The organism is Amycolatopsis deserti (assembly GCF_014653945.1).
Taxonomy (GTDB): domain Bacteria; phylum Actinomycetota; class Actinomycetes; order Mycobacteriales; family Pseudonocardiaceae; genus Amycolatopsis_E; species Amycolatopsis_E deserti.
The window spans coordinates 111,546-168,125 of the sequence record NZ_BNAU01000009.1 but is presented as its reverse complement, the minus strand read 5'-3'; the positions used below and the strand labels follow the sequence as shown (position 1 = coordinate 168,125).

Sequence of the window (56,580 nt, the reverse complement as noted above, 5' to 3'; positions counted from 1 at the left end):
TCCGGGTCGAGCCACCACGGCCCGGAGGCGCCGGAATGCTTCGAGCCGGCCGGCGGACAGCCCGGACCTGGCGAGTCGAGCCAGCCCCTCGGCGTGACTGTTTACTCCCGTGGCCCGCACCGCCCACTCGCGTGACGTGCATTGCTGGACCAGCTACCCGCTCGCGCGACCCGCACCGCAACACCAACACCCACTCCCGCAACCTGCACTGCTGGACCAACTGCCCATTCCGCGCCGGGCGGCGTGGCCGCCTCTCGGCTCCGCGCCCCGCGCGGCGAGGTTGGCTGTCCGCTCTGCGAACCGGGCGGCGTGGCCGCTTGGCCGCTCCACGACCCGCGATCGCATGACCGGCTGTCTCCTTCCCACTGGAATCGATACCCCCGGCACGCGGGACCCCCGAGCCGAGCTACCCAGCGCCACGGGGGCCGCGGCCATTCCGCCCGGGGCCGCCCGCGCTGCCACCGCCGACGTCCCCGAGTGACCCCCCGCCCTCGGCTGCGTGGCTCCGAAGCCGTGCCCAACGTTGCCTCGATCGGGAGTTGAAAGTTCGTCCCCGGCTCCGCGAAATGGTGGCCCGCGAACCGCCGATTGCGCAGGGTGATCACTGGCCCGAACGGGAGGTGTCCACGTGCAGGTGAACCGGAAACGAATGTCCGTTGCCGTGCATGAGTTCCGCCGGGCACGAGTGCCGCCATCCGGTTCGGAATGCCGGCCTCCGGGTGGTCCGGAGTAGGCGATCCGGAGACGTCACAGGGGAAATTCGATTTGCCGGGCCCCGCGGGTGGACGGCGGGCACGGATGAGAGGATGCTGGGCAGTGGCAGGCTTTCAGCAGCTTTGTCCATTCAGGACAGTCTCTTCGGGAGGTGCGGATGACGGCCGTGGACGCTCGCGAGGATCTGGTGCCACTGCGGACGGATTTCGACCGCTCGTGGCGTGGTTACGATGCTCGCCAGGTGCAGGCGTACGTCCGCGCCGTCGAGGCTGACCTGCGGATGGTGATCGCCGATCGCGATGCGGCCGCGGCCGCCGTCGAGCGTCTCGCCGCGCACATGGAGGAACTGCGCTCGGAGAACGACGCCCTGCGCGCGAAGATCGACCGGATCAGCCGGACGCCGATCGAGGCGGAGGGGCTGACCGAGCGGTTGCTGCGGATGGTGGAGCTGGCCGAGGACGAGGCCGCCGAGGTCACCGAGCGGGCCCGGCTCGCGGCCGAGCGCAGCTGGGCCGCGGCTGAGCAGGCGGCCGGTCGCCTGCGCGAACGGCACGAGCGCCTGATCGCCGAGGTGGACGCCCGGCGCCGGGAGATGGCCGAGGAACAGGCCGACTTGATGCGCCGCACCCAGGCCGAGGTGGACCTGATGACGCGTCAGGCCGCGCAGAGCAGGCACAAGCTCGACGAGCAGGCCGCGCGCCGCCGCGCCGACATCGAGAGGGATTTCGAAGAGGCGATGGCCGTCCGCCGCGCCACGTCGCTGCGGGTGATCGCCGAACGCGAAGCCGAAGCCCGCGCGAAGGCCGACGAACTGGTCTCAACCGCCCAGGCCAAGGCCGATGACCTGCTCCATTCCGCCCGAGCCGAGGCGGACGAGACGCTGACGTCCGCCCGCACCGAAGCCGACCGCCTGCTGACGTCGGCCCGCGCAGAATCGGACGAAACTCTTACATCGGCCCGAGCCGAGGCGGAGGAGACGTTGACCTCGGCCCGCGCCGAGGCGGACGAGACACTGACGTCGGCTCGCGCGGAGGCCGAGGAAACGCTGACCGCCGCCCGCACCCAGGCCGAGGAGGCGCTCACCTCGGCCCGCGCGGAGGCCGATCTCCTGCTGACCGCCGCCCGCACCCGCGCTGACGACTTGCTCCGTGCTGCCCGCGCCGAAGCCGAAGCCACCACGACCTCGGCCCGCACCCGCGCCGATGACCTGCTGACCTCTGCCCGCGCCGAAGCCGAGACCACGGTGACTTCGGCCCGCACGCGCGCTGACGACCTGCTCACCTCTGCCCGAAACGAAGCCGAAGAGACGTTGGCCTCTGCCCGCGCGGAGGCCGAACAGACGCTGTCGTCGGCGCGTGCGGAAGCCAAAGCCCTGCAGGTCAAGGCCACCACGCAGGAGGCCGATGCCCGCGCGAAGGCCGACGAGCTGGTCACCCAGGCCACCGCGCAGGCGGAGAAGCTCACCGCCGACGCCCAGTCCCGAGCCGAGTCGCTCGTCGCCGAGGCCACCGCTCGCGCCGACGCGAAGCTCGCCGAGGCGACCACCCGCGCCGACTCCCTCCTGGCCGACGCCACGCGGCGCGCCGACACGATGGTCGCGGAGGCCACCGACCGGGCGAGTTCCCTGGTCGCAGCGGCGACCGCCCGCGCCGAGGACAAGGTCACCCGTGCCAGCGCTCAAGCCGAAAAACTGCTGGCCGAAGCAACCGCCGAAGCGCGCCGACGCACCGACGAGGCCACCGCGAAGGTCACTGAGCTGAACAAGCTCCGCGAGGACACAGCCGAGCGCCTCCGCGCGGTCAACACCCTCCTGACCCAGGCAACTCCACTCCTGACCGAGGCGACCTCACACCCAACGGAGGCGTCACACCGAGACGGGGCGACCCCTCGGCAGGCGAAGACAGCCCCACACCCGACGGAGACCGCACGCCGGGACGGGACAACGCCACACCGAAACGAGGCGAGCCCACGGCCGGCGAAGACCTCACCGTTGAGCGAAATCCGCACAACATCAGCCGAGCCGCAAGCCACCACCGACCCCACCCCAGCCTCAGCAAACACGGCTCCCACCACTGGAGGACATGCTGACCAGCCCGATGAGGCTGTCGCCTCGGCGGGCAAGGCGCCTGCAGCTGCGGTTCCGCGGGTCGAGATCTCGGTCCCGGAGCAAGCCTCCGCCCCGGAGAAGTCCCCAGCGGAGGTCGTGCCCTGAGGCTGTGGTGAAGCCGCCCTGAGCGGGGCGAGATCTAGCCAGCCAAGGTGTAATCCCACCTTCTCGTGCGCGCTGTGATGGGTCCCCGCGGAGGCTGCGTTCTGGGGGTTGCGATTCGAGGCCGCGCGCCACCTGCAGCTCTCAGGGATGCAGGAGCCCCGAACATCGGAGCGCAGGGCCTGTAGGAGCCACGTACGTCGGCTGGCAAGGGCACAGGGCCACGCGCGTCTCTCTCCCCCCGGGGGCAGGAGCCTTGCACGTCAGGGCAGCGAGGCGCCTCGCCAGAGCGCGATCCGTTCGGCTCTCACCCACACGGTTCGACTGGTGGTCCAGGCCCACCGTGCGCGCCGCGGCCAATGCCTCGTCGAAGCCGGCCCGTTTCGCTCGCTCCTCCACCGCGACCTGGTTTGGCTCCCACGCCACTCACGCGCGACCCGTTCGGCTCCACCTAGTGGACCGCTGGTCAGCGGCGAAGCACCCCGGCCCACCTTCTCCGGCCAGGCGGGCCTCCCGGGCTCCGCGGCCGACCCCACCTTGTCGGCCTGAGTCCGTTCTGTCCGTCTCCTCTCGCCGTGGGTCAGGAACTGCCCGCCCGGGACGATTGCCTCCTCTCCTGGGTCTCCCGACGAACCCGGTCCATGTGCTCGCTGACGGCCGAGATCTCGACCGCCAATTGGGGGTACGCGTGGTCGAGGTATTGGCTCACCCCCGTCAACGGCCTCAGCAGTGCCGCGGCGTCATCCTCGGCCAATGCTCGCCGCACCTTGCCGACTCCCGGCACTCCCTTCAGCGCGCTGATCTGCCCGGCCAGCCGGCGCAACGAGGCGGAGTTCTCGCGCGCCCACTGGGTGACCGCCTTCTCTTCCGCTCGGCGGTCCCGGGTCTCCTGTACTCGCTCGTCGGCCGTGTTGGCGCTGCCCGCGGCATCCCGGAGCCGCAGGTAGCGACGCTCGGCCGCCTGTCTGCTGGCCACACCGAGCGCCGGCGCCAGCTCCGCCCAGCTGACCCCCGCCTCGCGTGCGGCCTCGATGAGCTGCGGTTCCCAGGCCGTCAGCTCGTCCCGTAGAGCCCGCAGCACCTCGAGCGCGGCGAGCACCTTCCTCGGGTCGTCCCCGGCGGTGGCTTCGCCGAGTACACCCTCCACCAGTTCCAGCGCGTCATGCATGTTCTCGTAGGGCGGCACAATGTCATCATGCCGATGACATCAGGACTTGTCAACGGAACGACGACGCGCTATAACTGTGGTGTGCGACGTCAACGTCCCAGGTGATGGAGACCAGAGGAGGTGTGACCAGATGTTGATGCGCACCGATCCCTTCCGTGAACTGGACCGCCTGACCCAGCAGGTGTTCGGCCAGGGGCCCGGAACGTGGTCGCGCCCCGCGGTGATGCCGATGGACGCTTATCGCGCGGGTGACGAGTTCGTCGTCGTGTTCGACCTGCCCGGTGTGGAACCGGACGCGATCGACCTGGACGTCGAACGCAACGTACTGACCGTCAAGGCGGAGCGGCGCCCCTCCGCCACCGGTGACAACGTCGAGATGCAGGTGGCCGAGCGGCCGCTCGGGGTGTTCTCCCGGCAGCTCTTCCTGGGCGACACGCTCGACACCGACAACATCAAGGCGAGCTACGAGGCCGGGGTGCTGACGTTGAGGATCCCGGTCGCCGAAGCCGCCAAGCCGCGCAAGATCGCTATCGAGAGTGGTGAGAACCGCAAGGAGATCACCGCCTGAAACCACTCCAGAAGGGGGTGATGCCCGGATGCACACGGGCGAGCGCCCGGGCATCACCCGGTTCTCTCGCCGACCTTCGCCCGATACGGTGAGTTCGTGGGACTCATCGCCGAGCTCGAGGCTGATTTCGTCACGACCGACCCGGACGTGCTGTCCGGTTACCGATTCGACCAAGCCGGTTTCGGCACCGCCGGCGTGCCGGTGGCACTGGCGCGGCCGACCGAGACCGAAGAGGTCGTAAGAATTCTGCGTGTCGCTTCCCGGCACCGGATCCCTGTCGTCCCACAGGGTGCCCGGACGGGACTGTCAGGTGGAGCGAACGCGGTCGACGGGGCGATCCTGCTCTCGCTGGAGCGGATGACCCGCATCCTGGACATCGACGAAATCAACCACACGGCAACTGTGCAGCCGGGGGTCGTGAACGCGGTCCTGTCCCACGCGGTCGAGGACAAGGGCCTGTTCTACCCGCCCGACCCCGGCTCCTGGGAGTCGTCGACGATCGGTGGCAACGTAGCCACCAACGCCGGTGGGCTGTGCTGCGTGAAGTACGGCGTCACCAGCGACTTCGTCCGTGAACTGGAAGTGGTGCTCGCCGACGGGCGGGTGTTGCGGACTGGCCGCCGCACCGCCAAGGGCGTGGCCGGGTACGACCTGGTGCGGCTGTTCACCGGCTCGGAGGGAACGCTCGGGGTGATCACCGAGGTGACCGTGGCGCTGCGGCCGGTGGCGGAGGCGCCGTTGACGGCGGTCGCGTTTTTCGCGGCGCCGCCGGCGGCGTGTCGGACGGTCACGGAGTACCTGAGCAGCGGGCAGCGTCCGTCGGTGCTCGAGTTGATGGACAAGCCCACGATCGACGCGGTCGCGGCGTACCGGGACCTGGGTTTCCCGGACGACGTCGAGGCCGTGTTGATCGCCCAGTCCGATCGCGGGCCCGCGGCGCCGCACGACCTCGAGGCGTTCGCGGAGGTCGCGCGGTCCTGCGGGGCGACCGAAGTGCTCGTGGCGAGCGACCGCGCCGAAGCGGACCTGCTCATCGCGGCGCGACGGCTGGCCGGGGTCGCGATGGAGCAGCTCGGCGACCGGCTCGTCGACGACGTGTGCGTGCCTCGTTCACGGCTGGCGGAGTTCTTCGAAGGAGTCACCGCCATCTCCCGCGAGCACGACGTGCTGATCCCGACGTGCGGGCACGCGGGCGATGGCAACATGCACCCGAACGTGGTCTTCGACGCCGCGGACCCCGACTCGGTGCGACGTGGGCAGGCCGCGTTCGACGCGATCATGGCGCTCGGTCTCCGGCTGGGCGGCACGATCACCGGCGAGCACGGCGTGGGCATGCTGAAACGGGACTGGCTGGAGAGGGAGCTGGGCGAGGTGGGCGTGTCCGTCCACCAAGCGGTCAAGCAGGCGTTCGACCCGCTGGGAATTCTCAACCCCGGCAAGGTCGTCCGCCCGCTACCGTGAGGGGCATGGACACAGCACTGTGGCATCCGTTCTCGGACATGGCGGTCGTCCGGGATGACGAGTTCGTCCTCGAGCGCGGCGAGGACGTGTGGGTCTACGACACGACCGGCAACCGCTACCTGGATGCCACAGCGAGCCTCTGGTACGCCAACGTGGGGCACGGCCGGGCGGAGATCGCCGAGGCGGCCGCCGAGCAGATGCGCAAGCTCGCCGGCTACTCGATCTTCGGCGACTTCACCAACGAACCGGCCCGCGCCCTCGCGGGGCGGCTCGCGGGGCTCGCGCCGATGCCGGACGCCAAGGTCTTCCTCACCACCGGCGGTGGCGAGGCGATCGACAGCGCCGTCAAGATCGCGCGCCGCTACCACGTGGTGCAGGGGCAGCCCGAGCGCGTGCACGTCATCAGCCGGACGAACTCCTACCACGGCACCAACGGCATCGGCACCGGAGTCGCCGGGATCGAGGCGAACCGAACCGGGTTCGGCGAAATCCTGCCGTCCTCGTCGCGCGTCGCCTACGACTCGGTGGACGCGTTGCGCGACGAGATCCGGCGGATCGGCCCGGAGCGAGTGGCGGCGTTCCTGTTCGAGCCCGTCATCGGCGCGGGCGGCGTGCTCGCGCCGCCGGAGGGCTACGTGCAGGGCGTGGTGGACCTGTGCCGGGAGTACGGGGTGCTGGTCATCGCGGACGCGGTGATCTGCGGGTTCGGCCGGCTCGGCACGTGGTTCGGGGTCGAACGGTGGGACGTGGAGCCCGACCTGATCACCTTCGCCAAGGGGGTGACCAGTGGATATCTGCCGCTGGGTGGTGTCGTGGTGCACGGCCGGGTCGCCGAGCCGTTCTGGGGCCGGTCCGGCACCACGCTGCGGCACGGCGCCACCTACTCCGGTCACCCGGCGTGCTGTGCCGCGGCGCTGGCGAACATCGACATCCTCGAGCGTGGCAACCTGGTTCAGCGGGGCCGGCTCCTCGAGGGTGAGCTGGCCGCCGCACTGCAGCCGCTGGCCGCGCACCCTCTCGTCCGCGAGGTCCGGGCGGGCGTCGGTCTGCTGGCCGCCGTCGAGCTGCAGCCGGACCTGTTCGAGCGCCTGCCTTCGGCCGTGGCCGATCTCAGCCTGCTCATCCGTCAGCGAGGCGTGCTGACCCGCACCTTGGCCAAGGCGCTGGCTGTGTCGCCGCCGCTGACCATCCAGCGCCCGGAGATCGACGAGATCGCCGGGGCGTTCGCCGCCGGGCTCGACGAACTGGCGCTGAAGGCCGGGTGATCCCAGTCGGCGCCGCGTGAGGCGACTGGCGCTGACGGCGCGTGGGTGGTCCGGACTGGCGGTGGTCGTCGGTGCGTGGTTCCGGCTGGGCTGATCGATCCCGCGTCGATGATCGGCGCCAGAACCAAACCCATTTTGGTGGGTGCCTGAAACGACGCTGGCTGATGCTCTGGCGGTTGCGCGGCCGCGAGGTAGCTGTCCACTTGCGACGGTTCCCGCGAGCGTCGACGGGGGCGACCCCCAGTCACCCCCGTCGACGGCTTCATGGTGAGGTTGTCAGCTCGCGTAGGGGCGGGTGCGTCGTGCGTCGCGCAGGGTGTGGGCCCACCACGCCAGCTGGTCGAGGAGTGCCTTGGCCGCTGCCGTCGGGCCGTCGGGGTTCACCAGCTCACCCCGGTCGTCGAACTGGCTCCAGGCGCTGTGGAAGCTCACCGTTTCCCGGATGGTCACCGCATGCAGCTCGGCGAAGACCGGGCGCAGGTGCTCCACCGCGCGCAAGCCGCCGGACAACCCGCCGTACGACACGAACGCCACCGGCTTCGCCTGCCACTGCCAGCCGTGCCAGTCCAGCAGCGTCTTCAGCGATGCCGGGTAGCTGTGGTTGTACTCCGGAGTGACCACGACGAACGCGTCCGCCTTCTCCAAGCGCTCGCTCACCGCCGCCACCTCGGGGGTCGGCCGGCCGGACAGGGCGGCCGGGAGATTCGCATCGGCCAGGTCGATCACGTCGACCCGGAACTCGCCGTGCCCGGTCGCCTGCTCGGCGAACCACTTCGCCACCACCGGGCCGAACCGGCCGTCTCGGGTGCTTCCGATGATCACCGCAACATCAAGAGGTTCCATGCGCCTCAGCATCGAACCTCCATATTACTTGAGGTCAAGAGGCGCTGAGCAGGAAATACTGTGACCTGTGTGCATCGGGGGCGATCGAGGGTGCTGACCAGCGGATCTTGCCGCGGTGCCGCGCGGGGGAGGTCTCATTGGGAGATCTGGGGCGTGTGGTGCCGGGTGGGGATCAACGGGCGCTGACCGGCGGATCTTGCAGGCGGTGTCACGTGGGGGAGGTCTCCGCGGTCGGGAGATTCTGGCCGGCGAGGGATGCCGCGTGCGGATCCGCTGGGGCCGCGTGGGATCCGCTGGGGCGAATGGTGATGATGGGGTGGTCGGGTGGTGCCGCTCGGGTGGGACCGCCCGGGGTGTGGCTCGGGCGGGTGGTGGTGGGGCTGGTGGCGCCGGGGTGGGGCGATGGGGCTCGTGGTGCCGGCCGGGGTGTGGCTCGGGTGGATGGTGATGGGGCTGGTGGTGCCGGGGTGCCGGCCGAGGTGCCGCACGGGTGGATGGCGATGGGGCCGTGGTGCGGGTACTGCCGCGTGGGTTTCGGGCTAGTCCCGGTGGGTTGAGTGTTGGGGGGCGCTGGGGGCTTGTGGGGTGGGGCGATGGGGCGGGTGCTTGGGGGTGGTGCCGCGTGGGTTCCAGGTGAGTGGTGATGGGTCGCGGGCGTTGGAGCGCGTGGGGCGCCCGTCTTGTGTGTGGGCGCGGTCGCGTAGGGGGTGACGGTTGCCTGGGGGGGGCGTCGGTTGCGGGTGATTGGGGCGAGTCGGGGGTGGGGGAGCTCCTAGACCAGTGGTGCTGGTTGCATGGTGGTGGGCGCCGGAGCGTCACTCGCACCCAGCGGCGGTGGGTTCGGCTGGCGCCGGCCGGCGGGTGTCACCGGCGCCGTCAAGCGGTCGGTGAACACCCGCGGCACGTCGCCTGTCAGGGGGTTGTCACCAGCAGGTGCTGGCCTCGGTGCGCGGGCTTCGTCGCCTCGTCGATCAGGGCTATCGCGAAGTCCGCGTAGGACACGCGCTTCGTGAGGTCAGCCGCCGCCGCCACGACGTAGCCGCCCGTGCGGGGGCCCTCGTGGTCGAAGTCGCCCGCTGGGCTTGCGTACAGCCAGTCCAGGGTGCTTTCGCGCAGTATCTCCAACCCCGCGGCGTGTGCTTCGCAGAACGGGCGGAACTCGGGTGGGAAACCGGGGCCGTCCATGGTGCGCTGACCGGTCGCGTCGGGCGCCAGTGCGGACAGGCCGGCCACGATCAGCCGCGCGGGCTGCGCCTCGACCAGTGCGCGTGCCGACGACGTGAAGAAACCGTGCGGGTCGGTGCCCTCCCCGTACACCGCGGCCGTCGAGATCACCGCGTCCTGGTCCTTCACCAACGCCGCCACCGACGACGCGTCCGTCACGTCGCCCGCCACCAGCTCGACCCCCGCGACTGCCTGGTGCTTCGCGGGGTCACGGACCACCGCCGTCACCTCGTGACCACGCCCCGCGGCCTCCGCGACCGCCTGCTGTCCCGCGCGCCCGCCGGCGCCGAAAACCACGATTCTGCTCATGGCGGCGACGGTAGCCAGCACCCCGGTTTCCACCCGGATACCGGCTACCGTGGAAGCATGCGCGAACCCCTGCCGCCGGACATGTTCGACGAGCTCTGCCCCTCGGGCCTGACGCCGATCCGCTTCGGCGACAAATGGGCGGCACTGGTGATCGCCTGCCTGGAGGACGGGCCGCGGCGCTTCTCGGAACTCCGCGTGCCCCTGCGGCGCGTCACCCCGAAGGCCCTCACCAAATCCCTGCGCGGCCTCGAACGCCACGGCCTCGTCCGTCGCACCAGCCTGCCCGGCACGCCACCCGGCGTCGAGTACGAGCTCACGCCGCTGGGCCGCAGCATGCTCGAGCCGATGAAGGTGGCATTCGCCTGGGTCGGCGAGCACTGGGAGGAACTGCTCGACGCCCGCGAAGCCTACGACTCGAAGGCGCGCTGACTCGCCAACCGCGCTTCGACCAGCCGGCGCGCTTCCCGCAACGGCGTGGTTCCGTTGTCCCGCGCGCCATCCAGCACCGCGGACACCGTGGCGCCGATCGCCTCCACGCGGGCGTTCGCCGCCGCCTCGTCCAGTCCTTCCACCTCGCGCAGCAGCGTGTAGACCGCGCCACCCGCGCTGGCGATGAAGTCCGGCACCCACACGATTCCCCGCGCGGCCAGCTCGTCCGCCACCGCATCGGCCGTGAGCTGGTTGTTCGCCGGCCCGACGACCAGCGGCGCGGCCAGCTCGGGCACCAGCTCCGGCGACAGCACCCCACCCACCGCGGCCGGCACCACGATGTCCGCCGGTGTCCGCAACGCCTTCTCCGGATCCACCCACTCGTAACCCGAATCGCGTTTCGAAGAGTCCACATCGGACACGACCACGCGTGCCCCCGCCGACGCCACGTGCCGGGCCACCAGCGCGCCGACCGAGCCCAGCCCGCTGATCACCACCGTGCGGCCGGCCAGGTCCGGACTGCCGAACACGTGCCGCGCCCCGGCCCGCACCGCGGCGAACACCCCCAGCGCCGTCGGGATGCTCGACGAACCCGTCCCGCCGTGCTCCGGCGGCAGGCAGAACACCCGCGACGTCGAGCGCCGCACCACCACCATGTCGTCCGGCCCCGTCCCGACGTCCGGACCGCCGAAATACGTTCCCCCGAACGACTCGATCAGCTCACCCACGTCCAGCAGCGCCGCCTCCCGCAGCGACGGCGTCAGTTCCACGCCCGGCTCCACGGCGATCACGCTCTTCCCGCCGCCGAAGTCCAGCCCGGCGGCGGCGTTCTTGGCCGTCATCGCCTCGGACAGGCGCAGCGCGTCGGCCAGGCCGTCGCGCCAGTCCGGGTAGCGGCGCAGCCGGATGCCCCCGGCCGCGGGGCCGAGGGCGCGGGAGTGGATCGCGACGACGACCGGCAGCCCCGAGCGGGGACCGCGGCGGACCTTCACCTCTTCATGCTCCATGCGCGAAAAGCTAGGCTGATGCCCAACCACGAAGCGCCGCCGCCGAACGATATTCGGCACGACCATCGGAGCTACGAACATGGACGAACTTGATTCGGCGATCGTGCGGCTTCTGCAGGAGGATGCGCGGCAGTCGAACCGGGACATCGCCCGCAAGGTCGGCATCGCGCCGTCGACCTGCCTGGAACGGATCCGCCTGCTGCGCAAGCGCGGCGTGATCCGCGGCTACCACGCCGACATCGACCTGAACGCGCTCAACCGCGGCGTGCAGGCGATCGTCGCGGCGCAGATCCGGCCGCTCACCCGGGACGTGGTGGACGCGTTCGAACGCTCGCTGGCGCAGCTGCCCGAGGTCATCTCGGTGTTCACGATCGCGGGCAGCGACGACTTCCTCGTGCACGTCACCGCGCAGGACATCGACCACCTGCACGCGTTCCTGCTGGAACGGTTCACCAGCCGCCGGGAGATGGTCACCTTCCGGACGTCGATCATCTACCAGCACCACAGCAAGCAGGTGCTGGACCCGCTACCGGAGGTGCGTCACTGATCGGGGTGCAGCGCGGCGAACACCGACGGCCACTCCGGGCGCGGTGAGTCCTCGTCGTCGTACAGCTCGAACGTCTTGCCCGAGGCCGCCGGGTCGAACAGCGCCGCGACCACGGCGTCGGCCACCGCGTCCCGGCTGACCCGGCCCTCGCCGGTGTCGCCCTGCTCGACGCGCACCCCGGTGGACGGCACGTCGTGCAGCCAGCTCGGCCGGATGATCGTGTACTGCACGCCGCTCTCGCGCAGCGCCCGCTCACCCCGCGCGCGGGCCTCGATGCGGGCGCTCATCTCCGGGTGCTCGGCCGGCCGCGTCAGGTAGATCTGGGACACCAGCACCACCGGGATGTCCTCGCGCGCCGCGATCTCCGCGATCGCCGCGACACCGCCGTGCATCGCGGCCTCCGCCGCTTCCGGCTCTTTCGGCGGTTCGGCGACGATGACGACCCCCTCGGAGCCGGCGAAGATCGCCGGATCGGGTTTCGCCGTCAGGTCCAGCGGGGGCTCCGTTCCGCGGCTGGCGACCACGACCCGGTGACCGCCGCCGGCGAGCCGTTCCGCGATCCGGCGCCCGGTCCGCCCGGTGCCGCCGACCACGACGAAGGTGCTCATGGCTTTCTCCCGGCTCTCTCGGAGGGCACCAGGATGGACCCGCCGGCGATCATGGTCAATGGGTGGTGACTCAACCGTTCCCGCAGCGCGGCCGCCGCTTCTTCGGCGCCCAGCTCCGACCAGATCTCCAGCGATCGCCGGAACAGGCCGCGGGCCTCGCGGACCTGCCCGAGCCGCTCGTGCACCTCGCCCAGCAGCTGCCCGGCTTCGGCCTCGGACCGCCGGTCGCCGTCGCGCCGGTGCACCGACAGCGAGTTCACCAGGAGCAGCTTCGCGTGCGCGAGGTCGCCGCTGCGCAAGCACAGCTCGCCGAGGCTCTGGTGCGCGTAGCCGACGCAGTGGTCGTCGCCCAACTCGCCGAAGATCGCGATCGCCCGGTCCAGTTCCTCGCGGGCCCGCCCGAGGTTGCCGCGCTGCTGGTGCAGCAACGCCATCCGGTGCCGCGCGTGCGCCTCGCGGTGCCGGTCGCCGATCTCCACGCACGCCTCGCGCGCGTCGGTGAACCAGCGCTCGGCGGTCGCGTGACAGCCGCGCGCGAGCCACACCGACCCGATCGCGATCCGGACCACGGCCTCGCCGTGCCGGTCGCCGCTGCGGGTGAACAACGCCAGCGCGTCGTGGCAGTGCGAGAGAGCCATTTCGTACTCGCCCGACACGCGCCGGATCGTGCTCAGCCCGGCCAGCGCGACCGCCGCGCCCTGGTCGTCGCCGATGCCGCGGAACAACGCCAGCGACCGCTCGAACGCCTCGCGCGCGGCGGTGTAGTCGTCCTGGTAGACCTCGAGCTGACCGAGGTTGCGCAGCACCACCGCCTGCCCGCGCGGATCGCCGGCGCGCTCGGCCGCGCCCAGTGCCAGCTCGTGCGTGCGGCGCCAGTCCTCGTGGTGCCCGCGCAGGTCGAAGTACGGGGTGAACGCCGCCGCCAGCCGCCACGCCAGCGCGTCGAAGCCGTGCTCCACCGCCAGCTCGACGAGAGGGACCGGTCGCTCGCCCGCGAACCACGCCACCGGATCGCCGACCCGGTCCGGACGCCACAGGTCCGCCGATCTCGGCTCCGGCGCCGCGCCGAAGAAGCGCACCGGCATCCGCTCCGTCGCGTCGGTGGCGAGCGAGAGGTACCCCTCGACGACGCGGCGGATGCCGTCCGGGTCCGGCTCGCCGAGTTCCCGCGCGTAGCAGCGGACCAGGTCGTGCAGCCGGTACCGGGGCGGCTCGCCCACCAGGTCCACCAGGTGCGCGTCGACCAGCACGTCCAGCACGTCGTCCGCGTGTTCCCGGCCGAGCAGCGCCCCGACCACCCAGCCGGGGAACGGCCCGAAGGCGCCGAGCGCGCGGAACGCCCGGGCGCAGCTGCCCGGCAGCTGGTCGTAGCTCAACGCCAGGCTCGCGCGCACCGCGAGATCGCCGACGCGCAGCTCGTCCAGGCGCCGCCGCTCGTCCGTCAACCGGACGGCGAGCGTGCGAAGTGTCCACTCGCGCCGGTGCGAAAGCCGTGCCCCGGCAATGCGAATCGCCAGCGGCAGCCGTCCGCACGCCTCGACGATCGCGGCCGCCGCCTCGGGTTCGGCCGCCACCCGGCCGGCCCCGGCGATCCGGGCCAGCAGCTCGGCGGCCTCCGCCTCGGTCAGCACACCGACGTCCACGTGCCGGGCCACGGTCAGATCCGGCAACCGCGCGCGGCTGGTGACCAGCACCGCGCACGCGCCCGCGCCGGGAAGCAGCGGCCGCACCTGCCCGGCGCTGCCCGCGTCGTCGAGCACCACGCACACCCGCCGCCCGGCCAGCCGCGACCGCAGCAGCGCCGACCGTTCGTCGAGCCCGCGCGGAATCCCCGGATCGGGCACGCCGAGCGCGTGCAGTAGCTCGGCCAGCACCTCCAGCGGCCGTCGCGGGGAGTCGGAGGTGCCGCGCAGGTCCACGTACAGCTGGCCGTCCGGGTAGCGGTCGCGCGCGGTGTGGGCGGCGTGCACGGCCAGCGCGGACTTCCCCGCGCCGGGCGGGCCGGACAGCACCACGACCGCCGGATGCTCGCCGTCGAGCAGGCCCGTCAGGTCCGCGAGCCGGCTCGCGCGCCCGGTGAAGTCCGGCAGGTCCAGCGGCAGCTGGCACACCGGCGCCGGGGCGTCCAGTTCGGCCACCGCCTGCCGCAACCCCACTCCCGGCTCCGCGTCCAGCTCCGCCCGGAGCACGCGCGCGGCCTCGGCGTAGGCGGCCAGCGCCTCGCCCTGCCGTCCGCTCGCACCCAGCGCGACGACGAGCAGCCGCCACAGCTCCTCGCGCAGCGGCTGCTCGGCCAGCAGGCCACGCAACTCGACGATGGCGTCGGCGTGCCGCCCGGCCGCCACGTGGAACCGCAGGCGCTCCTCCTGCACTGACAAACGCAGCTCGCTCAGCCGCGCGACGGCCGACGACCAGGTGTGGTGGTGCGGCAGGTCTTCCAGCACCTCACCGCGCCACAGTGCCGCGGCCCGGTCGAGCAGCTCCGGCGTCCGCTCGGTGTGCGCCCGCGCCACCAGCCGCTCGGCCAGCGTCGCGTCCAGCTCCTCCGGCGCCGCATGCAGCAGGTAGCCGCCCGCGCGGCCCTCGATCCGGTCACCCAGCACGCGCCGCAGGCCGTGCACGTAGGTGCGCAGGTTCGCGGCCGCCGACCGCGGCGCCCGCCCCGGCCACAGCACGTCGGTCAGCGCGTCGGCGGACACCACGACGCCGGGCTGGAGCAGCAGCGCGGCCAGCAGCAGGCGCGGTTTCGGGCCGCCCAGCGGCGCGGGACGACCCCCCACCGCCACCTCGAGCGGCCCCAGGATGCGGAAGAACACCAACGGCATCGCCCCCGACCGGAAAAAAGGAATGCCGATCGTAGGCAAACCCGTCAACGATTCACCAGTGCCGTTCGGCGGCTTTCGCCCGGAATTCAGCGGAAGTATTCGCGCCGATTGTTCACTTGTTCACCGGTTTCGACCGGCCGGGTGCGGGCGAACTCCGCCTCGGCGGGCAGCCTCGGGCCGCGTGGCTCGTCGGCCGCCAGCAGGAGGCAGGCCAGCAGGCGCAGCCCCGTCCACTCCCGCTCGGTCCAGCCGCCGGGGTCCGCCGGTGGCTGCCAGTCCAGCTCCGCGGCCTCGGTCCACACGTCGTGGGCGTGACCGGCCAGCAGGACGAGCCGCGACACCGGCTCCTGGCGGGCGACCATGTCCGCCTCGCAGCGCACCGCGTCGGCGACCGCGGTCAGGTGGCGGTCGAACGCCCGCCACAACGAAGGGTCTCCGGCCAGCGCCCGCCAGCCGGAGTCGAGCCGTCCGGCGATTCCGCGCAGCCACCGCCGCGCGGATCGATCTGCCAGGGAGTCGGCCCACCGCACCCTTCGATGATGAACCCCGAACGGCGTTTTAGCGACCGTAGCCAGCCTTTCGGAGGGCATCGGCCAGCGCGCCACCGCCGCCGGCCGGCTCGCGGCGCTTCGGCTGACCGCCCTTGCGCGGCTGTCCGCCACGGCGCTCGCCACCGCCGCCACCAGCGGGTTTGGCGCGGCCGCCGCCGATCTCGTCGTCCAGGCGCAGGGTCAGCGAGATCCGCTTGCGGGCGATGTCCACCTCGAGCACCTTCACCTTGACGATGTCACCCGGCTTGACCACCTCACGCGGGTCCTTGACGAAGTTCTTCGACATCGCCGACACGTGGACCAGGCCGTCCTGGTGCACGCCGATGTCGACGAACGCGCCGAACGCGGCCACGTTGGTCACCACGCCCTCCAGCCGCATGCCCGGCTTGAGGTCGCCGATCTTCTCCACGCCCTCGGCGAAGGTCGCGGTCTTGAACGCCGGGCGCGGGTCGCGGCCGGGTTTCTCCAGCTCGGCGAGGATGTCGGTGACCGTCGGCAGGCCGAAGGTCTCGTCCACGAAGTCCTCCGGGCGCAGCTTGCGCAGCACCCGCTCGTTGCCGATCAGCTCACGCAGCTCGACGCCGGTCTTGGACAGGATCCGCCGCACCACCGGGTAGGCCTCTGGGTGCACGCTGGAGGAGTCCAGCGGGTCGTCGCCGCCGCGGATCCGCAGGAAGCCCGCGCACTGCTCGAACGCCTTCGGGCCCAGTCGCGGGACCTCCTTCAGCGCCGAGCGCGACCGGAACGGGCCGTGCGTGTCGCGGTGGTTGACGATGTTCTCGGCCAGGCCCGCAGTGATGCCGGAAACCCTGGTCAGCAGTGGGGTGGAGGCGGTGTTGACGTCCACGCCGACGGCGTTCACGCAGTCCTCGACCACCGCGTCCAGCGAGCGGGACAGCGCGACCTCGGACACGTCGTGCTGGTACTGCCCGACGCCGATCGACTTCGGGTCGATCTTCACCAGCTCGGCCAGCGGGTCCTGCAGGCGCCGCGCGATCGAGACCGCGCCGCGCAGCGAGACGTCCAGCTCGGGCAGCTCCTGCGAGGCGAACGCCGACGCCGAGTACACCGACGCGCCCGCCTCCGAGACGACGGCCTTGGTCAGCTTCAGCTCGGGGTGCCGCTTGATCAGCTCGATCGCCAGCTTGTCGGTCTCCCGGGACGCGGTGCCGTTGCCGATCGCGATCAGGTCCACCGAATGGGCGGCGCAGAGCTTCGCCAGCTCGTCGATGGACTGGTCCCAGCGGTTCTGCGGCTGGTGCGGGTAGATCGTGTGGGTGTTGACGACCTTGCCGGTGGCGTCCACGACGGCGACCTTCACGCCGGTGCGGAAGCCCGGGTCCAGGCCCATCGTGGCGCGCGTGCCGGCGGGCGCGGCCAGCAGCAGGTCGCGCAGGTTCGCGGCGAACACGTTCACCGCGTCCTCCTCGGCCTTCTGCCGCAGCCGCATCCGCAGGTCGATGCCCAGGTGCAGGAGGATCTTCGTGCGCCACGCCCAGCGCACCGTGTCCTGCAGCCACTTGTCGGCCGGGCGGCCCTCGTTCTTGATGCCGAACCGCTGCGCGATGCGGCGCTCGTAGTCCGAGGGACCGACCTTCGGCTCGTCGCTGGGTTCCTCGGGTTCGACGGTGAGGTCGAGGACCTCCTCCTTCTCACCGCGCAGCATCGCCAGCACCCGGTGCGAGGGCATCTTGGTGAACGGTTCGGCGAAGTCGAAGTAGTCGGCGAACTTCGCGCCCTCGGTCTCCTTGCCCTGGCGGACCTTCGAGGAGAAGTAGCCTTCGGTCCACATCTTCTCGCGCAGCTCGCCGATCAGGTCGGCGTCCTCGCCGAAGCGCTCGACCAGGATCGCGCGGGCGCCGTCGAGGGCGGCCTGGGCGTCCGCGACGCCCTTCTCCGGGTCGACGAACACGGCCGCGGCGGCCTGCGGGTCGGTGTCCGGGTCGTTCAGCAGGCCGTCGGCCAGCGGTTCGAGGCCGGCCTCGCGGGCGATCTGGGCCTTGGTGCGGCGCTTGGGCTTGTAGGGGAGGTAGATGTCCTCCAGCCGGGCCTTGGTGTCCGCGGCGCGGATCGCCTCGGCCAGCTCCTCGGTGAGCTTGCCCTGGCTGTCGATCGACTCGAGGATCGCGGCCCGGCGCTCGTCGAGCTCCCGCAGGTAACGCAGCCGGTCCTCGAGCGTGCGCAGCTGGGCGTCGTCGAGGGCACCGGTCACCTCCTTGCGGTACCGCGCGATGAACGGCACGGTCGCCCCGCCGTCGAGCAGGTCCACGGCGGCCTTGACCTGCCCTTCGCGGACGCCGAGCTCCTCGGCGATCTTCTGCTCGATCGACTGCACGGCCACTGTCACGATGCTGATCACTCCCTGCTCGCGGTTGCGGGGGCCAATTCTGCCTGCGCCGCCCGCGGCGGGACACGCAAGGGGTGCCCGCCGTTGCCGAATCGGGAGGATCGGCGCGGTAACCAACGCGCGCCGGGCCGCGACGTCGGGGTACCGGGGTCGAGGCAGGCAGGTGCGGATGGGCGGGAAGCGGCAGGTGCGCGTGGCGATGCACCTCCGGCGCGTCGACGTGGACGGGCCGGACGGGGAGCCCGTGACGTTGTCGTACCCGGGGATGCTGCTGACCGGGTACGAGGACGGCTGCAAGGTGTGCGAGCGCTGGATCCCGCTGGGCGGCGAACCGAGCGTGGCCGACGACGAGGTGCTGATCGACGCCCTGCACGCGGCGATGCTGTGGCAGAACCACGCGGAGGAGTGCCCCTGAACTGGGGGGAACGTGGTGCCGATGGTGGGCCAGGATGTGCGGGACCGGTCCGGCTGGCGATCTGTTGACCACCGCGCTCGTGCTCGCGCTGACCCAGCGGGGTTGCCGCGGGTGCTGGTGCTGGGGCCGATCTGGATCGCGACGGGGCTGCCGGCCCCGATCGCGCTCGGCCTGCCGGTCGGGCTCGTGGTGCGGGTGGTGCTGGGCGGTTCTCCGTCGCCGGACGTGAGCGCATTGTTCGCGTCGGTGTCACCTGCCGCCCGTGTCGGCTAGCGCGAGAGCGTCCAGAAGCGCACCGCGGTGCCGTCTTCCGCCAGCGTGTACCAGGTGCCCTCGCCCGCGGGGCGCGGCGGGCCTGTGACCGGGAACGGGTAGGTGATCTCGCCGCGTAGCGTCAGGTCGTGCAGGAGCCAGTGGCGGGCCGGGTGGTGCCCGGCGTCGGCGTACTCGGCCGGCGACGCGTGCATCGCGTCGCAGGCACGCCAGCAGGCGTGCCGCACCTCCCAGCGGGTGCTTCCGGCCGGATCCACCGCGCGGACCGCGTGCAGACCGGCGAACACGGCGAAATCACCCCGCGGTGACACGGTCGCAGTGCCGAAGCGGCGCGGCCAAGGCGCCGGGAACCGGACCTCGCGCCGCGAGCCGGGATCGAGAGCCACCAGTTCGGTGTCACCCCGCTGCACGAGCATCCGGTGCACCACTTCCGGGGCGTCGGCGTTCGCCGGAGCGAGCGGAGCGGGGACGGTGGCGACGAGGCGGGCGGCGGTCACGCGCACCCCTTACGGTCACGCCGCTCGGTGGCAGCGTTTGAAGCCGATCAGCGTCCGGTAGCGCTCGCGGGCCGCGAACTACGCCAGTGTCCACACCGCGGTCTGCCGACCTCCGCGCACAGGTGCAGCACACGGTCGTCGTCGGTCCAGACGCCCACGTGCGCGCCGAACGGGTCGGCGGTGTGGTTGAACAAGGCCAGGTCCAGCGGCGCCGGCTCGGTCACCGTGGGCAGCCGGGTGAGCAGGGAGTCCACAAGATCATTCTGCGTGTCCGTGCCAACGTGCCGCGAGTGTGCCAAGCTCGCCACTGCACGGGTCAGCGAGGACTTGGAGGGCGCACATGGAGCGGGTCGGCACCGGTGAGCACGTCGTGTTCGTGCTGCACGGCTGGTTCGGGTCGTCGAAGGCGTGGCAGGAACTCACCCCGCACCTCGACACCGAGCGGTTCAGCTACCTCTTCCCCGACTACCGCGGCTACGGCACGCGCAAGGACGAGGCGGGCGCGCACACCATCGCCGAGGCGGCCGGGGACGTGCTGCTGCTCGCCGACGAACTCGGCGTCGACCGGTTCTCCCTCGTCGGGCACTCGATGGGCGGCAGCGTCATGCAGTACGTCCTCGCCGAGGCGCCCGGCCGCGTCCGGTCCCTGTTCGGGATCTCCCCGGTGCCCGCGAGCGGCGTGCCGATGGACGAGGACACCTGGGGCCTGTTCAGCAGCGCCGCCGACGACCCGGCCAGCCGGCGCGCGATCATCGACTTCACCACCGGCGGCCGGCACCCCGACTCGTGGCTCGACGGCATGGTCATGCACTCGCTGGAGAACTCCGACAAGACCGCGTTCGCCGAGTACCTGGAGGCTTGGGCGAAGACCGACTTCTCCGAGCGCATCGCCGGCAACGAAGTGCCGATCAAGGTCGTCGTCGGCGAACACGATCCCGCGCTCAGCGAGGACGTCATGCTCGGGACCTTCGGGCAGTGGTACCCGAAGCTCGAGCTGGAGGTGCTGCCCGACGCCGGGCACTACGCGGCCGACGAGGTGCCGGTGACGGTGGCGAACATGATCGAAGTGTTCCTGGACGAGCACTGATGTCCGATGTGGACGTCTTCGACCCGAGGGTGTTCGCCCGCGGTGTGCCGCACGACGAGCTGCGCCGCCTGCGCGACACCGAACCGGTCGCGTGGCAGGACGAACACGAGGTGCTCGACTGGCCGTCCGGGCCCGGCTACTGGGCGGTGACCCGGTACGCCGACGTGAAGCACGTGCTGCGCACGCCGGAGGTGTTCTCGTCCTGGCTGGGGGCGACGCAGATCCGGGACCCCGAGCCGGACGACCTCACGTTCATCCGGCGGATGATCCTGAACATGGACCCGCCGGAGCACAACCGGTTGCGCCGCATCGTGTCCGCGGTGTTCACCCGGCGGCGGCTGGAGCGCTCGGCCGACCAGATCGCCGAGCGGGCGCGGGCTCTGATCGGGGCGGTGGTGCCGCGCGGGCGGTGTGATCTGTCGGTCGAGGTGACCGACGATTTCCCGCTGCTCAACCTCGCCGACCTGATCGGGGTGCCGCCGCAGGACCGCGGCTTGCTGCTGAAGTGGACCAACCGCGTCATCGGCTACCAGGACCCGGAGCACGCCGAGATCGTGCGCGGCCCCGACGGGAAGCCGATCAACCCGCGGTCCCCGGCGATGCTGGCCGACATGTTCGGCTACGCGCAGGAACTGGCCGAGGCCAAGCGCCGCGATCCGGCCGACGACCTGATGACCGCGCTGGTCCAGGCCACTGTGGACGGACGCTCCCTGGACGACGCCGAGCTGCGGATGTTCTTCTTCCTCATGGTGATCGCCGGGAACGACACGGTGCGCAGCGCGCTTCCGGGCGGGGTGCTGGCGCTGGTGCAGAACCCCGGCGAGTACCGGCGGTTGCGGGCCGATCCGTCGCTGGTGCCGAGCGCGGTGGAGGAGATGCTGCGGTGGCATCCGCCGGTGCTGACCTTCCGGCGGACGGCTGCCGTCGACACCTCGTTGGGAGGGAAGCGGATCGCCGCGGGGGACAAGGTCGTGGTGTATTTCGCTTCGGCGCATTTCGACGAGCGGCAGTTCCCGGATCCCTATCGGTTCGACGTCTCGCGGGCGCCGAACGATCACTTGGCGTTCGGGCAGGGGCCGCATCTGTGTCTGGGGGCGCACTTCGGGCGGTTGCAGATGCGGGTGTTCTTCCGGGAGTTCCTGACGATGCTGCCCGAGGTGCGTTTGGATGGCGAGGTGCGGCGGTTGACGTCGAACTTCATCAACGGGATCACGCACCTGCCGCTGCGCTGGTGAACGGCCGCACCGAAACCCCAGCCTCCACCAGCGCCGCCCGCACGCGGCGGCCGATCTCCACCGCGCCGGGGGTGTCCCCGTGCAGGCAGATCGACTCCGGCTCCACCTTCACCTCGGAACCGTCCACAGCCACCACAACGCCCTCGACAGCCATCCGCACGCATCGGCGGACCACCTCGTCGGCGTCGTGGATCACCGCTCCGGGCTCTCGGCGCGAGACCAGCGTTCCGGACGGCGTGTAGGCCCGGTCGGCGAACGCCTCGCGCACCGGGCGCAGACCGGCCGTCTCCGCCTGGCGCAGGAACTCCGAACCGGGCAACCCCAGCACCGGCAACGACGGGTCGAACAACCGCACCGCCTCGACCACCGCCGTGGCCTGTTCCGCGTGGTGCACGATCGCGTTGTAGAGCGCGCCGTGCGGCTTCACGTACGCCACCCGCGTTCCCGCCACCCGGGCGAACGCGTCCAGCGCCCCGATCTGGTACAGCACGTCATCGGTCAACTCGGCAGGGGACACGTCCAAGAACCGCCGCCCGAAGCCGGCCAGGTCCCGGTACGCCACCTGCGCGCCGACCGCGACACCCCGCTCGGCGGCCGCCGCCGTCACGCGTCGCAGCACGCTCGGGTCTCCCGCGTGGAAACCGCACGCCACGTTGGCGCTGGAGACGATCTCCAGCAGCGCGTCGTCCTCCGTGAGGCGCCAGACCCCGAATCCCTCGCCGAGATCCGCGTTCAGGTCCACCCCGGTCACTCGCCCTCCAGCTCGCCCTCGGTCCGCAGGTACACCTCGCGCAACTCCCCCAGCAGCTCCGGGTCCGGCTCCGCCCACAGGCCGCGGTCGGCGGCCTCGGTCAGCCGCTCGATGATGCCGCGCAACGCCCACGGGTTGGCCTTCGCGAGGAACTCCTGGTTCTGCTGATCGAGGACGTACGACTGGGACAGCTTCTCGTACATCCAATCCTGCACGACCCCGGCGGTGGCGTCGAAGCCGAACAGGTAGTCCACAGTGGCCGCCAGCTCGAAGGCGCCCTTGTAACCGTGCTTGCGCATCGCCGCGATCCAGCGCGGGTTCACCACCCGCGCGCGGAACACGCGGGCCGTCTCCTCCGACAGCGACCGCGTCCGCACCGCGTCCGGGCTCGTCGAATCGCCCACATAGGACGCCGGCGCCTGGCCGGTCAACGCCCGGGTGAACGCGATCATCCCGCCGTGGTACTGGAAATAATCATCCGAGTCGGCGATGTCGTGCTCACGCGTGTCGGTGTTCTTCGCCGCGACCTCGATGCGCCGGTACGCGCTCTCCATGTCCGGCCGCGCCTCGACGCCGTCCAGACCGCGCCCGTAGGCGTACCCGCCCCAGGTCGCGTAGACCTCGGCCAGGTCGGCGTCGTCGCGCCAGTTGCCGGAATCCAGCAGGGGCAGGATCCCCGCCCCGTACGCGCCCGGCTTCGAGCCGAAGATCCGCGTGGTGGCCCGGCGTTCGTCACCGTGCTCGGCCAGATCCGCCTGCACGTGCGCGCGCACGAAGTTGTCGGACGCGGGCTCGTCCAGCGACGCCGCCAGCCGCACCGCGTCGTCGAGCAGGTCCACCACGTGCGGGAACGCGTCCCGGAAGAACCCGCTGATCCGCACGGTCACGTCGATGCGCGGACGGCCCAGTTCGGCGAGCGGGATCGGCTCCAGCCCGGTCACCCGGCGGGACGCGTCGTCCCACACCGGCTGGACACCCAGCAGCGCCAGCACTTCCGCCGCGTCGTCACCGGAGGTGCGCATCGCCGAGGTGCCCCACACCGACAGGCCGACCGACTTCGGCCACTCGCCGGTGTCCTCGCGGTAGCGCCGCAGCAGCGACTCCGCCAGCGCCTGCCCGGTCTCCCACGCCAGGCGGCTCGGGATCGCCTTCGGGTCCACGGTGTAGAAGTTGCGGCCGGTCGGCAGCACGTTGACCAGCCCGCGCAGCGGCGATCCGCTCGGCCCGGCCGCGATGTACCCGCCGTCCAGGGCGTGCAGCACCGCGTCGATCTCGCCGGCCGTGCCGGCCAGCCGGGGCACGATCTCGGTGGCCGCGAACGTCAGCACCCGCGCGACCTCCGGATCGGGAGCCACCTCCGCGACCGCCTCCGGTGCCCAGTCCCGTTTCTCCATCGCCTCGACCAGCGCCCGCGCCGACGCCTCGATCGCGTCCACTTCGGACGTCGGCGCGCCGTCGCGCAGGCCAAGCACGGACCGCAGCCCCGGCACCGCACCGGCCTTGCCGCCCCACATCTGCTGGGCCCGCAGCATCGCCAGCACCAGGTTGACCCGCGCCTCACCGGCCGGCGCGGCGCCGAGGACGTGCAGGCCGTCGCGGATCTGCGCGTCCTTCACCTCGCACAGCCAGCCGTCGATGTGCAGGAGGAAGTCGTCGAACTCGGCGTCGTGCGGGCGCTCGGAAATCCCCAGGTCGTGGTCCAGCTTGGCGGCCTGGATCAGCGTCCAGATCTGCTGCCGGATCGCGGGCAGCTTCGCCGGGTCCATCGCCGCGATGTTCGCGTGCTCGTCGAGCAGCTGCTCCAGCCGGGCCAGGTCGCCGTAGCTCTCCGCCCGCGCCATCGGCGGGATCAGGTGGTCGACGATCGTGGCGTGCGCGCGCCGCTTGGCCTGCGCGCCCTCGCCCGGGTCGTTGATCAGGAACGGGTAGATCAGCGGCAGGTTGCCCAGCACCGCGTCCGGCCCGCAGGACGGCGACAGCCCGGCGTTCTTGCCCGGCAGCCACTCCAGCGAGCCGTGCTTGCCGAGGTGGACCACCGCGTGCGCGCCGAACTCCTCCTCGATCCAGCGGTAGCAGGCGAGGTAGTGGTGGCTCGGCGGCAGGTCCGGGTTGTGGTAGATCGCCACCGGGTTCTCGCCGAACCCGCGTGGCGGCTGGATCATCAGCACGACGTTCCCGGCCCGCAGCGAGGCCAGCACGATGTCACCGTCCGGATTGGACGACCGGTCCACGTACAGGTCGCCGGGCGGCGGGCCCCAGTGCTCCTCGATCTCCGCACGCAGGTCTTCGGGAAGCGCGGCGAACCACTCGCGGTAACGCGCGGCGGGCACGCGGATCGGGTTGCCGGACAGCTGCTCCTCGGTCAGCCACTCCGGGTCCTGGCCGCCCGCGGCGATCAGCGCGTGGATGAGCGCGTCGCCGTCCGGCTGGTCGGTGCCGGTGGGCTCGACGCCCGGGAAGGGCTCGTCGCCCAGGTCGTAGCCCTGCTCCCGCATGCGCCGCAGCAGCTCGACGGCCGAGGCCGGGGTGTCCAGGCCCACCGCGTTGCCCACGCGGGAGTGCTTCGTGGGGTACGCCGACAGCATCAGCACGATCTTGCGCTCCGGCGGCGGGGTGTGCCGCAGCCGGGCATGCGCGAGGGCGATGCCCGCGACCCGCGCGGCCCGCTCGGGGTCCGGGACATAGTGCGGCAGGCCGTCGTCGTCGATCTCCTTGAACGAGAACGGCACGGTGATCAGGCGGCCGTCGAACTCCGGCACCGCCATCTGGTTGCCCGCGTCCAGCGGCGACAGGCCGTCGTCGTTGGCCTCCCAGGTCGCGCGGTCGCTGGTCAGGCACAGCGCCTGCAGCGTCGGCACGTCGAGCGCGGCCAGCTCGGCGACGTCCCACGCCTCGTCGTCCCCGCCGGCGCCGGCCTCCGACGGCCGGGTGCCGCCCGCGGCGAGCACGGTGACCAGCAGCGCGTCGGCCTTGCGCAGCTCGGCCATCATCTCCGGCTCACGCGAGCGCAGCGACGCGCAGTAGATCGGCAGGGCCTGCCCGCCCGCGTCCTCGACCGCCTCGGCCAGCGCCTCGACGAACCGCGTGTTCCCGGACAGGTGGTGCGCGCGGTAGTAGAGGATCGCCACGACGGGACCGCGGGAGTTCACAGCGCGGCGTCCGTGTCGATCCAGCACACCCCACGCGGGCTGCTCGGCGGGCGGCTCGAAGCCGTCGCCGGTGAGCAGCAGCGTGTCGGTGAGGAACCGGTGCAGCTGGGTGAGGTTGGCCGGGCCGCCCTGCGCGAGGTAGGCGTGCGCCTCGGTGGCGATGCCGGCCGGAACGGTGGACAACGCCATCAGCTCCGCGTCCGGTGTCTGCTCACCGCCCAGGACCACCACGTGCTTGCCGCTGGCCCGGACGGTGTCCAAGCCCTCCTGCCAGGTCCGCGCCGATCCCAGGATGCGGACCACGACGATGTCCGCGCCTTCCAGCAGCGCGGGCAGCTCGGCCAGGTCGAGCCGGGCCGGGTTGGCCAGGGTGTAACCGGCCTCACTGGTCCGGGCGCTGAGCAGGTCGGTGTCCGAAGTGGACAGCAGCAGGATCACGCGGTTCCCTCCTAGGTCTCCCCAACACTGTCCGCTGGGCGGGCCCGGAGTCAAGCCGTCCGTTCCTCGCGGCCGAGGCGGGGGAAGGGTCGCGTGGAGAAGATCACCTCGACGGGCACCTCGAAGTACTCCGCGATGCGCAGCGCGAGGTACAGGCTCGGGCTGTACTCGCCGCGCTCGAGGTAGCCGATCGTCTGGTAGTGCACCCCGACCGCCTCGGCCAGCTGCCGCCGTGAGATGCCGCGCTCGGCGCGCAGCATCGCGATGCGGTTGTAGATCGACTCACTCATCCCGGCATCCGCTGTAGTGCCTTCTCCCGCCGTGCGGCCACGGTCGACCCGGACTCGCGCCGCGCCATCCTACGCAGCACGATCGGCGCCAGGACCAGGCCCGCGACCGCCCACGCGCCGAGCACCCCGAGCGTCTCCCACGTCCGCCACGACTGCCCGATCTCCACGGCCACCATGCCCTCCGGCAGGAACGCCGAGCGCATGCCCAGCCCCAGCCAGTACAGCGGGAACACCTGGGCGATGCCCTGGACCCAGGTGGGCAGCTCGCCGATCGGGTAGAAGATGCCCGACGTGCCGACCAGCGCCATCACCGGCAGCATGACCACGCCCATCGTGCGCGGGTTCTCGAACAGCGACCCGAACACCGCGCCGATCGGCAGCGTCGCGACCAGGCCGACCACCAGCACCCACGCCATGGTCACCCAGGTCATGGCGTCGACCTGGAGACCGTCGAACATGAACAGGCCGGGCACGATCAGCAGCGCGATGCCCACCAGCGTCATGCCCGAGACCAGCACGATCTTGCCGATCAGGTAGCCGGTCATGCCGTGCGGCAGGGCCTTGGCGCGCAGCAGGGTGCCGTCTTCGCGCTCGACCGTGAGCTGCTGCATCGTGTTGATCATCGCGTTGAACCCGACGCTCGCGCCGATCAGGCTGGGCAGGGTCATCGAGCCGCGGGAGAACGTGGTGCCGGGGATGACCGAGCCCTTCATCAGCGTCATCACCACCAGGAACACCACCGTCGGGAAGAAGTACCCCCACAGGTCCTGGACCGTGGTGAAGCTCTGCCGCAGCTCGATCAGGCCGCGCTGGAACCCGGCACGCACAGCGGTCGCGGTCATCGCGCGCCTCCCTCGAACTTGCGCAGCAGCGCCATGTAGGTGTCCTCCAGGCTCGCCCGGCGCACCTCCAGGTCCTCGATCTCCTCGCCGTACTGGGCGAACAGCTCGCGCACGTACTTCGTCGCGTCGGTGGTCGAGTGCACGTACCGCTGCCCGTCGCGGGTCCAGCGGACCTCGGCGTCGGTGGACATCTCGCGGCTGAGCTGCTCGGCCGAGCCGTTCGCGATGATCGTGCCGCCGGCCAGGATGAGGATCCGGTCGGCGAGTTTCTCGGCCTCGTCCAGGTCGTGCGTGGTGAGCAGGATCGTGGTGTCCGACTCGTCGGCCAGCCGGTGCACCAGGTCGTGGAACTCGCGGCGCGCCTCCGGGTCGAACCCGGCGGTCGGCTCGTCCAGGAACAGCAGGTCGGGGCGGCCGACGATGCCGATCGCGACGTCCAGCCGCCGCCGCTGCCCGCCGGAGAGCCGGCCGACCCGCTTGTCCGCGTGCGGGGTGAGGCCGACGGTCTCGACCAGCTCGTCGACATCCCACGGCCGCCGGTGGTCGACGTAGTACGAGCCGAGGTGGGCCAGCAGCTCCCGCACGCGCCACTTGCCGTGGTCCCGCCACGACTGCAGCACGATGCCCAGCCGCGCGCGCCAGGCTTCGGTGCCCCGGGCCGGGTCGACGCCGAGCACCCGCACCTCGCCGGCCGAACGCATCCGGAAGCCTTCCAGGATCTCGATGGTGGTCGTCTTGCCCGCGCCGTTCGGGCCGAGCAGCGCCAGCACCTCGCCCCGGGTGGCCTGGAAGGTCACGCCCTTGAGCACGTCGTTGGCGCCGTACCGCATGCGGAGGCCGCGGACGTCGAGCGCGGGCTCCTCGCCCGGCGGCTCGGGTGGACGCGTCGCGACCTGGCTCACCGCTGTCATAGATCTTCTCCCCAGTGCTACGCCCGTGCGATGAAATGTAGCAGATCTACTACATATGATCCAGGTAATACTTCGCGCTCCGGCCGCCGTTTACAGTGAGCGCATGGCCCCTCCCGGACGTGTCCGCCCCGACGCGTGCCCGGGTGTCTTCGCCACGCACGACGCCGCCGACGGCGCCCTCGCCAGGATCCGGCTGCCCGGCGGGCGGGTGAGCGCGGAGCAGGCGCGCGTGCTGGCCTCCTGCGCCGAAGACCTCGGCGACGGGTCGGTGCACCTGACCTCGCGCGGCAACATCCAGCTGCGCGGCCTGTCGCGGGACACCGGGGAGCTGGCCGCCCGCCTGTCGGCCGCCGGGCTGCTGCCCGCGCCCGCGCACGAGCGGGTGCGCAACTACCTGGCCTCGCCGCTGAGCGGGCTCGCCGGCGGGCTGGTGGATGTCCGGGCCACGGTGTTCGAACTGGACCGGGCGGTGTGCGCGCGGCCCGAGCTGGCCGCCCTGCCGGGCCGGTTCCTGTTCGCCCTCGACGACGGCCGCGGCGACGTGTCCGGCGAGGACGCGGACGTGTGCTGGCGGGCGCTGGACTCGTCGACCGGCGCGGTGCTGCTCGCGGGCCGGGACACCGGTGAGCGGGTGCCGTTCACCGGGGCGGTCGACGCGCTCGTGCGGAAGGCGTTGTGGTTCCTGGAGGTCCGGGGCAGCGCGTGGCGGGTGCGGGAGCTTCCGGCGTTGCCCGCGGGTGAGCGGCCGCCGTCGTCGCCGGGGGTGCCGATCGGGCCGTTCACCCGCGACGACGGGCTCGCCGGGGTGGTGGGCGCCCCGGTGCTGGGGCAGCTCGCGGCCGCGGACCTGCGGGCGCTGGGGGAGATCGTGGTGACGCCGTGGCGGTCGGTCGTGGTGCCGCGCGGCCTGGACGCGCCGGGCCTGGTGACCGATCCGGATGCGCCGGGCCTGGGGATCAGCGCGTGCATCGGACGGCCGGGCTGCGCGAAGTCACGTGCCGATGTGCGGGCGGACGCGCGGGCGATGATGCCCCGCGTCCCCGCCGGGGTGCGGATGCACTTCTCCGGATGCGAACGGCGGTGCGGGCGACCGCACGAGCCGCACGTCGACATGCTCGCGGGCAGCGAGGGATACCAGAAGGGAACAGCGTGATCGACTACATCCGCGACGGGGCGGAGATCTACCGCCACTCGTTCGCCACGATCCGCGAGGAGGCCGACCTCGCGATCCTGCCGGAGGACCTGGAGCCGGTCGCGGTCCGCATGATCCACTCGTGCGGGATGGTCGACCTGGTCGACGACCTCGCCTACTCGCTCGACCTGGTCGAATCGGCCCGCGCCGCGCTGCGCGGTGGCGCGCCGGTGCTGTGCGACGCGCAGATGATCGCCAGCGGCGTGACCCGCAAGCGCTTGCCCGCGTCGAACGAGATCGTGTGCACGCTGTCCGACGAGCGGGTGCCCGCGCTGGCCGAGCGGATGGGCACCACCCGGTCCGCGGCCGCGCTCGAGCTGTGGCGGGACGAGCTGGCCGGCTCGGTGGTGGCGATCGGCAACGCGCCGACGGCGTTGTTCCGGCTGCTGGAGATGATCGAGGAAGGCGCCGGGGTGCCGGCCGCGATCATCGGCGTGCCGGTCGGGTTCGTCGGCGCCGCCGAGTCCAAGGAGGAGCTGGTCAAGCGCGCGCCCGCGCCGTACCTGGTGGTGCACGGGCGCCGCGGCGGCAGCGCCATGGCCGTGTCGGCGATCAACGCGCTCGCGAGCGAGGTCGAATGAAGACGGGCAAGCTGTGGGGCGTCGGGCTCGGCCCGGGCGACCCGGAGCTGATGACGGTCAAGGCGGCGCGGCTGATCGGCGAGGCCGACGTGATCGCCTACCACTGCGCGCGGCACGGGCGCAGCATCGCGCGCTCGGTGGCCGAGCCGTACCTGCGCGAGGGGCAGATCGAGGAACGGCTGATGTACCCGGTGACGACCGAGGGCACCGACCACCCGGGCGGGTACGAGGGCGCGATCGCCGAGTTCTACGAGCTGAGCGCGAAACGGCTGGCCGAGCACCTGGACGCCGGGCGGGACGTGGTGGTGCTGTGCGAGGGAGACCCGTTCTTCTTCGGCTCGTACATGTACATGCACGAGCGGCTGTGCGACCGGTACGAGGCCGAGGCGGTGCCCGGCGTGACGTCGGTTTCGGCGGCCTCGGCGGTGCTGGGCAAGCCGCTGGTGCAGCGCGACGAGGTGCTGACGGTGCTGCCCGGGACGCTGCCCGCGCCGGAGCTGGCGCGGCGGCTGGCGGACACCCAGGCCGCGGCGGTGATGAAGCTGGGCCGCACGTTCTCGTCGGTGCGCGAGGCGCTGGCGGAGTCGGGGCGGCTGGACGAGGCGTACTACGTGGAGCGGGCGACGTGGGACAACCAGCGCGTCGAGCCGTTCGCCTCGGTTGATCCGTCGACCGTGCCGTACTTCTCGCTGGCGCTGGTGCCGAGCCCGGCTTACGCGTCGCGGAAGGAGCCGGCCGCTGCTCCGCCGGTGGCCCAGGTGGACGGCGGCGAGGTCGTGGTCGTCGGGCTGGGGCCGGCCGGGCCGGAGTGGCTGACGCCGGAGGCTTCGGAGGCGCTGGCCGAGGCTGAGCACATCGTCGGGTACGGGCCGTACGTGGCGAAGGTGCCGCAGCGGGCCGGGCAGGTGCGGCACGCGTCGGGGAACCGGGTCGAGGCGGATCGGGCGCGTCATGCGCTTTCCTTGGCCGCCTCGGGTGCTCGGGTGGCTGTGGTGTCCTCGGGTGATCCTGGGGTGTTCGCGATGGCTTCCGCGGTGCTGGAGCAGGCGGCTTCGTGGGAAGAGCCGGTGCGGGTGCGGGTGATTCCGGGCGTGACGGCTGCTTCCGCGGCGGCGGCTCGGGTTGGGGCGCCGCTGGGGCACGACTACTGCGTGCTGTCGCTGTCGGATCGGTTGAAGCCTTGGGAGATCATCGAGCGGCGGCTGGAGGCTGCGGGGGTCGCGGATCTGGTGGTGGCTCTGTACAACCCGGCTTCGCGGACGCGGACCGAGCAGCTGGTGCGGGCGCGGGAGGTGCTGCTGCGGCATCGGTCCGTTTCGACGCCCGTTGTCGTGGCGAGGGATGTCGGGGGTGCCGAGGAGTCGGTGACCGTGACGTCCTTGGGGGAGTTCGATCCCGCGGTGGTGGATATGCGGTGTTTGGTGATCGTCGGGTCGTCGCGGACGCGTGTTGATCACGGGTTTGTTTGGACTCCGCGGTCTTACTGACGCAAGAAGGCCCCTCCGGCTGGAGGGGCCTTCTCGTCACCGCGTCGGTGTGGATCCGTTTGGTTGCTGTGGGCCGGGGCCGGGGCTCTGCCAGCCCCACATCGTCTCCGTGCCGTGTTCGACCTGGGGCGCCACGCCGTCGGTGAAGGGCTCGATCTGCAGCAGGCGTCCCCACGAGCGGCCGGACTGGTCGCCCTCCAGGTAGCTCGGCACCTCGGGCTGGTCGGCCAGCTCCTCGATCCACCCGTTCGGCCCGCCGCCGATGTTGTCCGCCACCCCGGCCTCCGCGGCCAGGTCGCCCGCGGTGATGCGGTACGCCGGGATCTGCGAGATGCCGTCGTGCGAGGCGACCGGGTTCATGCACGGGTACACGAACGCCGCGGGCCAGTCCATGTACACCGGCGCGCTGCCGACCCGCTGCGTGAGCGTGGTGAACGTCGGCACACGCGGGGCGCTCACCGCGACCCACCCGTCGCCGGTGATGTCGTCGTCCTTGGCCACCACGCGCACCCGGTTGACGTCCGCGGGCAGGTCGCCGATGTCGAGCCGCTCGTCGGCCCACTTCGTCTCGTCCGTCGTCGCGCCGGTGCCGACGTTGGGCGCCAGCACGGTCGTCGACTTGACCACCTCGACCCCGGCCGGGGTGTCCTTGCCGAACTCCAGCGCCACGCTCGTCGCCTTGCCCGGGGGCGCCGCGGCGGCGATCGTCACCTGCGCGCCGGCGTGCTGGTCCGGCAGCGCGTACCAGTCGGTGCGCAGCCGGCCGGTCGCCGAGCCCTCGTGGTAGCTGCTCCACATCGGCACGGTCGCCGTGGTGAAGCCGTGCGGCGGCGCGTTCAGCGGGTCGTCGTCACCGTTGCCGTTGGTGTGGAAGCCAGCCGAGGTCTTCTCGTTGCCCTCGTCTTCCGGACGCGGCAGCGTCGAGTTCTCCTGCGCGGGCGTCTCCGCCGGCACGGTCACCGCGGACACCGGCTTGAGCATGCTGGACACCGGGTCCTGCTCGACCATCACGTGGTCGGACAGGTTGCAGCTCTTGCCGAACAGGTGGTCCACGTTCGCCGCGGCGAGGCTGTAGCTGCCCGTCGACATCTGCTTCTGGATCGACTTCGCCATGCTGGCGACCTCGAACACCACGACCGCGCCGCACACCACGACCAGCGACGTCGCGCCCAGCCGCAGCGCGCGCCCGCGCCGCTCCTGCACCGGCGGCGGCGCGCCCGGGCGCTGCATGCGCACGTTCTCCACGAACGCGAACACCGCCGCCACCGCCGCGGCCGCCAGCAGCGCGGTGGACAGGTGCCAGCCCTTGATCGAGGGCGCCTTGTCCCACCACGGCACGCCGAGGCTGGACACGAACCAGTACGCGTTCGGGCCCGTGGCGGCCAGCGCGGACACCACCAGCAACCCGGCGGTGAACGCCGCGCGGTTGCGCCGCGAACGCAGCACCGTCGAACTCGTCGCCAGCGCGGTCAGCGCCGCCATCGCCGCCCCGACGCCGGCGAACGCGCCGAAGTGGTGCGTCCACTTGGTCGGGGTCAGGGCCAGCAGCAGGAAGAACAGCGCCACGGTGCCGATCAGCCGCCGGGCCGGGCCCAGTGCCGCGCCCTGGATGCGGCCGCGGCGCAGCAGCACCACCAGGCAGGTGCCGGTGCACAGGATCAGCAGCAGCACCGGGAACCGGCGGGTCAGCGCGCCGTCCGCGCTGTTTTCGAACAGCAGCTCGTAACGCGAGAGCTCCTCGTACCAGGACTTGTTGGGGCCGACCGAGCCGCGCAGGCGGGTCGCCTCCATCACCGTGGAGAACGTCTGGTCGGCGAAGACCACGACCAGCACGATGAACCCGGCCGCCGCGATCGGCGCCAGCACCGCGAGCCACCCGGAGTCGCGGGCGCGGCTGCGCAGCAGGTGGAACAGCGGCTTCGCGGCGACCAGGAACGGCGCCACCGCGATCAGCGCGGTCGGCGTCGCGGCCAGCGCGAACGCGGCCCCGATCAGGCCGAGGCACAGCGGCAGCAGGCGCCGCGTGACCAGCGCGCGCTCCACCGCGCACAGCGCGATCAGCGAGCCCAGCGCGGCCCACGGCTCGGGGCGGACACCGTTGTTGAACGGCAGCCACCACACCAGGAACACCACGGCCGCGGCCCAGCCCGCCGCCGGGCTGATCCGGACCTCCTTGCCCAGCCGCGGCAGCACCTCACGGGAGATCAGCAGCCAGCTCAGCACGCCGAGCAGGAACGACGGCAGCCGGATCCACGGCGGCACCGTGGACACCGTCGCCATCAGCTCGTAGATGTGGTCGTTCCACCCGAACGGCGCCTCCGCGACGCCGAACCAGCGGTGGTAGTTGGTCAGGTAGCCGACCTGGTCGGCGACTCTGGCCATGGTCAGGATGTAGCCGTCGTCGGAGGTGACCGGCCCGATGAACACCCACGCGCCGAGCACGCCGAAGACGGTCACGTCCCGCTTGGTGAGCTTCCACCAGCCGATCGGCGCCCACCGCGGCGCGCGGCGCGCGGTGCCCGAGTCCAGCCGGTTGACCGCGATCAGGCAGCCGATCAGCGACAGCAGGGCGAACACGCCGATGCCGACCTTCAGCCCGGTGGGGGACGACTGGTAGCGGGTGTCCGGGGTGATGCCGACCGACAGGCCCGCGATCGGGTCCCGGGCCGCGGAGATGTCGGTGTAGATGCCCAGCACGCGCGGCCGGACGTCACCGCCGGAGTCGTAGACCGGGGTGCCGGCCACCGACAGCGTGGTGTGCGTCGCGGTCGAGCTCACCCGCACGTCGCACCCGGTGGCGGGCAGCGGCTGGCGCGCGACCTGCTGGCCGCGGCTGGTGGCGGTGAGCACGCCGTCCTGGACGTTCAGCTGCATCCCGGCGCCGTTGCCCGCGCGGGCCGGCGGCACGGTGGAGAACAGCAGCCCCGCGCCGGCGGTGCGGCCGTCGAGCGACTGGATCGTCGCGCACGGCAGGGCCACCTGCAGGTCCTGCGCCCAGTAGCCGACGAGCGGGGCGTTCACCGGGCGGGTGTCGCTGCCCGCCGGCCACACGATCTTCGCCGTGTCCTGGACGACCGGCATCAACGGGTAGGCCACCGCGCAGGCGGCGGCGAACAGACCCAGTACGACGGCGAGCAGCCGCCACAAGAACGTGCGAGGTCGCTCGGGTGAGGTGCCCTCCGACGCGCCCGGCTGGTCCGGGTCGGTCACCTCATCCGGTGCGACAGTAGGTGTCCTGCTGGCCATCCACATTGGGAGAACGCTATCGCGATGCTTCCTCGCGCTCGCTTCGGGATGGGGGTGTTCGGAACCGCTCACGGTGCGTCGCCGCCGACAGCGGGCGGCGCCGGCGCCAGCCGTGCCGCTCCAGGTCCGGAATGTCCTGGAGTTCGCTCACCGGGCCGAGGCAGAGCCAGGCGACCGGCCGGACGTTCGCCGGGATGCCGAGCAGGTCGCGCAGGAAATCTTCGCGGTAGAAGCTGACCCAGCCGACGCCGAGTCCCTCGGCGGTGGCGGCCAGCCAGAGGTTCTGGATCGCCAGGCACACCGAGTACAGGCCGGCGTCGGCGATCGCGTGGCGGCCGAGCACGTCCGGTGCGCCGCGGCTTTCGTCGTAGGTCACGACCACGCCGAGGCTCGAGGACAGGATGCCTTCGATCTTGATCGGGGCGAACGTCTCGCGGCGCTCCGGCGGCAGCGACGCGGCGAACACCTCGCGCTCGGCGAGCACGTGGTCGCGGAACGCGGTGCGCGTCCGGGTGCTCTCGACGAGCACGAAATCCCACGGCTGGGTGAGGCCGACGCTGGGCGCGGAGTGCGCGGCCTCCAGGATGCGGGCCAGGACGTCGTCGTCGATGGGCTCGCCGGTGAACTCCGCCCGCACGTCCCGCCGTCGCCGCAGGACCTCGTAGAACTCCTCGATCATGCGTCCAGGATCGCCGACACCCACTCCAGGGCGGCGGCCACGTCCGCGACGGTGTGCGCGGGCGGACGCGGCGGGCGCCGCACGACGACCACCGGCACGCCCTCCTGACGGGCCGCGACGAGCTTCGCGGTGGTCATGGCGCCGCCGCTGTCCTTGGTGACCAGCACGTCGATGCGGTGCTCGCGCAGCAGCGCGGTCTCGCCCTCCACGGTGTAGGGGCCGCGGTCGAGCAGGACCTCCAGGCGCGGCGGCAGCGGCGGTTCCGGCGGGTCGACGCAGCGGGCCAGGAAGTACGGCCGCGTGCAGCGCGCGAAGGCGGACAGGCCCTGGCGGCCGCTGGTGAGGAAGATCCGCTCGCCGAGGGTTTCGGCCACCGCGGTGGCCTCGTCCAGGGTGTCGACCCAGTGCCAGTCGTCGCCAGGGCCCTGCTGCCAGCCGGGGCGTTGCAGGCGCAGCAGGGGGACGTTCGTCTTGCTGGTGGCTGCCACCGCGGAGGCGCCGATCCGCTCGGCGAACGGATGTGTGGCGTCCACCACGGCGGCGGTGCCGTGCTCGGTCAGCCACCGCGCGAGGCCGTCCGGTCCGCCGAAGCCGCCGACGCGCACTTCGCCGACCGGCAGGCGCGGGTTGGCGACGCGTCCGGCCAGCGACGACGTGACCGCGACGCCGCGGTCGACGAGCCCGGCGGCCAGCGCGCGGGCCTCACCGGTGCCTCCGAGCACGAGTACTTGCGTCACGCCAGCCATACTGCCTGGTGATGAGGTACGGGTGGACCACCGGAGCGTGTGCGACCGCGGCCACCACGGCCGCGTACACCGCGCTGCTCACCGGCGAGTTCCCGGACCCGGTCGAGGTGGAGCTGCCGCAGGGGCGGCGCCCGGCGTTCGCGCTGGCCACCGAGCGCCTGGACGTGGACTCGGCCACGGCCGGGGTGATCAAGGACGCGGGCGACGACCCGGACGTGACGCACGGCGCGCTGATCCTGTCGACGGTCCGCCGGGGCGAGCCGGGCAGCGGGGTGACGTTCCGCGCCGGGGCCGGCGTCGGCACGGTGACCCTGCCGGGGCTGCCGCTTCCGGTGGGCGAGCCGGCGATCAACCCGGTGCCGCGGCGGCTGATGACCGAGGCGGTGCGGCGCGTCGCGGCTGCCTTCGGCGACCCCGGTGACGTCGTGGTGGAGATCTCCGTGCCGGAGGGCGAGGAGCTGGCGCGGCAGACGTGGAACCCGCGGCTGGGGATCATCGGCGGGCTGTCGATCCTCGGCACGACGGGGGTGGTGGTGCCGTATTCGTGCTCGGCGTGGATCGACAGCATCCGGCGCGGGGTCGATGTGGCCCGGGCGCTGGGGCACACGCATCTGGCCGGGGCGACGGGCAGCACGTCGGAGCGGGTGGTCGCGGAGCGGTACGGGCTGCCGGAGACGGCGCTGCTGGACATGGGCGACTTCGCGGGGGCGGTGCTGAAGTACGTCAAGCGCCACCCGGTGCCGCGCCTGACGATCGCGGGCGGGTTCGCGAAGATGTCGAAGCTCGCGGCCGGGCACCTGGACCTGCACTCGAAGCGGTCGCAGGTGGACCTGGCACTGCTGGCCTCGCTGGCGCCCGAGCCGCTGGCGGCGCGGATCCTGGACGCGAACACGGCGCTGCACGCGTTGCAGCTGTCGCAGGAGGCGGGTTTCCCGATCGGCGCGGCGGTGGCCGATCGGGCGCGTACGTTCGCGGCGTCGGTGCTGGCTCCGGCGCCGGTCGCGGTGGATGTGCTGGTGGTCGACCGCGCCGGGAACGTCGTGGGGGTCAGCGGGGTCTGATCTTCTCCGACCGGTCCCGCGCCGCCGAGTACAGGTAGCTGTCCGGGAACTTCTCCGCCGCCAGGACGCGGCCCACGAAGATCACCGCCGCGCGGTCGATTCCCGCTGCGCGCACCTGCGGCGAGATTCCGGACAGCACCCCGCGCAGGATCCGCTGCCCCGGCTGGCTCGCGCAGTGCACCACCGCCACCGGGCAGTCGCCGCCGTAGTGCGGCAGCAGCTCCTCGACCACCTGCTCGATCCGGTTGATCGCCAGGTGCACGGCCAGCGTCGTGCCGGTCGCGGCGAAGTTCGCCAGCGTCTCGCCCGCCGGCATGGCCGTCGAGCGGGCCTGGACGCGCGTGATGACCAGGCTCTGGCCGATCGTCGGCACCGTCAGTTCGCGCCCCAGTTCCGCGGCCGCCGCGGCGAACGCCGGCACCCCGGGCACCACCTGGTAGGCCACGCCCGCCGCGTCGAGGCGGCGCATCTGCTCGGCCACCGCGCTGTAGATCGACGGGTCGCCCGAGCACAGCCGCGCCACGTCGTGGCCCGCGCGGTCCGCCGCGACCAGCTCGCCGACGATCTGGTCCAGCGACAGGTCCGCGGTGTCGATCCGCCGCGCGTCCGCCGGGCAGTGGGCGAGCAGGTCGGGCGGGGTCAGGCTGCCGGGGTAAAGGCACACGCCGCAGCGCGCCAGCAGGTCACGCCCGCGCACGGTGATGAGGTCCGCCGCGCCGGGTCCGGCGCCGATGAAGAACACGGTCATTTCAGGAAACTCCATTGGGTCACGGTCCGGGCCGGGGTCCAGCCGGTGAATCCGCCGAGCGGGGCGGCGTGTTCGACGGCGATCCGGATCAGCTCGCCGCCGTGCCGCTGGTACGCGTTGGCCAGGACCTGTTCCGATTCCAGCGTCACCGCGTGCGCCACGAGCCGCCCGCCGGGCCGCAGCGCGTCCAGGCACACGTCCAGCGACGCCAGCCCGCCGCCGACGAACACCGCGTCCGGCGTGGGCAGGTCCGCCAGCACCTCCGGCGCGGCACCCGTCACCACCCGCAGTTCGGGCACGCCCAGCCGGTCCGCGTTGCGCTGGATCCGCTCGGCCCGCTCGGGACTGCGCTCGACCGCGATCGCGCGGTTCGCCGGGTGCGCGCGCGACCACTCGATCCCGACGCTGCCCGCCCCGGCGCCCACGTCCCACAGCAGTTCACCGGCCACCGGCGCGAGCCGGGCCAGCGCGGACGCCCGCAGGTCGCGCTTGGTGATCTGCCCGTCGTGTTCGAAGGCCTCGTCCGGCAGCCCGGGCAGCGTCGGCAACGCCGGCCCCGCGCACTCGACCGCCACGACGTTCAACGGATCACCCACCGGGTGTGACCAGTCTCGCGCGAAGCCCTCGACGCGGCGTTCGGCCGGACCGCCGAGCTGCTCCAGCACCGTGAGCTTGCTCTCGCCGTAACCCCTTGCCACCAGCACCGAAGCCAGCTTCGCCGGCGTGTCCCCGTCGGAGCTGAGCACCACCAGCCGCGCCCCCGGCGCGAGCGCGCGGCTCACCCGGTGCACGCTGCGCCCGACGACGCTGACCACCTCGGTCTCCTCCGCGGACCAGCCCATCCGCGCCCGCGCCAGCGCCACCGACGACACCGCGGGCACGATCCGCACGTTCTCCGCGCCGAACCGCCTGACCAGCGTCGTCCCGATGCCGGACAGCAGCGGATCGCCGCTGGCCAGCACGCAGATCCGGCGGCCGGCGTGCTCGGCGAACAGGCCGTCGAGTGCGGGCAGCAGCGGGCTCGGCCAGGCCACCTTGTCCGCGTCCACCGGCACCAGGTCGAGCTGGCGGCGGCCGCCGAACAGCACCTCGGCCGCCATGATCTCGGCACGCGCGGGCTCGGTCAGCCCGGCCCACCCGTCGGCCGGTACACCCACAACGACGATCCTCACGGGGGGAGACCGTATGCGATGATCCTGGAGACGGTCGCGCGAGGAACCCGGTGTGAATCCGGGGCGGTCCCGCCACTGTGACCGGCCCACCCGGCCGGGAGCCAGAGCTTCGGCGGCCGTTACGCGCTCCGAGCGCGTGCCCTGTTCAGGCGGGCGAGGACACCCGCGCGTGGCGAAGGAGTTCGCTTGAGGCCGTACCCGTTCACCGCCGTCGTCGGGATGCCGGACCTCCGGCTCGGGCTGGTGCTCTCGGCGATCTCCCCGGCCATCGGCGGCGTGCTGGTGCGCGGCGAGAAGGGCACCGCGAAGTCGACGATGGTGCGTGCGCTGGCCAGCCTGCTGCCCGAGGTCGACGTCGTCGAGGGCTGCCGGTTCTCCTGCGACCCCGCCGCACCCGACCCGAACTGCCCGGACGCGCCGCACGACGGTGCCGCGGTGCGCCGTCCCGCCCGGCTGGTCGAGCTGCCGGTCGGCGCGGCCGAGGACCGCGTGATCGGCTCGCTCAACCTGGAACGCGCGCTCACCGAGGGCGTCACCGACTTCCAGCCCGGCCTGCTCGCCGCCGCGCACCGCGGCCTGCTCTACGTCGACGAGGTCAACCTGCTGCACGACCACCTGGTCGACACGCTGCTCGACGCGGCGGCGATGGGCCGGGCGACGGTCGAGCGCGAGGGTGTGTCGGTGTCGCACGCGGCGCGGTTCGTGCTGATCGGCACCATGAACCCGGAGGAGGGCGAGCTGCGGCCGCAGCTGCTCGACCGGTTCGGGCTCACCGTCGAGGTGGCCGCGAGCCGTGATCCGGAGCAGCGCGCCGAGGTGGTCCGCCGCCGGCTGGCCTACGAAGCCGATCCGGACTCCTTCGCCGCCCGCTACGCCGACGACGACGCCCAGCTCGCCGCCGAGATCGCGGCGGCGCAGAAGCTCCTGCCGTCGGTCGAGCTGACCGACGACGCGCTGCGGCAGATCGCCGAGGTGTGCGCGGCGTTCGAGGTGGACGGGATGCGCGCGGACATCGTCACCGCCCGCACCGCGGTCGCCCACGCCGCGTGGAGCGGGCGCACCGAGGTGTCCACAGAGGACATCCGCGTGGCGGCGCGGCTCGCGTTGCCGCACCGGCGCCGCCGCAACCCGTTCGACGCGCCGGGCATCGACGAGGAGCAGCTGGAGCAGGCCCTGCGCGACGCCGAACCGCCCGAGGACCCGGGCCCGCCGGACGACGACGGCCCCGGCTCGGGTTCGGACGCCCCAGCCGAAACCCCGCAGGGGCAGCAGAACGACAGCGGCGGCGAACCCGGCGGCGGTGGGGGAGAACAGCAGTCCGTCGGAGCCGGAAAGCCTTACCGGGCCAGGATGTTCAGCGTCGCCGGTCTCGGCGAGGGGGCGCACGGCAAGCGGTCCCGCGCGGTGACCGACGCCGGGCGGACCATCGGCGTCCGCCCGCCGGGCACGCGTGCGGGGCGGCCGCACCTGGTCGCGACCGTGCGGGCAGCCGCGCCGCACCAGAAAACCCGCGGCCGCGACGGCGCCGGCCTGGTGCTGCGGCCCAGCGACCTGCGGTTCGCGCTGCGCGAGGGCCGCGAGGGCAACCTCGTGCTGTTCTGCGTCGACGCGTCCGGCTCGATGGGCGCCCGGGCCCGGATGCGCGAGGTGAAGGCCGCCGTTCTGTCGCTGCTGCTGGACGCCTACCAGCGGCGGGACAAGGTCGGGCTGGTGACGTTCCGCGCCGGTACCGCGGACCTGGCGCTGCCGCCGACCGTCAGCGTCGAGGCCGCCGCCGCGCGGCTGGAGGCGCTGCCCACCGGTGGTCGCACGCCGCTGGCGGAAGGGCTGCTGGAGGCCGCGCGGGTGCTGCGGGTCGAGGCGGTGCGCGATCCACGCCGCCGTCCGCTGCTGGTCGTGGTCACCGACGGTCGCGCCACCAGCGGCCCGGACGCCGTCGCGCGGTCGCAGCGGGCCGCCGAGATGCTCGCAGGCGCTGGGATCGCGTCCGTGGTGATGGACTGCGAGGCCGGGCGCATGCGGCTGGGTCTCGCCGCGGAACTGGCTGCGCGGCTGGGCGGCGAGCACGTGCCGCTGGGCGAGGTCGCCGCCGACACGCTGGCCACCGAGGTGCGCAGGAGGGCTGCCTGATGCCGCAGGGAAAACCGCTGGTCGTGCCCGACGACGGGCTCACCACCCGCCAGCGCCGCAACCGGCCGCTGCTCGCCGTGCACACCGGCGAGATGAAGGGCAAGTCGACCGCCGCGTTCGGGATGGCGCTGCGCGCGTGGAACCAGGGCTGGTCGATCGGCGTGTTCCAGTTCGTCAAGTCGGCGAAGTGGAAGGTGGGCGAGGAGAACGCGTTCCGCGCGCTGGGCGCCCTGCACGAGAGCAGCGGTCAGGGCGGGCCCGTCGAGTGGCACAAGATGGGCGAGGGCTGGAGCTGGTCGCGCAAGCCGGGGTCCGATGAGGACCACGCCGCCAACGCGCGCGAGGGCTGGGCGGAGATCAAGCGCCGTCTCGCCGAGGAGCGCCACGACTTCTACGTGCTGGACGAGTTCACCTACCCGTTGCACTGGGGCTGGATCGACACCGCCGAGGTGGTCGCCGCGCTGCGGGACCGGCCGGGCCGCCAGCACGTCGTGATCACCGGCCGCAACGCGCCGGACGAGCTGATCGAGGCGGCGGACCTGGTCACCCACATGACGAAGGTCAAGCACCCGATGGACGCCGGGCAAAAGGGCCAGCGGGGCATCGAATGGTGAACCGCGTCGTCATCGCCGCGCCCGCGTCCGGGCACGGCAAGACGACGATCGCGACCGGGCTGATGGCCGCGTTGCGGGCGCGTGGACTGACGGTGTCCGGGCACAAGGTCGGGCCGGATTTCATCGATCCCAGCTACCACTCGCTCGCCACCGGGCGGCCGCCACGCAACCTGGATCCGTTCCTGCAGGGCGAATCCCTGCTGGCGCCGTTGCTGCGGCACGGATCCGACGGGGCGGACATCGCGGTGATCGAGGGCGTGATGGGCCTGTTCGACGGGCAGCTCGGCACCGAGGGCTACGCCTCGACCGCGCACGTCGCGCGGCTGCTGGGCGCGCCGGTGGTGCTCGTGGTGGACGCCTCGGCGGCGAGCCGCAGCGTCGCGGCGATGGTGCTCGGGTTCGCGCAGTTCGAGCCCGGCGTGCAGATCGCGGGGGTGATCCTCAACAAGCTGGGGTCGCCGCGGCACGAGGAGGAGATCCGGGCGGCCCTGGTGCGCACCGGGATTCCCGTGCTGGGCGCGTTGCGGCGCAGCGACGACATCCACGCGCCGAGCCGTCACCTCGGGCTGGTGCCGACGGCCGAGCGCGACGCCGAGTCGCGGGAGCTGCTGCCGAAGCTGGCCGCGTGGGTGTCCGACGGAGTGGACCTGGAGGCGATCGTGCGGGTGGCGCGGTCGGCTCCGGCGTTGAGCGCGCCCGCCTGGGAGCCGGTCGGGTCGTACTCGGGGCCGCGGCGGGTGGTGGCGGCGGCCGCGGGCCCCGCGTTCACGTTCCGGTACACCGAGACGGTGGAGCTGCTGGCGGCGTCCGGTGTGGACGTCGTGGACCTGGATCCGTTGCACGACAAGGCGTTGCCCGATGGGTGCGCCGGGTTGTACTTCGGGGGCGGGTTCCCGGAGGTGCACGTCGAGGACCTGTCGGCGAACGTGCCGCTGCGCGAGGAGCTGGCCGCGGCGATCCGGCGCGGGATGCCGGTGGTGGCCGAGTGCGCCGGGTTGCTGTACCTGTGCCGGGAGCTGGACGGGCTGCCGATGGTCGGGGCGCTGGACGCGACGGCGGTGATGACCAAGCGGGGCGCGCTGGGATACCGGACCGCTTCCGCGCCGGTGGACCACCTGCTGGCGGCGGCCGGGCAGCGCGTGACCGGGCACGAGTTCCACCGGACGGTGGTGACACCCCGCGCGGGAGCGGTGCCGGCGTGGGAGTGGGACGGCACCGCGGAGGGTTTCGCCTCGCCCACGCTGCACGCGTCCTACCTGCACGTCCACTGGGCCGGGCACCCCGCGCTGGCGCGGCGGTTCGCGGCGGCGGTGCACGCGCATGAGTGACTACGACCTGCACCACCACGGGGATCGCGAGGTCGGCGACGGCCTGGTGGACCTGGCGGTGAACGTGCGGCTGCCGGCGCCACCGGCGTGGTTGCGCGCGGAACTGGCCGCGGCGCTGGACGACCTGGCCGCGTATCCCGACGCGCGGGCGGCTGCCGAGGCGGTCGCCGAGCGGCACGGCCGGGCGGTATCGGACGTGCTGGTCACCGCGGGCGCGGCCGAGGCGTTCACCTTGCTGGCCACGGCGTTGCGGCCGCGGCACCCGGTGGTCGTGCATCCCCAGTTCACCGAGCCGGAGGCGGCGTTGCGTGCGGCGGGGCATGAGGTGGACCGCGTCGTACTGTCCGCTTCGGACGGTTTCGTTCTCGCGTCGGTGCCCGCGGACGCGGATCTGGTGTTCGTCGGCAACCCCACCAACCCGACTTCCGTGCTGCACCCGGCGGCGGGGTTGCGTTCGCTGGTGCGGCCGGGCCGGATCCTGGTGGTGGACGAGGCTTTCCTGGACGCGGTGCCAGGTGAGCCGGAAAGCCTGGCCGGGGAACAGCTTCCGGGCGTCGTGGTGATCCGCAGCCTGACCAAGACGTGGGGGATCGCCGGCCTGCGCGCCGGATACGTGCTGGCCGAACCGTCCGTTGTGGACGCATTGAGAGCCGTGCAGCCGCCGTGGTCGGTGTCCACGCTGGCCGCGCGCGCGGTGGTGGCCTGCAGCCGGCCGTCCGCCTTGGACGAGGCCGACAAGCTGGCGGTGCGGGCGGAGCAGGACCGGGAGTACCTGGTCAGCGGGCTGCGGTCGCTGGGCGTCGAGGTGGCGGGAGAGCCGCGGGGCCCGTTCGTGCTGGTCCGGATCCCCGGCGCGGCCGCGTTGCGCCTGCGGCTGCGGGAGGCCGGCTACGCGGTCCGCCGGGGAGACACTTTCCCCGGCCTGGACGGCGACTGGCTCCGCATCGCCGTCCGCGACCCGGCGGTGACCGACGGATTCCTCGACGCGCTACGGCGCGTGCGCTAACTCGCCGGAATCCCGAGGAGGGCGAGGAAAGCGGCCGCCGCGGGCGTGGGACCGGACCGGCTCCAGATGACGTACTCGACGCGGGCCGGTGCGTCGGTGACCTCGATGGTGACCACGCCGGTGAGCTGCGGCACGTAGGCCGACGGCAGCATCGCCGCGCCGAGGCCCTCCCGGACCATCCGCGCCAGGAGGTCGGCATTGGTCACCTCGAAGGCGACATCGCGGTCCAGGCCGGCCGCCGCGAACGCCTGGTCGGTCTGCATTCGGCCCGCCGTCCCGGCCGGCAGGTCCACGAACGTCTCCGCGGCGAGCCGGCGCAGGCCGACCGCCCGTTCACCGGCGAGGGGGTGGTCCGGAGCGACCACCGCGACGTGCCGGTCGTGGGCGAGTTCGCGCGCGTGGACACCCTCCGGGCGCGCCGTGGTGGGCAACCCCAGGAAGGCGACATCGATCGTGCCCTCGCGGACCTGCTCGACGAGCTCCTCGCTGGCGGTCCCGCGCAGGCTGATGCGCACGGACGGGTGCACTTGGTGGAACTCCCGCAGCGCGCCCGGGATGTCGACTGCGGCGACGGTGGAGATCAAGCCGACCGCGAGTCGTCCGCGGACCTCGCCCACGGCCGCGGCGACTTCGGCGACCGCGCGATCGGCGGCCTGCAGGCACTGGCGGGCCGTGGCGAGGAACGCCGCGCCGGCCGGGGTCAGCCGTACCCGGCGGCTGGTGCGTTCGAAGAGCCGGGCGCCCAGTTCCCGTTCCAGGCGGGCGATCTGCTGGCTGAGGGCGGACTGGACGACCAGACACAGCTCGGCGGCGCGGGTGAAGCTGTTCGTCTCCGCCACCGCGACGACGTAGCGCATCTGCTGCAACTCCATGGATCAATCATGCTGGGTGATCGATGGAATGACAAACATGCGTTGGACTCATTGATCGAGGTCCGGAAGGCTTCTTGGCATGGTCACACAGGAAGTCCGCCCGGCGTCGGCGCTGAGAGCGTGGTCCGGCGTCGCGGCGATCACCGCCAGTCTGTTCGTCTTCCTCACCACCGAGCTGATGCCGGTCGGCCTGCTCACGCCGCTGAGCACGAGCCTCGGCGTCACGGTGGGTGTCGCCGGGCTGATGGTCACCCTGCAGGGCGTGTCGGCCGGGCTGGGGGTGCCGTTCCTCGTCGCGTGGACGCGGCGGATCGACCGGCGCGTCCTGCTGTCCGCGTTGCTCGCGGTGCTGGCACTGGGAAACCTGGTCACGTCCGTGTCGCCGAACTACCCGCTGATCCTCGCCACGCGGCTGGTGATGGGCTTCGCCAGCGGCGTGTTCTGGGCCATCGGCGTGAGCATGGCGATGCGCATCGTGCCGGAACGCCACGCGAGCCGGGCGGCCGCGGTCGTCATGTCCGGCATCTCCATCGCGACGGTCGCCGGGATTCCCCTGGGGACGGTCGTGGAGAGCCTCACCGACTGGCGCACCACGTTCCTCATCTGGGCCGGGCTGAGCGTGCTGGTGTTCGTCGCGGTCGCCACCCTCGTGCCCGCGCTGCCGTCGGCGAACGCGGTGCCGGTGCGGGAGGTCTTCGCGCTCCCGCTGCGCAACGTGCCGCTGCGCCGGGTGCTGTTCACCGTCGTGCTCTTCGTGCTCGGCCACTTCGGGGCGTACACGTTCGTCCGGCCGTTCCTGGAGGACCACGCGTCCGCGCCGCCGGTGTTCATCACCGCGGTCCTGATGGTCTTCGGCGTCGCGGGGGCGATCGGGAACTTCGCCGCCGGGCACACCGTGAACCGGAGCCTGCGGGGCAGTTTCCTCGTCGGCTGCGCGGGACTCGTGGTGTCCATGCTGTTGCTGCTCACCATCGGCGGCACGGCGGTGGGTGCGATCGTCGCGATGGTCCTGTGGGGACTGTCGTTCGGCGTGGTCCAGCTGTGCCAGGTGAACATGACGCTCGCGGCCGCGCCGGAGACGTTCGAGGCCGCCATGTCGCTCAACACCATGGCGTACAACACGTCCATCGCGCTCGGGGCGTTGTTCGGCGGGCTGTTCGCGGACAACCTGGGGGTCACGAGCGTCGTCTGGTTCGGGGTGGTGCTGACGGCGGCTTCGCTGCTCCTCGCGCTCAGCTCACGGCGCGAGCGCTAGCCAGCTAGTGGCGGCGGCAATCTCCACGCAGGCGCCGAGCACGTCCCCGGTGATGCCGCCCAGCCGGGCGGTGCAACGCCACAGCACGAGCCCGGCAGCGGCGAAGGCGGCCGCCACCGCGAGCGGGCCGCGCCACCACTCCAGGCCGGGCGCGAGGGTGGCGAGCCCGGCGGCGGCGCAGAGGGTCGCGGCTGTCCACGGCGGACGGATGCTCCCGGCCACGGTGGCGCCGAGGCCGTCCGGGCGGGCCGAGGGCACGCCACGTGTGCAGCAGAGGGCCAGCACCCAGCGGCTCACCAGCGTGCCCGTCACCGCGGCGGTGACCCCGTGCCCGGCGGAGATCGCCCCGCCGAGGGCTCCACATTGGATGATCAACACGAGAACCAGCGTGGCGACCCCGGTGGGCCCGGAGTCGCCGCGGCGCATGATCTCCAGGGCGCGGGTGCGGTCGAAGGAGGCGCCGAGACCGTCGGCGGTGTCGGCCAGGCCGTCGAGGTGCAGGCCCCGGCTGGCGAGACCCACCGCGCCGACCGCCAGTCCGGCCACGGCCAGCGCGGGGAGTCCGAGGGCGTCCCCGGCCAGGACGACCAGCCCGGCCAGGACCGCGAGCGGCACGGCGGCCAGGGGCGCCAGCAGCATCGCCCCGGCCGCCACCCGCCGGTCGATCACGCGTGGCGCGGGCACCGGGAGCGCGGTCAGGGTGCCCAGCGCCATCCGCAGCGCGTCGGAAACCCGCTCAGGCAAGGTCGGCCAGCAGACCCATGTCCGCGATGATCGCCCGCGCCGCGCGCAGCGTGGGGATCGCCTGGACGGCCCCGCTGCCCTCACCGAGCCGCAGGCCGAGGTCCAGGATCGGCGTCAGCCCGAGCGCCTTGAGCGCGAACGCTTGCGACGGCTCGGTGGACCGGTGCCCGGCCAGCCACCACCGCGACGCCTCCGGCGCGATCTCCGCCGCCACCACCGCCGCCGCACCGGAGAACACGCCGTCCAGCAGCACCGGCACCCCGCGCACGGCGCCCTGCACCAGGAACCCGGCCGTCGCGGCGGCGCAGGCGCTGCCCAGTGCCGTCAGCAGCTCGAACGGGTCCGACACCTGCGCACCCGCCCGCTCGACCGCGGCGCGCACCACCGCGACCTTCCGCGCCCGGCCGGCCTCGTCCACGCCCGTCCCGGTGCCGACGACCTCCTCGGCGGGCACCCCGAGCGCCGCGGCGACCAGGGCCGCCGCCACCGTCGTGTTGCCGATGCCCATGTCGCCCGGGATGAGCAGGTCCGCACCGTCGTCCACCTCGGCGTCGGCGGCGTGGCGACCGGCCTCGAAGGCCCGGCGCGCCTCGCCCGGCGCCAGCGCGTCCTCGGCCTCGATCGACCCCGAGCCGCGCCGGATCTTCCACGCGCGCACTTCCGGGGGCACGTCGGACAGGTCGTCGTCGACCGCGATGTCCAGTACCCGGACTCCCGCGCCGACCTCGCGGGCCAGCACGTTCACCCCGCTCTTGCCGACCAGGAACACGCGCACCATCGCCGCGGTCACCTCGCGCGGGTACGCCGACAGCCGGCTCACCCCGTGGTCCCCGGCGAACACGACCACCCGCGGCCGTTCGATCGGCGGCGGCGGGACCTGGCCGGACGCGGCGCACAGCCACGCGGCCAGCTCCTCCAGCCGCCCCAGCGCACCGACCGGTTTGACCAGCGCGTCCAGCCGCTCCAGCGCGGCGGCGTGCGCGGCCGCGTCGGGCGCCGGGATGTCGAATCCGGTCACAGCAGAGCCCTTTCGCCGAGGTGCAGGACGCGCCCCGCGACCACCAGCTGGACGCTGTCCGCCTGGGCCGCGACGCGGTCGTTGAGCGCCCCCAGCACATCACGGAACAGCCGCCCGGAGGCTGTCGCGGGCACCACACCCATGCCGACCTCGTTGGTCACCGCCACGATCGGCACGTGCGCGACCCGCCAGGCGTCGAGGAACTCCTCCATGCGCTCGTCCAGCCGCAGCTCCCAGCCCTGCTTCGCCTCCCACGCGCCGACGTCGCCGAGCACGCGCGTGACCCAGGTGCCCAGGCAGTCGATCAGCAGCGGCCGCGACGCCTTGCGGACGGTCGTGGCGAGGTCGCCGGTCTCGACCGTGCGCCAGTTCGCCGGTCTGCGGGCCTGGTGCAGCGCGATCCGCGCCGCCCATTCGGGATCGTCGCCGCTGGGCACCGGGCCCGGCGCGACGTAGACGACTTCGGGATGGCGGGCCATCAGACGCTCGGCGTGGCGTGACTTGCCCGAGCGGACCCCGCCCAGGATCAGCACCTTCGCCTCGTCGTCCCCGTACCGGCGGAGCAGCCGGGCGGCGGCCTCCAGTGAGGCGGCCAGCCGCTGGGTCAGCTTGGTCATACCGGCATTCTCGTGCACGGGCTACCGTCCCGTGTGTGGTGTATGCAAGATCGTTGACCGCGCTCGGTCTCGTGACCGGTTACGCGCTGGACGCGGCGCTCGGTGATCCACGGCGCGGCCATCCGGTCGCGCTGTTCGGGCGTGCCGCGAAGGCCCTGGAACAGCGGGTCTGGGCCGATTCGCGGACACGCGGCGCCGCGTACGCCGCCACCTGCGTCGGCGCCGCCGCCGGGCTGGGGGTGCTCGCCCAGGCCGCCACGCGCCGGCGCCCGGCCGCGCGGGTCGCGGTGACCGCGCTGGCGACCTGGACCGTCCTGGGCGGCCGGGGCCTGGCGCACGAGGGCGAGGCGATGGCCGTGCGGCTGGAGTCCGGTGACCTGCCCGCCGCGCGGCAGCGGCTGGGCCACCTGTGCGGGCGCGACGCCTCCGTCCTGGACGACAAGGGCCTGGCCAGGGCCGCCACCGAGTCGATCGCCGAGAACACCAGCGACGCCGTCGTCGCGCCCCTGCTGTGGGGTGCGGTCGCCGGGGTGCCGGGGCTGCTCGGGTACCGGGCGCTCAACACGCTCGACGCGATGGTCGGGCACCGGACGCCGCGCTTCGAGCGGTTCGGCTGGGCCGCCGCCCGTGGGGACGACCTCGCCAACCTGCTGCCCGCCCGCGCCGGGGCGCTGATCACGGCTCTCTGCGCGCGCGTCGTGGGCGGCCGTCCGGGGCGGTCGCTGCGGGTGTGGCGACGGGATGCCGGACAGCACCCGAGCCCGAACGCCGGGCAGATCGAGGCGGCCTTCGCGGGTGCGCTCGACGTGCGGCTCGGTGGGGTGAACAGCTACGGCGGCCGGCCCGAGGACCGCGGCACGCTCGGCGACGGGCCCGCGCCCGGGGTGGCCGATCTGCGCCGGGCGGTGCGGTTGTCGCGCGCGGTCGGGCTGGCCGCGCTGGCCCTGGCCGCGGTGGTGGCGTGATGAGGGGCCTGCTGATCGCCGGCACCACGTCGGACGCCGGGAAGAGCCTGGTCACCGCCGGGATCTGCCGCTGGCTGGCGCGCCGCGGGCTGCGGGTGGCGCCGTTCAAGGCGCAGAACATGTCCAACAACTCGATGGTCTGCTCCGACGGCGCGGAGATCGGCCGCGCGCAGTGGCTGCAGGCGGTCGCCGCCGGGGTCGAGCCGGAGGCCGCGATGAACCCGGTGCTGCTCAAACCGGGCAGCGACCGGCGCAGCCACGTCATCGCGCTGGGCAAGCCGTTCGGCACGCTGGAGGCGGGCGAGTTCGCCACCGGCCGCCGCGAGCTGGCACGCATCGCCTTCGACACCTTCGACGAGCTGCGCACCCGGTTCGACGTCGTGGTGTGCGAGGGCGCGGGCAGCCCGGCCGAGATCAACCTGCGGCAGGGCGACTACGTCAACATGGGGCTGGCCCGGCGGTTCGGGCTGCCGGTGGTGGTCGTCGGCGACATCGACCGGGGCGGTGTGCTGGCCGCGATGTACGGGACGGTCGCGCTGCTGGAGCCCGCGGACCAGGCGCTGCTCGCCGGGTGGGTGGTGAACAAGTTCCGCGGCGACGAGGCGCTGCTGCGCCCGGGTCTGGACCGCATCGCGGAGCTGACCCACCGGCCGGTGCTGGGTGTGCTGCCCTGGCTGGACGGGGTGTGGATCGACTCCGAGGACGCGCTCGCCGTCGCGGGCTGGCGGCACGAGCAGCAGGCCACTGGTGGGCTGAAGGTCGCCGTCGTCCGGTTCCCGCGCGCGTCGAACGCGACCGACGTGGACGCCCTCGCCGCCGAGCCGGGGGTCACGGTCACGCTGACCGCGGACCCGGACACGGTGCGGGCCGCGGACCTGGTCGTGCTGCCCGGCACCCGCGCGACGGTGGGCGATCTGCGGTGGCTGCGGGAGCGTGGGCTGGAGCCGGCGCTGGCCGCGCGAGCCGCCGCCGGGCAGCCGGTGCTGGGGATCTGCGGCGGTTACCAGATGCTCGCGGAGACCATTGTGGACGACGTCGAGTCCGGCGCCGGGACCGTGCCGGGGCTCGGGTTGCTGCCGACGCGGGTGTCGTTCAGCGCGGACAAGGTGCTCGGGCGGCCGGTCGCGCGGTGGCGCGGTCACGAGGTGGCGGCCTACGAGATCCACCACGGCAGCGCGACACTGGCCCCGGACGGGGACGCCGAGCCGTTCCTGGACGGCTGGCGGCGCGGTTCGGTGTGGGGCACGACCTGGCACGGCACCCTGGACAACGACGGCTTCCGCCGGGCGTGGCTCGCCGAGGCGGCGGCGCAGGCCGGGGTGTCCTGGTCACCGGCGGCGGGGGCGCCCGGGTTCGCGTCCCTGCGTGAGTCGATGCTGGACCGGCTCGCCGACGCGGTCGAGGAACGCCTGGACACCGACGCGCTGCTGCGGCTGATCGAGCGGGGCGCGCCGGAGGGCCTGCCCCGGGTGGGCTGAGGTCAGACGAGCGTGACCCGCACGCCTTCCAGTTCGAAGGCCGACACCAGGTCCGGCTCCGCCGCCGAATCGGTGATCAGCAGGTCGACGTCGAGCGTCGGGCAGATGCGGGCGAACGCGTAGCCGCCGAGCTTCGAGCTGTCGGCGACCACCACGACCTTCTTGGCGCGGTGCACGAGCAGCTTGTTGATCGCCGCCTCGGCCTCGTGGTGGGCGAAGGCGCCGCGCAGCGGGTCGACCGCGTCCACCCCGATGAACACCAGGTCGAGGCTGACCTCCTCGAGCACCATCCCGGCCAGGTGCCCGGTCAGCTCGAACGACTGCGGCCGCGCCACCCCGCCGGTGCTGACCAGCCGGATGCTCTGCCGCACGGTCAGCTCGTGCGCGATGTTCACCGCGTTCGTCACCACGGTCAGCGCCGGCGAACTGCCGCGGTCGTTGAACTCCGGACGGGCCGCGACCGCGCGGCTCACCTCGGTCGTGGTGCTGCCCCCGTTGAACCCGATCACCATTCCGCGATTCACCAGCCGCGCCGCGGCCTCGGCTATTCGGCGTTTTTCCACCGTGTGCCGGTCGGCGTGGTTGCGGCCCGGGAGGTTGTAGGCGACGTTGCCGGCCACGGCGCCGCCCCGGGCTCTGGTGAGCAATTGGCGGCCTGCCAAATGATCGAGGTCGCGCCGGATCGTGGCGGGGGAGACGTTCAGCTTCGCCGCCGCCTGATCCACCTCGACCCGGCCCTGCTGGCCGATCATTTCGAGCAGCGTGTTCAACCGCTCATGCCTGTCCACGCATCAGTCATACCCGCTCCCGCGCGCCTTGTGAACACTGATCATGAGAACAGCCCGCCGGGCGCGTACCCGGCGGACTGTCGGAATTTTCCTCACAGGCTTCGCAGGAAGGCCAGCGATGGCATGAAGAAATATTCGCCGCCCTTCATGGTGACCGCCCGCGGAATCGGATCGGCGGCCTCGATCACGTTGTTGTGACCCCATTCCGGCGGGTATTTCTGCGGTTCCCGGGCGCCCTGCCCGATGACCGGATCCAGACCGGGCCGGGAACCGTCCGGCGGGAACGGGAATCCCGGGTTGTTCGCCCAGGTCTGCTGCGTGAACTCGAACTGGTTGCCCAGGCTCGAGTTGAAGGCCATGAACAGCAGCCCGATGTCCTTGGTGGGCCGCAGCCGCGGCGGCAGGTCGGCGTTCGGGTCGTCGTGGCGGCGGCCGTAGGTCTGGCCGCGGCGGGCCATCAGGTGCCTGCGCTCCTCCTCCGGCGCCTCCGCCCCGCCGGAGCCGCGCGGGTTGGTCTTGCGGATGTGCGCGTGGAACGGGCACTTCTGGCCCAGTTTGTCGCTGTCGTAGCTGAAGTCGTTGCCCACCGGGTGGTGCGAGCCCGGTGCGCTCTGCACGGTCAGCGGGGTGCCGTCCTCGAAGCGGCCGACCAGCATCGCGCCGGCCCGCTCCCGGTCCTCGCCACGCAGCCCGAGGTCGTGCGCCAGGTCGCGCTCGGCCTCCTTGAACAGCCGGACGTTCTGCTCCAGCTTGCGGAACACGAAGTAGCTTCCGAAGTGGACGGTGGGGTCCGGCGCGGCCGCGTCGGGCACGAGGATCTGCTCCAACGGCGCGGACGGGTCCCAGTCGTTGACGCCGTCGGTGGTGTCCCGCTCGACGTCGACGTCCTCGGTGAGGAACAGCGGCTGGCTGCGCCCGTCGACGTAGCCGAAGTGCTCGATGCCGTCGCCGTTGGCGTTGGCCATGCCGAGGCCGGACTCCTCGCCGACGATGGTGACCGACGCCGGGCGCAGCTCCTCGACCTGGCGGCGCAGGGTCCGGACCGGTCCCGCGGTGGCGTCGCCGATGAGGACCACGGCGTCGATCGTCTGCTGGTAGTGGCGCTCCCACTCGGTGACGGCCGGGTCGGCGAGCTTCCCGACGGCGGCCTTGGCGCCCGCGGCGAACGACGGATCGGCCGGCGCGGTGACGCCCAGCGTGGCGTAGCCGTGCGCGCTCAGGCCGACGCCCAGGTACGGCGTGCCGGCGGCCTTGGTGCGCTTGTGCGCCTCGACTTCCGCGAGGTGCGCCTTGGCGGACTTCATCAGCCCGCTCAGGCCTCGCAGGAAGGTGCGTGCTTCGGCGGCGTCGCCGAAGCCGAGGAACAGCACGGTGAGGCGGTCCCGGACGTGCGCCTTCAGGATGTTCGGCTGCAGCTCGTCGAGCATCATGGCCGCTTCGCCGGTGGCGGATCTCCAGGACAGCGTGGTGGACAGGTCGACAGGCATGAACGCCCCCTCTTGGCTTGACCCCAGTCACGGTGGCGGCGCCGCGAGGCCCCTGTCGTGTGCGGCGCCGTCACCTGCTCCTAAGTCGCGCTGAGGGGGCGGTGAGTACGAAGTGGGCGGGTTTTCACTCGATCGGATTAGTTGGGTGGTGGGCGCTACGCGCGTATCTGAACTGCACCGGCTTCGCTTCGCTACGCCCGGATCTGCCCCTCCCGAACCCGATCTTTCAGTGTTCGGTTGCCGAGAAGCGGCGTCAAGGCTGGAAAGAGTACCTTGACCCCGCTGCTCGGCAACCGATTTGGCTGGGGATCGGGTTGCGGGAGAGGGGTGGCTCGTGGGGGTGGCGGGGGCTTCGTTGCCGGCTGCCGGTTTTCGAGTGGCTCCGAAAAAGGGCTGGCGCGGGGTGGACCACCACGGCTCCGTTGCCTGGTGGCCCACCCCTGGTCCTAGGCGATCGGCCGGTCCGTCGGCGCGATCGGGGCCGGCAGGACGTTCCGGCCGGTCAGGTAGGCGTCCACCCCGGCCGCGGCGGAGCGGCCCTCCGCGATCGCCCACACGATCAGCGACTGGCCGCGGCCCATGTCGCCCGCCACGAACACGTTCTCCACGCTCGTGCGGAAATCCGCGTCCCGCGCGACGTTGCCGCGGGCGTCCAGCTCCACGCCCAACGCCTCGATCAGGCCTTCGCGCTGCGGGCCGACGAAACCCATCGCCAGCAGCACCAGCTGCGCCGGCAGCTCCCGCTCGGTGCCCTCGACCTCGACGAACTTGCCGTCCTCGTTGCGCACCTCGACCAGCCGCAGCGCCCGCAGGTTGCCGTCCTCATCGGCGAGGAACTCCTGCGTGCTCACCGAGTACAGGCGCTCGCCGCCCTCCTCGTGCGCCGACGACACCCGGTAGATCATCGGGTACATCGGCCACGGGTGCGCCTCCGACCGGCTCTCCGGCGGGCGCGGCATGATCTCCAGCTGCGTCACCGACAGCGCGCCCTGCCGGTGGGCGGTCCCGACGCAGTCCGCGCCGGTGTCACCGCCACCGATCACCACGACGTGCTTGCCCTCGGCCGAAATCGGCGACGACTCCAGCTCACCGGAGGCGACCCGGTTCGCCAGCGGCAGGTACTCCATCGCCTGGTACACACCGGTCGTCTCGCGGCCGGGCGCGGGCAGGTCCCGCCACGCGGTCGCGCCACCGGCCAGCACCACGGCGTCGTACGACGACCGCAGCTCCTCGGCGGTGATGTCCACGCCGACGTTCACCCCGGTGCGGAACTCGGTGCCCTCGGCCCGCATCTGCTCCAGGCGCCGGTCCAGCCGCCGCTTCTCCATCTTGAACTCGGGGATGCCGTACCGCAGCAGCCCGCCGATCGCGTCCGCCCGCTCGAACACCACCACGTCGTGCCCGGCGCGGGTCAGCTGCTGCGCCGCCGCCAGGCCGGACGGCCCGGACCCGACCACGGCGACCTTCTTGCCGGTGCGTGTCACCGGGGGCTGCGGCGTGATCCAGCCCTCCTCCCACGCGCGGTCCACGATGGAGATCTCGACCCGCTTGATCGTCACCGGGTCGTTGTTGATCCCCAGCACGCATGCGGTCTCGCACGGCGCCGGGCACAGCGTCCCGGTGAACTCCGGGAAGTTGTTCGTGGCGTGCAGCCGCTCGATCGCGTCCCGCCAGTCGTCGCTCCAGACCAGCGTGTTCCACTCCGGGATCAGGTTGCCCAGCGGGCAGCCCTGGTGGCAGAACGGGATGCCGCAGTCCATGCAGCGCCCGGCCTGCTTCTCCAGCTTGTTCGACGCGAAGTCCTCGTACACCTCGCGCCAGTCGAGCAGGCGCAGCGGCACCGGCCGGGTCTTCGGCGTCTCGCGCGGCGTCGTCAGAAAACCCTTCGGGTCAGCCATGTGCGGCCTCCATGATGGCTTCGTTCACGTCCCGGCCGTCGCGCTCGGCTTCCGCCCGCGCGGCCAGGACCCGCTTGTAGTCCTTGGGCATGACCTTGCCGAAGCGGGTGACCGTGGTCTCCCAGTCGGCCAGCAGCGCCCGCGCCACCGGCGACTCGGTCTCCACGAAGTGCGCCTCGACCGCGTCCCGCAGGAACTCGACGTCCTCGTCGTCCAGCGGGTCGACGTCGACCATCTCCGGGTTCACCCGCAGCGGCGACAGGTCCAGCACGTACGCGATCCCGCCGGACATGCCGGCGGCGAAGTTGCGCCCGGTCGGCCCGAGCACGACCACGCGACCGCCGGTCATGTACTCGCAGCCGTGGTCGCCGACGCCCTCCACGACGGCCAGCGCGCCCGAGTTCCGCACGCAGAACCGTTCGCCGACCTTGCCGCGCAGGAAGATCTGCCCGCTGGTGGCGCCGTAGCCGATCACGTTGCCGGCGATGATGTTCTGCTCGGAGGCGATCTTGGCCTCCTTCGGCGGGCGCACGATGATGCGGCCGCCGGACAGGCCCTTGCCGACGTAGTCGTTGGCGTCGCCGAACAGCCGCAGCGTGATGCCCTTCGGCACGAACGCGCCGAACGACTGCCCGGCGGTGCCGGTGAAGGTCACGTCGATCGTGTCGTCCGGCAGGCCCTCGCCGCCCCAGCGCTTGGTCAGCTCCGACCCGAGCATGGTGCCCACGGTCCGGTTGACGTTGCGCACCGGCAGTTCCAGCCGCACCTTGTCCCCGGAGCTGAGCGCGCCCTCGGCGAGCTGGATCAGCGTGTTGTCCAGCGCCTTCTCCAGGCTGTGGTCCTGGGCGACCACCTGGTGCCGCGCGGCCCGCGGCTCCAGCTCGGGCACGTGGAAGATCGGCGACAGGTCCAGCCCGCGGGCCTTCCAGTGGTCCACGGCCGGGCGGGTGTCGAGCACCTCGGCGTGCCCGACGGCCTCCTCGATCGACCGGAAACCCAGCCGCGCCAGGTACTCGCGCACCTCCTGGGCGATGAACTCGAAGAAGTTCACCACGTACTCGGCCTTGCCGCTGAACTTCTCGCGCAGCTTCGGGTTCTGCGTCGCCACGCCCACCGGGCAGGTGTCCAGGTGGCAGACCCGCATCATGATGCAGCCGGACACCACCAGCGGCGCTGTCGCGAACCCGAACTCCTCGGCGCCCAGCAGCGCGGCGATCACCACGTCGCGGCCGGTCTTGAGCTGCCCGTCGGTCTGCACCACGATCCGGTCCCGCAGCCGGTTCGCCAGCAGCGTCTGCTGCGTCTCGGCCAGGCCCAGCTCCCACGGGCCGCCGGCGTGCTTGATCGAGGACAGCGGCGAGGCGCCGGTGCCGCCGTCGTGACCGGAGATCAGCACGACGTCCGCGTGCGCCTTCGACACACCCGCCGCGACCGTGCCGACGCCGACTTCGGACACCAGCTTCACGTGGATGCGGGCCGCCGGGTTGGCGTTCTTCAGGTCGTGG

Annotated in this window: 49 protein-coding genes and 1 riboswitch (1 of these 50 cut by a window edge); of the genes, 21 read left to right on the top strand and 28 right to left on the bottom strand. The window is 72.5% G+C overall.

Annotation, left to right across the window (positions count from 1 at the left end):
- Window positions 1–871: 871 nt before the first annotated feature.
- On the top strand, window positions 872–2,926 hold the full coding sequence (locus IE290_RS31710) for a polarized growth protein Scy-related protein (protein ID WP_191248404.1): 2,055 nt from the start codon (window positions 872–874) through the stop codon (window positions 2,924–2,926).
- A gap of 577 nt (window positions 2,927–3,503) precedes the next feature.
- Here IE290_RS31710 and IE290_RS31705 read toward each other — a convergent pair.
- Complete coding sequence (locus tag IE290_RS31705; RefSeq protein ID WP_191248403.1) at window positions 3,504–4,109, bottom strand: hypothetical protein; 606 nt, start codon at window positions 4,107–4,109, stop codon at window positions 3,504–3,506.
- A gap of 112 nt (window positions 4,110–4,221) precedes the next feature.
- Between IE290_RS31705 and IE290_RS31700 the strand changes: the two genes are divergently transcribed.
- The 3 genes from IE290_RS31700 (at window position 4,222) to IE290_RS31690 (ending at window position 7,385) form a co-directional block, all read left to right on the top strand.
- Window positions 4,222–4,659, top strand: a complete 438-nt coding sequence (locus tag IE290_RS31700) for an Hsp20/alpha crystallin family protein (protein ID WP_191248402.1) — start codon at window positions 4,222–4,224, stop codon at window positions 4,657–4,659.
- 96 nt (window positions 4,660–4,755) lie between these two features.
- On the top strand, window positions 4,756–6,120 hold the full coding sequence (locus IE290_RS31695; protein WP_191248401.1) for an FAD-binding oxidoreductase: 1,365 nt from the start codon (window positions 4,756–4,758) through the stop codon (window positions 6,118–6,120).
- 5 nt (window positions 6,121–6,125) lie between these two features.
- Window positions 6,126–7,385 carry an aminotransferase family protein gene (locus IE290_RS31690; RefSeq protein ID WP_191248400.1) on the top strand — a complete coding sequence of 420 codons (1,260 nt, stop codon included), beginning with the start codon at window positions 6,126–6,128 and terminating at the stop codon, window positions 7,383–7,385.
- Between the two features lie 276 nt (window positions 7,386–7,661).
- Here the strand turns inward: IE290_RS31690 and IE290_RS31685 are convergent, their stop codons facing one another.
- Both IE290_RS31685 and IE290_RS31680 read right to left on the bottom strand, forming a co-directional pair.
- On the bottom strand, window positions 7,662–8,228 hold the full coding sequence (locus IE290_RS31685) for an NADPH-dependent FMN reductase (RefSeq protein WP_191248399.1): 567 nt from the start codon (window positions 8,226–8,228) through the stop codon (window positions 7,662–7,664).
- 912 nt (window positions 8,229–9,140) lie between these two features.
- Window positions 9,141–9,761, bottom strand: coding sequence for an NAD(P)-dependent oxidoreductase (locus IE290_RS31680; protein WP_191248398.1), 621 nt, complete (start codon window positions 9,759–9,761; stop codon window positions 9,141–9,143).
- 57 nt (window positions 9,762–9,818) lie between these two features.
- Between IE290_RS31680 and IE290_RS31675 the strand changes: the two genes are divergently transcribed.
- Window positions 9,819–10,190, top strand: a complete 372-nt coding sequence (locus IE290_RS31675) for a winged helix-turn-helix transcriptional regulator (RefSeq protein WP_191248397.1) — start codon at window positions 9,819–9,821, stop codon at window positions 10,188–10,190.
- Here IE290_RS31675 and IE290_RS31670 read toward each other — a convergent pair.
- A complete protein-coding gene (locus IE290_RS31670) occupies window positions 10,169–11,197 on the bottom strand; it encodes a Glu/Leu/Phe/Val dehydrogenase family protein (protein ID WP_229874837.1) in 1,029 nt (342 codons plus the stop codon). The two genes, IE290_RS31675 and IE290_RS31670, sit on opposite strands and share 22 nt — an antisense overlap.
- A 79-nt stretch (window positions 11,198–11,276) precedes the next feature.
- Here IE290_RS31670 and IE290_RS31665 point away from each other — a divergent pair, with 79 nt between their 5' ends.
- Entirely contained in the window at window positions 11,277–11,744 is a 468-nt protein-coding gene (locus tag IE290_RS31665; protein ID WP_191248396.1) for an Lrp/AsnC family transcriptional regulator, read from the top strand.
- Here IE290_RS31665 and IE290_RS31660 read toward each other — a convergent pair.
- The 4 genes from IE290_RS31660 to IE290_RS31645 all read right to left on the bottom strand — a co-directional run bounded on the left by IE290_RS31660 (window position 11,738) and on the right by IE290_RS31645 (window position 18,087).
- Window positions 11,738–12,352, bottom strand: coding sequence for an SDR family oxidoreductase (locus IE290_RS31660; RefSeq protein WP_191248395.1), 615 nt, complete (start codon window positions 12,350–12,352; stop codon window positions 11,738–11,740). The genes IE290_RS31665 and IE290_RS31660 overlap by 7 nt on opposite strands.
- Entirely contained in the window at window positions 12,349–15,177 is a 2,829-nt protein-coding gene (locus IE290_RS31655) for an AfsR/SARP family transcriptional regulator (protein ID WP_191248394.1), read from the bottom strand. Before IE290_RS31655 ends, IE290_RS31660 begins: the two co-directional genes overlap by 4 nt.
- A gap of 86 nt (window positions 15,178–15,263) precedes the next feature.
- Window positions 15,264–15,707 (bottom strand): DUF6401 family natural product biosynthesis protein, encoded by a 444-nt coding sequence (locus tag IE290_RS31650; RefSeq protein ID WP_191248393.1) that lies wholly within the window; start codon window positions 15,705–15,707, stop codon window positions 15,264–15,266.
- A 28-nt stretch (window positions 15,708–15,735) separates the two neighbouring features.
- The gene (locus tag IE290_RS31645) at window positions 15,736–18,087 is read right to left on the bottom strand and encodes a Tex family protein (protein ID WP_191248392.1); all 2,352 of its coding nucleotides are present in this window, start codon (window positions 18,085–18,087) and stop codon (window positions 15,736–15,738) included.
- Between the two features lie 157 nt (window positions 18,088–18,244).
- On the opposite strand from IE290_RS31645, the gene IE290_RS31640 reads away from it, so the two are divergent.
- Complete coding sequence (locus IE290_RS31640) at window positions 18,245–18,490, top strand: hypothetical protein (protein WP_191248391.1); 246 nt, start codon at window positions 18,245–18,247, stop codon at window positions 18,488–18,490.
- A gap of 111 nt (window positions 18,491–18,601) precedes the next feature.
- On the top strand, window positions 18,602–18,763 hold the full coding sequence (locus IE290_RS31635; protein ID WP_191248390.1) for a hypothetical protein: 162 nt from the start codon (window positions 18,602–18,604) through the stop codon (window positions 18,761–18,763).
- On the opposite strand, the gene IE290_RS31630 is transcribed toward IE290_RS31635, so the two are convergent.
- Both IE290_RS31630 and IE290_RS31625 read right to left on the bottom strand, forming a co-directional pair.
- A complete protein-coding gene (locus IE290_RS31630; RefSeq protein WP_229874836.1) occupies window positions 18,760–19,260 on the bottom strand; it encodes a hypothetical protein in 501 nt (166 codons plus the stop codon). The two genes, IE290_RS31635 and IE290_RS31630, sit on opposite strands and share 4 nt — an antisense overlap.
- A 47-nt stretch (window positions 19,261–19,307) precedes the next feature.
- Window positions 19,308–19,514 (bottom strand): hypothetical protein, encoded by a 207-nt coding sequence (locus tag IE290_RS31625; protein ID WP_229874835.1) that lies wholly within the window; start codon window positions 19,512–19,514, stop codon window positions 19,308–19,310.
- A gap of 86 nt (window positions 19,515–19,600) precedes the next feature.
- Between IE290_RS31625 and IE290_RS31620 the strand changes: the two genes are divergently transcribed.
- Window positions 19,601–20,347, top strand: coding sequence for an alpha/beta fold hydrolase (locus tag IE290_RS31620; RefSeq protein WP_191248389.1), 747 nt, complete (start codon window positions 19,601–19,603; stop codon window positions 20,345–20,347).
- Window positions 20,347–21,582: a cytochrome P450 gene (locus tag IE290_RS31615; RefSeq protein WP_191248388.1), complete on the top strand. Its 1,236-nt coding sequence runs from the start codon at window positions 20,347–20,349 to the stop codon at window positions 21,580–21,582. The genes IE290_RS31620 and IE290_RS31615 overlap by 1 nt, the downstream gene beginning before the upstream one ends.
- Here the strand turns inward: IE290_RS31615 and IE290_RS31610 are convergent.
- The 5 genes from IE290_RS31610 to IE290_RS31590 are packed head-to-tail and all read right to left on the bottom strand — an operon-like array spanning window position 21,557 to window position 27,882.
- A complete protein-coding gene (locus IE290_RS31610; protein ID WP_191248387.1) occupies window positions 21,557–22,333 on the bottom strand; it encodes a LamB/YcsF family protein in 777 nt (258 codons plus the stop codon). The genes IE290_RS31615 and IE290_RS31610 overlap by 26 nt on opposite strands.
- The gene (cobN, locus tag IE290_RS31605; protein ID WP_191248386.1) at window positions 22,330–25,920 is read right to left on the bottom strand and encodes a cobaltochelatase subunit CobN; all 3,591 of its coding nucleotides are present in this window, start codon (window positions 25,918–25,920) and stop codon (window positions 22,330–22,332) included. The genes IE290_RS31610 and cobN overlap by 4 nt, the downstream gene beginning before the upstream one ends.
- A 50-nt stretch (window positions 25,921–25,970) precedes the next feature.
- On the bottom strand, window positions 25,971–26,210 hold the full coding sequence (locus tag IE290_RS31600; protein WP_191248385.1) for a helix-turn-helix transcriptional regulator: 240 nt from the start codon (window positions 26,208–26,210) through the stop codon (window positions 25,971–25,973).
- Entirely contained in the window at window positions 26,207–27,052 is an 846-nt protein-coding gene (locus tag IE290_RS31595) for an ABC transporter permease (protein ID WP_191248384.1), read from the bottom strand. The genes IE290_RS31600 and IE290_RS31595 overlap by 4 nt, the downstream gene beginning before the upstream one ends.
- Window positions 27,049–27,882, bottom strand: coding sequence for an ABC transporter ATP-binding protein (locus IE290_RS31590; RefSeq protein ID WP_229874844.1), 834 nt, complete (start codon window positions 27,880–27,882; stop codon window positions 27,049–27,051). Before IE290_RS31590 ends, IE290_RS31595 begins: the two co-directional genes overlap by 4 nt.
- Window positions 27,883–28,066: 184 nt before the next feature.
- On the opposite strand from IE290_RS31590, the gene IE290_RS31585 reads away from it, so the two are divergent.
- From IE290_RS31585 to IE290_RS31575, 3 genes are read left to right on the top strand one after another with little or no spacing between them, the layout of a single operon-like run.
- The gene (locus IE290_RS31585) at window positions 28,067–29,116 is read left to right on the top strand and encodes a ferredoxin-like domain-containing protein (RefSeq protein ID WP_191248382.1); all 1,050 of its coding nucleotides are present in this window, start codon (window positions 28,067–28,069) and stop codon (window positions 29,114–29,116) included.
- Window positions 29,113–29,736, top strand: coding sequence for a precorrin-8X methylmutase (locus tag IE290_RS31580; protein ID WP_191248381.1), 624 nt, complete (start codon window positions 29,113–29,115; stop codon window positions 29,734–29,736). Before IE290_RS31585 ends, IE290_RS31580 begins: the two co-directional genes overlap by 4 nt.
- A complete protein-coding gene (locus tag IE290_RS31575) occupies window positions 29,733–31,223 on the top strand; it encodes a precorrin-2 C(20)-methyltransferase (protein ID WP_191248380.1) in 1,491 nt (496 codons plus the stop codon). The genes IE290_RS31580 and IE290_RS31575 overlap by 4 nt, the downstream gene beginning before the upstream one ends.
- Before the next feature lie 36 nt (window positions 31,224–31,259).
- Here IE290_RS31575 and IE290_RS31570 read toward each other — a convergent pair whose 3' ends face one another.
- The 3 genes from IE290_RS31570 to IE290_RS31560 are packed head-to-tail and all read right to left on the bottom strand — an operon-like array spanning window position 31,260 to window position 35,894.
- Entirely contained in the window at window positions 31,260–34,433 is a 3,174-nt protein-coding gene (locus tag IE290_RS31570; protein WP_191248379.1) for an arabinosyltransferase domain-containing protein, read from the bottom strand.
- 52 nt (window positions 34,434–34,485) lie between these two features.
- Window positions 34,486–35,148 (bottom strand): 5,6-dimethylbenzimidazole synthase, encoded by a 663-nt coding sequence (bluB, locus tag IE290_RS31565; protein ID WP_191248378.1) that lies wholly within the window; start codon window positions 35,146–35,148, stop codon window positions 34,486–34,488.
- Window positions 35,145–35,894 carry a cobalt-precorrin-6A reductase gene (locus IE290_RS31560; RefSeq protein ID WP_191248377.1) on the bottom strand — a complete coding sequence of 250 codons (750 nt, stop codon included), beginning with the start codon at window positions 35,892–35,894 and terminating at the stop codon, window positions 35,145–35,147. Before IE290_RS31560 ends, bluB begins: the two co-directional genes overlap by 4 nt.
- An 11-nt stretch (window positions 35,895–35,905) precedes the next feature.
- Between IE290_RS31560 and IE290_RS31555 the strand changes: the two genes are divergently transcribed.
- Window positions 35,906–36,955 carry a cobalt-precorrin-5B (C(1))-methyltransferase gene (locus IE290_RS31555; protein WP_191248376.1) on the top strand — a complete coding sequence of 350 codons (1,050 nt, stop codon included), beginning with the start codon at window positions 35,906–35,908 and terminating at the stop codon, window positions 36,953–36,955.
- Here the strand turns inward: IE290_RS31555 and cobM are convergent.
- Together cobM and cbiE are read right to left on the bottom strand one after the other, a co-directional pair.
- Window positions 36,942–37,703, bottom strand: coding sequence for a precorrin-4 C(11)-methyltransferase (gene cobM, locus IE290_RS31550; RefSeq protein ID WP_191248532.1), 762 nt, complete (start codon window positions 37,701–37,703; stop codon window positions 36,942–36,944). The two genes, IE290_RS31555 and cobM, sit on opposite strands and share 14 nt — an antisense overlap.
- Window positions 37,700–38,860: a precorrin-6y C5,15-methyltransferase (decarboxylating) subunit CbiE gene (gene cbiE / locus IE290_RS31545; RefSeq protein WP_191248531.1), complete on the bottom strand. Its 1,161-nt coding sequence runs from the start codon at window positions 38,858–38,860 to the stop codon at window positions 37,700–37,702. The genes cobM and cbiE overlap by 4 nt, the downstream gene beginning before the upstream one ends.
- A 57-nt stretch (window positions 38,861–38,917) precedes the next feature.
- Window positions 38,918–38,978: riboswitch (cobalamin riboswitch) on the top strand.
- Window positions 38,979–39,061: 83 nt separating this feature from the next.
- On the opposite strand from cbiE, the gene IE290_RS31540 reads away from it, so the two are divergent.
- The 4 genes from IE290_RS31540 to cobC are packed head-to-tail and all read left to right on the top strand — an operon-like array spanning window position 39,062 to window position 43,953.
- Complete coding sequence (locus IE290_RS31540) at window positions 39,062–41,005, top strand: putative cobaltochelatase (protein ID WP_191248375.1); 1,944 nt, start codon at window positions 39,062–39,064, stop codon at window positions 41,003–41,005.
- A complete protein-coding gene (gene cobO, locus IE290_RS31535; RefSeq protein ID WP_191248374.1) occupies window positions 41,005–41,619 on the top strand; it encodes a cob(I)yrinic acid a,c-diamide adenosyltransferase in 615 nt (204 codons plus the stop codon). Before IE290_RS31540 ends, cobO begins: the two co-directional genes overlap by 1 nt.
- Window positions 41,613–42,947: a cobyrinic acid a,c-diamide synthase CobB gene (locus tag IE290_RS31530; RefSeq protein ID WP_191248373.1), complete on the top strand. Its 1,335-nt coding sequence runs from the start codon at window positions 41,613–41,615 to the stop codon at window positions 42,945–42,947. The genes cobO and IE290_RS31530 overlap by 7 nt, the downstream gene beginning before the upstream one ends.
- Window positions 42,940–43,953 carry an Rv2231c family histidinol phosphate aminotransferase CobC gene (cobC, locus tag IE290_RS31525; RefSeq protein WP_191248372.1) on the top strand — a complete coding sequence of 338 codons (1,014 nt, stop codon included), beginning with the start codon at window positions 42,940–42,942 and terminating at the stop codon, window positions 43,951–43,953. The genes IE290_RS31530 and cobC overlap by 8 nt, the downstream gene beginning before the upstream one ends.
- Here cobC and IE290_RS31520 read toward each other — a convergent pair.
- Entirely contained in the window at window positions 43,950–44,825 is an 876-nt protein-coding gene (locus tag IE290_RS31520) for a LysR family transcriptional regulator (RefSeq protein ID WP_191248371.1), read from the bottom strand. The genes cobC and IE290_RS31520 overlap by 4 nt on opposite strands.
- Window positions 44,826–44,904: 79 nt before the next feature.
- Here IE290_RS31520 and IE290_RS31515 point away from each other — a divergent pair, with 79 nt between their 5' ends.
- The gene (locus tag IE290_RS31515; protein WP_191248370.1) at window positions 44,905–46,080 is read left to right on the top strand and encodes an MFS transporter; all 1,176 of its coding nucleotides are present in this window, start codon (window positions 44,905–44,907) and stop codon (window positions 46,078–46,080) included.
- Here the strand turns inward: IE290_RS31515 and IE290_RS31510 are convergent.
- Genes IE290_RS31510 through cobU form a run of 3 tightly spaced genes read right to left on the bottom strand, consistent with a single transcriptional unit; the run spans window position 46,063 to window position 48,459 of the window.
- Window positions 46,063–46,794 (bottom strand): adenosylcobinamide-GDP ribazoletransferase, encoded by a 732-nt coding sequence (locus IE290_RS31510; protein ID WP_191248530.1) that lies wholly within the window; start codon window positions 46,792–46,794, stop codon window positions 46,063–46,065. The genes IE290_RS31515 and IE290_RS31510 overlap by 18 nt on opposite strands.
- A 22-nt stretch (window positions 46,795–46,816) precedes the next feature.
- The gene (gene cobT, locus IE290_RS31505) at window positions 46,817–47,842 is read right to left on the bottom strand and encodes a nicotinate-nucleotide--dimethylbenzimidazole phosphoribosyltransferase (RefSeq protein ID WP_191248369.1); all 1,026 of its coding nucleotides are present in this window, start codon (window positions 47,840–47,842) and stop codon (window positions 46,817–46,819) included.
- Window positions 47,839–48,459, bottom strand: coding sequence for a bifunctional adenosylcobinamide kinase/adenosylcobinamide-phosphate guanylyltransferase (gene cobU, locus IE290_RS31500; RefSeq protein WP_191248368.1), 621 nt, complete (start codon window positions 48,457–48,459; stop codon window positions 47,839–47,841). Before cobU ends, cobT begins: the two co-directional genes overlap by 4 nt.
- Before the next feature lie 35 nt (window positions 48,460–48,494).
- Between cobU and IE290_RS31495 the strand changes: the two genes are divergently transcribed.
- Both IE290_RS31495 and IE290_RS31490 read left to right on the top strand, forming a co-directional pair.
- Complete coding sequence (locus IE290_RS31495) at window positions 48,495–49,424, top strand: cobalamin biosynthesis protein (protein WP_191248367.1); 930 nt, start codon at window positions 48,495–48,497, stop codon at window positions 49,422–49,424.
- The gene (locus tag IE290_RS31490) at window positions 49,424–50,902 is read left to right on the top strand and encodes a cobyric acid synthase (protein WP_191248366.1); all 1,479 of its coding nucleotides are present in this window, start codon (window positions 49,424–49,426) and stop codon (window positions 50,900–50,902) included. The genes IE290_RS31495 and IE290_RS31490 overlap by 1 nt, the downstream gene beginning before the upstream one ends.
- Before the next feature lie 2 nt (window positions 50,903–50,904).
- On the opposite strand, the gene IE290_RS31485 is transcribed toward IE290_RS31490, so the two are convergent.
- The 4 genes from IE290_RS31485 to gltB form a co-directional block, all read right to left on the bottom strand.
- Complete coding sequence (locus tag IE290_RS31485; protein WP_191248365.1) at window positions 50,905–51,690, bottom strand: DeoR/GlpR family DNA-binding transcription regulator; 786 nt, start codon at window positions 51,688–51,690, stop codon at window positions 50,905–50,907.
- Window positions 51,691–51,782: 92 nt separating this feature from the next.
- Window positions 51,783–53,177, bottom strand: coding sequence for a Dyp-type peroxidase (locus IE290_RS31480; RefSeq protein WP_191248364.1), 1,395 nt, complete (start codon window positions 53,175–53,177; stop codon window positions 51,783–51,785).
- Between the two features lie 446 nt (window positions 53,178–53,623).
- The gene (locus IE290_RS31475; RefSeq protein ID WP_191248363.1) at window positions 53,624–55,075 is read right to left on the bottom strand and encodes a glutamate synthase subunit beta; all 1,452 of its coding nucleotides are present in this window, start codon (window positions 55,073–55,075) and stop codon (window positions 53,624–53,626) included.
- On the bottom strand, window positions 55,068–56,580 hold the 3' end of the coding sequence (gene gltB, locus IE290_RS31470) for a glutamate synthase large subunit (protein ID WP_191248362.1). The gene runs 3,017 nt beyond the window's last position; the window shows 1,513 of its 4,530 coding nt (coding positions 3,018–4,530); the start codon falls outside the window, past its right edge — the gene reads right to left on this strand; it ends in the stop codon at window positions 55,068–55,070. Before gltB ends, IE290_RS31475 begins: the two co-directional genes overlap by 8 nt.

Excerpts from the sequence above, each read along its gene's own strand:
- cobC (WP_191248372.1), top strand. The coding sequence starts at position 42,940 with ATGAGTGACTACGACCTGCACCACCACGGGGATCGCGAGGTCGGCGAC.
- IE290_RS31520 (WP_191248371.1), bottom strand. The coding sequence starts at position 44,825 with ATGGAGTTGCAGCAGATGCGCTACGTCGTCGCGGTGGCGGAGACGAAC.
- IE290_RS31660 (WP_191248395.1), bottom strand. The coding sequence starts at position 12,352 with ATGAGCACCTTCGTCGTGGTCGGCGGCACCGGGCGGACCGGGCGCCGG.
- cobU (WP_191248368.1), bottom strand. The coding sequence starts at position 48,459 with ATGACCAAGCTGACCCAGCGGCTGGCCGCCTCACTGGAGGCCGCCGCC.
- IE290_RS31590 (WP_229874844.1), bottom strand. The coding sequence starts at position 27,882 with ATGCGGTACGGCGCCAACGACGTGCTCAAGGGCGTGACCTTCCAGGCC.
- IE290_RS31510 (WP_191248530.1), bottom strand. The coding sequence starts at position 46,794 with ATGGCGCTGGGCACCCTGACCGCGCTCCCGGTGCCCGCGCCACGCGTG.
- IE290_RS31480 (WP_191248364.1), bottom strand. The coding sequence starts at position 53,177 with ATGCCTGTCGACCTGTCCACCACGCTGTCCTGGAGATCCGCCACCGGC.
- IE290_RS31700 (WP_191248402.1), top strand. The coding sequence starts at position 4,222 with ATGTTGATGCGCACCGATCCCTTCCGTGAACTGGACCGCCTGACCCAG.
- IE290_RS31595 (WP_191248384.1), bottom strand. The coding sequence starts at position 27,052 with ATGACCGCGACCGCTGTGCGTGCCGGGTTCCAGCGCGGCCTGATCGAG.
- IE290_RS31640 (WP_191248391.1), top strand. The coding sequence starts at position 18,245 with ATGGGCGGGAAGCGGCAGGTGCGCGTGGCGATGCACCTCCGGCGCGTC.
- IE290_RS31685 (WP_191248399.1), bottom strand. The coding sequence starts at position 8,228 with ATGGAACCTCTTGATGTTGCGGTGATCATCGGAAGCACCCGAGACGGC.
- IE290_RS31555 (WP_191248376.1), top strand. The coding sequence starts at position 35,906 with ATGAGGTACGGGTGGACCACCGGAGCGTGTGCGACCGCGGCCACCACG.
- IE290_RS31710 (WP_191248404.1), top strand. The coding sequence starts at position 872 with ATGACGGCCGTGGACGCTCGCGAGGATCTGGTGCCACTGCGGACGGAT.
- cobM (WP_191248532.1), bottom strand. The coding sequence starts at position 37,703 with ATGACCGTGTTCTTCATCGGCGCCGGACCCGGCGCGGCGGACCTCATC.
- IE290_RS31665 (WP_191248396.1), top strand. The coding sequence starts at position 11,277 with ATGGACGAACTTGATTCGGCGATCGTGCGGCTTCTGCAGGAGGATGCG.
- IE290_RS31615 (WP_191248388.1), top strand. The coding sequence starts at position 20,347 with ATGTCCGATGTGGACGTCTTCGACCCGAGGGTGTTCGCCCGCGGTGTG.
- IE290_RS31670 (WP_229874837.1), bottom strand. The coding sequence starts at position 11,197 with ATGGAGCATGAAGAGGTGAAGGTCCGCCGCGGTCCCCGCTCGGGGCTG.
- IE290_RS31585 (WP_191248382.1), top strand. The coding sequence starts at position 28,067 with ATGGCCCCTCCCGGACGTGTCCGCCCCGACGCGTGCCCGGGTGTCTTC.
- IE290_RS31560 (WP_191248377.1), bottom strand. The coding sequence starts at position 35,894 with ATGGCTGGCGTGACGCAAGTACTCGTGCTCGGAGGCACCGGTGAGGCC.
- IE290_RS31515 (WP_191248370.1), top strand. The coding sequence starts at position 44,905 with ATGGTCACACAGGAAGTCCGCCCGGCGTCGGCGCTGAGAGCGTGGTCC.
- bluB (WP_191248378.1), bottom strand. The coding sequence starts at position 35,148 with ATGATCGAGGAGTTCTACGAGGTCCTGCGGCGACGGCGGGACGTGCGG.
- IE290_RS31475 (WP_191248363.1), bottom strand. The coding sequence starts at position 55,075 with ATGGCTGACCCGAAGGGTTTTCTGACGACGCCGCGCGAGACGCCGAAG.
- IE290_RS31675 (WP_191248397.1), top strand. The coding sequence starts at position 9,819 with ATGCGCGAACCCCTGCCGCCGGACATGTTCGACGAGCTCTGCCCCTCG.
- IE290_RS31530 (WP_191248373.1), top strand. The coding sequence starts at position 41,613 with ATGGTGAACCGCGTCGTCATCGCCGCGCCCGCGTCCGGGCACGGCAAG.
- IE290_RS31680 (WP_191248398.1), bottom strand. The coding sequence starts at position 9,761 with ATGAGCAGAATCGTGGTTTTCGGCGCCGGCGGGCGCGCGGGACAGCAG.
- IE290_RS31575 (WP_191248380.1), top strand. The coding sequence starts at position 29,733 with ATGAAGACGGGCAAGCTGTGGGGCGTCGGGCTCGGCCCGGGCGACCCG.
- IE290_RS31490 (WP_191248366.1), top strand. The coding sequence starts at position 49,424 with ATGAGGGGCCTGCTGATCGCCGGCACCACGTCGGACGCCGGGAAGAGC.
- cobO (WP_191248374.1), top strand. The coding sequence starts at position 41,005 with ATGCCGCAGGGAAAACCGCTGGTCGTGCCCGACGACGGGCTCACCACC.
- IE290_RS31690 (WP_191248400.1), top strand. The coding sequence starts at position 6,126 with ATGGACACAGCACTGTGGCATCCGTTCTCGGACATGGCGGTCGTCCGG.
- IE290_RS31655 (WP_191248394.1), bottom strand. The coding sequence starts at position 15,177 with ATGCCGTTGGTGTTCTTCCGCATCCTGGGGCCGCTCGAGGTGGCGGTG.
- IE290_RS31600 (WP_191248385.1), bottom strand. The coding sequence starts at position 26,210 with ATGAGTGAGTCGATCTACAACCGCATCGCGATGCTGCGCGCCGAGCGC.
- IE290_RS31620 (WP_191248389.1), top strand. The coding sequence starts at position 19,601 with ATGGAGCGGGTCGGCACCGGTGAGCACGTCGTGTTCGTGCTGCACGGC.